We start from the raw sequence: 48,999 nt of genomic DNA, 5'->3' as shown, positions 1-48,999 counted from the left end.
CTTGCGCGCGTGTGCGCTGCTCGCCGTGTGCGCGGTTCCGGCATCCCATGCGCAGCAGCCCGCGGCCAAGCCCGAATATGTCTTCGAGCCCGTGATCGGCATGCCGGGCAAGGACGTGGTCTGGGTGCCGACGCCACCGGCCGTCGTCGAGCTCATGCTCGACATGGCGAAAGTGACGGCGAACGATTTCGTCATCGACCTGGGCTCGGGCGACGGGCGCATCGTCATCGCCGCGGCCAAGCGCGGCGCGAAGGGCTTCGGCGTCGATCTCAACAAGGACCTGGTGCAGGTCTCGAACGAGGAGGCGCAACGCCTCGGGATCTCCGATCGGGCGCAGTTCCGGGTGCAGGACATGTTCCAGACCGACCTTTCTCCCGCCTCGGTGCTCACGGCCTACCTTCTGCCGCCGCACCTCAATGTGCGCGTGCGCCCGCAACTGCTGCGGCAGATGAAGCCGGGCTCGCGCGTGGTGACTTATTCGTTTCACATGGGTGAGTGGCAGCCGGATGCGGTCGCGCAGGTCAACGGGCTCACGGTCCACTATTGGGTCGTGCCCGCTAGCGCAATGGGAACGTGGCGCTGGCATCACGACGGCATCGGTTTCACCCGCGAATACGAGATGAAGGTTGAGCAGAAGTTCCAGTTCATCAGCGGGACCGCGAGCGCGAAGACGAGCATCGCTTACTTGCGCGACATGAAGCTCGAGGGCGACCGAATTACTTTTACGCTGACCGAAGAGGCGGGCAGCGCGTTCGCGCAAACGCGCTACGAGGGTCGCATCGACGGCGACACATCACCGGCGCGGCGCGCATGAACAACCAGACCGAGGCGAGGCCGTGGCGTGCGAGACGGGTTGCCGGGCGCACCGATATCGAGGTCGTGAAGTAGGGTCGGCTCAGGACGTGGCGCCGTACTTCTCCAGCACCTTCTGATCGAACTCGAGCCCGAACCCCGGCTTCTGCGGCACGATGAGATCGCCGCTCGCCTTGTCGACCGTCGGGACTTCCTTCCACAACGCGGCCGACCACGGCATGTATTCGACCGTGAGCCCGTTCGGAATCGCGGCGATGAGGTGCACCTGGAATTCGGGCACTAGGTGGCTCACCACCGGCAGGTTGAACGCCTGTGCCATGCCGGCGATCTTGAGCAGCCCCGTCGGCCCGCCGGCGCGCACCAGATCGATCATGACGATGTCCACCGAGCGCGCTTCCAGCATGTGCCGGAACGGAACGGATCCGTAGACGTACTCGCCGCCGGCGATCGGCGTGGACAGTGCCCGCGTGACGCGTGCGAGCCCGGCATAGTCGTCGCACGTGGTCACGTCCTCGAGCCAGAACAGGCGCTCGGATTCGATGCGGCTGCCGATGTCGATCGCCTGGTGCACGCTCCAGAGCTGGTTGATGTCGCACATGAGATCGGTGTCGAAGCCCACGGCCTCGCGCATGCGCTTGATGCGCTCGACTTCCTGCTCGGGACGGAGGCCTCCGCCGCCGAGCTGCGTCTTCATCTGCCGGAAGCCCTTTTCCTTGAGCTTCGGTCCGGCCTTCACGATGTGATCGAGCGGGAAGGTGCGCATGAGCGCGCCGCTGGCATAGGTCGGCACGCGCGGCCGGTAGCCTCCGGCGAGCGCCCAGACCGGCTGGCTCAACGCTTTGCCCTTGATGTCCCAGAGCGCGGTGTCGATCGCGGACAGCGCCAGCTGCAGGATGCCGCCCGGGCCCGAATTGCCGGCCGCGGCGCGCAGCTTGCCGATGACGCCTTCGATGTTGAGCGGATCCTGACCCTTGGCAGCCGCGGCCAGGTCTTCCACTGCCGCGGCCAGCGCCCGCGTGATCGCCGCGCCGAAGAAGGTGATGCCCACGCCCTCGATGCCTTGATCGGTACGAAGCTCGAGCGTGACGAGCTCGCGCACGGCGCCGGGGACCGAAGGACCTCCGGCGAGCGGCTCGTCGGCGGGCAGGCGAACGATACGTACCTTGGCATCGGTGATTTTCATGGCTTCTCCTCGACGTTGGGCGGGTGTGACGGCGCGGCCATTCTACTCCGCGGACGCAGGCGAGATCGCACCCCAAGCCCAGCGTATCCTATAACGATCCGATAGGAGAATCGAACCGCATAGCGGATTTCTCGATTTCCCGATGAGCGAATGCTCCGCTCTCCCCTCTCCCTCCGGGAGAGGGGCCGGGGGTGAGGGAAAACCTGCGCCGGGCAATGCGATCCTCGAGGAGCGAAAAAAATGCCACGCATCGAGCACGATTTCCTGGGCAGCCGCGAGATCCCGGACAACGCCTACTACGGCGTGCAGGCGCTGCGCGGGCGCGAGAACTTTCGCATCACCGGCATCCGCACCTCGGTGGAGCCCTACTTCGTGATGGCGTTCGGCTACGTGAAGAAGGCGGCCGCGATGGCGAACCGCGACCTCGGCGTGCTCGACGCCCGGATCGCGGAGGCGATCATCCACGCCTGCGACCGGCTGATTGCCGGCGAGCTGCGCAACGAGTTCATCACCGACTTCATCCAGGGCGGCGCCGGCACCTCGACCAACATGAACGCCAACGAGGTTATCGCCAACGTGGCACTGGAGTATCTCGGCCATGCCAGAGGCGAGTACCAGTACGTCAACCCGAACGATCACGTCAATTTCGGCCAGTCGACCAACGACGTCTATCCAACCGCGCTGCGGCTCGCGCTGATCCTGCGCCTTTCGAGCTATTCGAATGCGCTCAAGCTGCTGCAGGAAGCGTTCGTGGGCAAGGGAAAGGCGCTCTCTGGCGTGCTCAAGATGGGACGCACCCATCTGCAGGACGCCGTGCCGATGTCGATGGGCGACGAATTCCACGGCTGGGGCACGACCCTCGGCGAGGAAGTGAGCCGCATCGCCGAGTCGCGCCTGCTGTTGCACGAGATCAACCTGGGCGCGACCGCGATCGGCACCTCGGTCACCGCGCCGCCCGGCTATCCGCAACTCGCGACCAAGCACCTGTCGCAGCTCACGGGGCTGGATTTCATACTCGCGCAAGATCTGGTGGAAGCCACCTCCGATACCGGCGTATTCGTGCAGCTCTCGGGCGTGCTCAAACGCACCGCGGTCAAGCTCACCAAGATCTGCAACGACCTGCGCCTGCTCGCTTCGGGCCCGCGCTGCGGGTTGAACGAGATCAACCTGCCGCCGATGCAGCCTGGGTCATCCATCATGCCGGGGAAGGTGAATCCGGTGATTCCGGAAGTGGTCAATCAGGCGGGCTTCCTCGTCATCGGCCTGGATACCACCGTGACGCTTGCCGCCTCGGCGGGACAGCTGCAGCTCAACGTCATGGAGCCGGTGATTGCCTTTTCGCTGTTCCTGTCGATCAATGCGATGGAGAACGCCGTCAACAACCTGCGCGCGAACTGCATCGAAGGCATCACCGCGAACGCCGAGCGCACGCGCGACATGGTGCTCAACTCGCTCGGCATCGTTACGCTGTTGAAGCCCATTCTCGGCTACAAGCTGTGCGCCGAGATCGCGCGCGAGGGCTATCGCGACAACAAGTCGCTGCAGCAAATCGTGGTGGAGGAGCGGAGGCTGCTCACTCCGGAGCGGTGGGACGAGATCTTCTCGTTCGAGAATCTGATTCGGCCGGAATTCACCGTTTGAGCGATATCGCATAATCAGTCATTCCGCGCGATGGTCAAAGTGCACGAGAGCGATTTTAGGCAACAAGCGCATGAACCTGACCGTCCAACAGCGGCGCTTCGCTTGCTGTTGTCCGGCAGGTTATGCCCGATCGTTGGGCGTCACGCGAAGGGGCGAGGTAGTTCATGCGTCCATCGACGATAATCGCTATCGTGCTGATGCTCGAAGTAACGGACACGGCTGCTTCTGCGAACTGCGGCGAACTGCAAACCCAGGTAGAAATGAATCAGTGTGCTTCGCACGACTATGCCAAGGCCGACCGTGAGTTGACCATGCTTTACAACGAGTACTGGGCACGATTGAGCGAAGACCGGAAGCGCCAGCTTCGAGATGCTCAGCTTGCCTGGCTTAAATTTCGCGATTTGTCCTGTAGTTTCGAGAGTTCTGGCGTAAGGGGCGGCAGTGTCTATCCTTTGATGTTGAACACTTGCCTTGCCACTATGACTCGTGCCCGCCTCCAACAGCTTACCGTGTTGGCTAATTGTAAAGAGGGTGACCTCAGTTGCACTGTATGGGAGTGATGCCCAACCGTCGTTCTTGCCGGGCGCTCAACCGGCGGTGCTTCGCTTGCCGGTTGAGCGCTGATGAAGCGGGACGTTGAGGATCGCAATGTCGATGGCGCGCGTCATACGATTCACCACGTCATTGTTCGACGTTGCAAAAGAGCGTCCGAATCCGATCAATCCGATACCAGGTGAATCCCTATTGCTGTGGCTGCGGAAAAGGGCGCTTCCACGTGTCCAGGTTTCCGAACCGGATGCCGAGGACTGGGGGTGGTACTCATCGGTAGTCTTCGATGGTCGTCCCTATACGCTCGGTGCCAGTGCATCGGACGAAGAGAATGGAGAGCGCGAGTGGGTGTTGCAGATCGTTAAGCATCGCTCGTTTGTCGAGAAGCTGTTGGGTCGCGAAAAACTCACCGAAGGCGATGAATGTGCTGCGTTCTTCCAGAGTTTCCTTGAAAGCGAAACCAACTTCAAAAGCCTATCCGTTGACCCGGAGCCCTGACCCGTGGCTCGAGGGGAGATCGAGCAACGTCCTGATCGACGGGCTCGGGCGGCTCTACGTATCGACTGGGTTGCGCTCATTGCTCGCCGAGGGAGCGTGACCTGATGTTCATCGGTGCGGGCGTCGGCGGGGTGTGGAATCGGCACGAAGTGGCCGATTGGTTCTATCGGGCGTAATGTGGTGGAGCAGGCCTACAGCGTAGATTTAGGACCTGCCGGTTAACGTATCCGCGTCGGATTCGATTGCAGCAAGGAGCGTCTCATGCAACATTCCCGGAAACCCGCGTCGAGCAAAGCCGTCGTCCTTGCCCCGGGTGCAGGGCGTGCCTACGCCATGGGTCGTATCGCTGCGGTCTTCAAGGCTGATGGCGAGGAGACGGCATCGCGCTACTCGATCTCGGAGTGGTGGCTCGAGCCGCACACGAAGGGGCCGGGCCCGCATTCGCATGCCGAGGATGACGTCTTCTACGTGATCGAAGGTACGATGAGCGTGTCCGTCGACGGCGAATGGAGTGACGCGCCCAAGGGCAGCTTCGTATTGGTGCCCGGTGGGGTCACGCACGACTTCGAGAATCGTGGCGGCGCGCGCGCGGGCGTGCTCAACTTTTCGGTACCCGGCGGATTCGAACGCGACATGCCCGCCATCGCGAGCTGGTTCGAAGCGAATCCGCCCGGTCGAGCCGGCGATTGATCGTCGTACGAACGATGATCGTGGCGAACCGAGTCTGAACCGATGCGACTCGATTGCGGGCTTTGCGTGGTGCGCGACTGGGACCGGTCCGACAAGCCGGCGCTGCTGCGCGTGGCGAACAATCGCAATATCTGGCGTAACCTCACCCACAAGTTTCCGCATCCGTACACCGAGGCCGACGCCGATCGCTGGTTTGAGATTCTGGAGCGCATGCCCGTACGAATGCACTGGGCGATCGAAGTCGAGGGGCAAACGGTGGGCGGCATCGGCGCGGAGCCGGGCGAAGGGCGAGGCCGGGGTTTGGCGAACCATGGTTCGCGCCGGCCGAGCGGCATCGGCCTGCATGCCGATGCGCGCCCTGCAAGGGTGGACGCGCGATCGGCCCACTTCGGCTATTGGCTGGGCGAGCCTTATTGGCGCCGCGGCATCATGAGCGCTGCCTGTCGGGCGGCGTCGGATTTCGTGCTCGGAGACTTCGATATCGAGCGCCTGGAAGCACGCGTGTTCGCGTGGAATCCGGCCTCGATGCGCGTGCTGGAGAAATGCGGCTTCGAGCGCGAAGGCCTGCTTCGGCGCAGCGTCTTCAAGGATGGCCAGGTGATCGATGCGGTGCTGTATGCGCGCGTGCGCCATAGCGTGTGAGGTGTTTCTCGACGCTGGTGCGCGTGAGTCGGTTGAAAGGAGAACGCCATGACGAGTGCGAAGGAACGCAAGGGAAGCTGTCTGTGCGGCGCGGTGTGTGTGTCGGCCACGATCCAGGACGACAGCGTGGCCGCATGTCATTGCACGATCTGCCGCAAGTGGGGCGGCGGTCCGCTGCTCGCGGTCGACTGCGGAGCCGACTTCCGCATCGAGAACGAGGACAACGTCTCGGTCTACGCGTCTTCGGCGTGGGCCGAGCGCGGCTTCTGCCGCCAATGCGGGACGCATCTTTTCTATCGGCTCAAGCAGGGTCCACGCTACTTCGTGCCGGCGGGCGTGTTTGGCGATGGCGAGCCGTGGGCGCTCACGCATCAGATCTTCATCGACGAGAAGCCCGAATTCTATGCGTTCGCCAATCCGACGACGAACCTGACCGGGGCGGAGGTGTTCGCTCAGTTCCAGTCGAAATGATCGGGTGGGGTCAGGTCTTGCTTGTTGCAGCTCTGCCAGTTGTCGTCGACTGACTGACACTGCAACAAGCAAGACCTGACCCCTTTGGAGACCCCAGCTGCCGGACTGCCCCCAATGCTCCACGATATACCGGAAACCGATTGGAAGCTTTTTCGTGCGCTTCGCGAAGTCGCGCTTGAACGCTTCTGCGAGCGAGTCCTGAATGAGGTGAAAGTGCTTGCGTCCACATCAGACGGGTCCTTTCATGAGCGGTACCTCAACCTCTATCGTCGAATCGAGGATCGAGACGAAGAGCTCGCTCGGGCGTTCAACGACGCGCGACGCTCCAGGATGGTGGAACAACTTGTTCAGATGCGGGTACTTCATTTGATCGAGGACGATGTGCTTGCGAAGTTTTCACCACGGACACGTGAGTTGGTAGCTTTCCTGGCCGATAGCAGGAGAACAACATGATCCTCGAAGTGGCGCCGTTGAGCGTTCGAGCCGGCACGGAAGCGGAATTCGAGACGTCGTTTCGCAAGGCACAGGCGATCATCGCCTCCATGCCAGGATACCTGTCGCACGAGCTGCAGCGCTGCTTCGAGCGCCTGAACGAATACGTGCTCCTCGTGCGCTGGGAGACGTTCGAGGCACACGAAGTCGGCTTTCGCCGCTCGCCCGAATACGCCGAGTGGAAGCGTCTGCTGCACCACTTCTACGATCCGTTTCCAGTGGTCTCGCACTACCGTCTCGTTGCAGGATGCACTGACGATGCCGCATGCGACGCGCGCGAACGGTGAGCCGTAGTGGCCCGGGGTCAGGTCTTGCTTCTTGCGTCGCGAAAGTGAATAACAAGACCCTATGGGGATATCGGACCCCATAGGGATTTCGAAAGGGACCTCGGATATCGCGGAGCAGTGTGCTCAGCGTCCGCGCGCCGCCACCTCGTCGATGAAGTCGAGCGTGGCCTGGGCGCAGCGCTCCGGATGGCTCGCGGCGACGTGGTACGAGTTGCCCGGAAGAACCAGCAGACGCGAATCGGCGATCTGCGCCTGCCAGGCACGCGTCTCCTCCACCGAGGCGAGCCCGCTGCCTTCGGTGGTGATGACGAGCGTGGGACAACGGATCTTCGGAATGTCCGCGCGGATGTCCGAATAATTGATCGCGGCGTTGAAGCCGATCTCGGTGGAAAGTGCGGTGCGACCCATGAAGCGCGTCCACCAGTCGATTCCCTGCGGCGGAAACTCGTCGCCCAGGCGGCCCGCCATGTTGCGCCGGGCCCAATGCTCGATGCCCAGCGTTTCGAATTCGCGCGTGAGCTCCGGGATCTTGTCGGCGCCCTTGCGCAGCGGCGGCGGCGAGCCGACCACCGTGAGCGTTGTGATCCGATGCGGCCGGCGTGCGGCAAACGCGCGGCTGATCACGCCCGCGATCTTGGCGCCCACGAGGTGCACGCGCTCGATCGCGATCGAATCGAGCAGGCGGCAATAGTCGTCGATGATCGTATCGAGCGACCACGGAAAATCGCGCGGCATGGGCGTCGATTGACCGAAGCCGCGCATGTCGGGCCGCACGACGCGAAAGCGCCGCCCGAGCACCGGCACCCAACGATACCAGGCCGCTCCGCTCTCCGCATTGCCATGCAGCAGCAGGATCGTCTCGGGCGTGGTCCAGGGATGGGTGAAGTCGTCGACCCGGTAGTGCATTTCCAGATCGGGCAAAAGTCGGGCGCTGGGCATGAGGGCTCTCTCCGGTACGAAGAGCCTCATACTACAATGGACGCGGCCTGTTTCGCAGGGAGCAGTCATGGCGCATGAGCTGCGATTTCGCATCGTCAACGTCTTTGCCGAGACGTCGCTCGGCGGCAATCCGCTGTGCGTGTTCGAGGAGGGCAGCGCGCTCGACACCGAAACCATGCAGGCGCTCGCGCTGCAGTTCAATCTCTCCGAAACGACGTTTCTGCTGCCGCCGGCCTGCCCGGAAGCGACCCGGCGCGTTCGCATCTTCACGCCGAGCTTCGAGATGCCCTTCGCGGGTCATCCCACGCTGGGTAGTGCGCATGTCGTGCGCAGCCTCTCGGGTTGCGGCGATCGAGTCGCGCTCGAGATGCAGGCGGGTGTCATCCCGGTCGAGGCCCAGGGCGAGCGGTGGACACTGCAGGCGAACGAGCCGACGTGGCGTGATGCGGGTTTGTCACGCAGCCAGGTTGCCGGCATTCTGGGCATCGAGCCATCGGATGTGCGCGACGGGGCGTTGTGGGTCGACACGGGCTCGGAGCAGCTGATCGTGCCGCTCGCGTCTGCCGACGCGGTGCAACGCTGCCGGCCGAATGTCGAACGTCTCGTGGCCGAGTGCGTCGGAGCCAAGCGGCGCGGGCTCGCCTATGTCTGGGCGCGCGAGGATGCGAGTCGCATCCGGGTGCGATTGTTCTTCGAGAAGCAGGGCGGCCTCACCGAGGATCCGGGAACCGGCTCGGCGTGCGCCAACCTGGGTGGCTGGTTCATCGCCCAGGGAGAGCGACTACCGCTCAATGCGATCGTCATGCAGGGCGATCATCTGGGGCGGGCGTGCCGGCTCGGACTGCGGGTCGATGAAGAAAAGCGGATTTTCGTTTCGGGACGCGTGATCGAGATCGGACGTGGGGTCGTTGCGATGTAGCCGTGCGTTCGTGCAGGCGAGCACCGGGCGATGCGATTCGTGACCACCCCGTCCGCGACGTTGTCGCGTCCCGCCCCTCCTTGGTAAGGAGGGGAAGCTGCATTTTTCCCCTCCTCTCATGAGGAGGGGTGCTGGCGAAGGAGGCGGGGTGGTGTGGTTTCCGATCGCGGACGGCGTTCAGGCCTCAGTAACGACGAACTCGCGCTGTTCGATCGCTTCGAGCGCGCGCCACAGCAGCCGCGGATCGTTCGCCTGCAGCCCCGCCGTATCCGAAAGCATCTGCCGCCAGCGCCGCGCCACCGGGCGGCCGCGATAGAGCCCGTACATGTGGCGCACGATATGCCGCAACGGCGTGCCGTGCGCGATTTCGGCTTCGGCGTAGCGCGCGACCGCGGCGATCACTTGCGCGCGCGTGGGCTGCGGGTCGGCCCCGCCGAAGACGCGGGTGTCGGCTTCGGCCAGAAGCCATGGATCGTTGTCGGCGGCGCGACCGATCATGACCCCATCGACTGTGGCGAGCTGCTCGTCGATTTCCGGCCATGTGCGAAGACCACCGTTGATGACGATCTCCAGGTCGGGAAAGTCCTGCTTCAGCCGATGCACTTCGCCGTAGCGAAGCGGTGGGATCTCGCGGTTCTCCTTCGGTGTGAGGCCTTTCAGGATGGCATGGCGCGCATGCACGGCGAAAGTCGGGCAGCCGGCTGCCGCGACCGTCTCGACGAATCGGTGCATGAAACCGTAATCCTCGATGCGGTCGATGCCGATCCGATGCTTGACGGTAACAGGGAGACTGCATGCTTCCCGCATCGCACGCATGCAGTCGGCAACAAGCTCCGGCTCGGCCATGAGGCAGGCGCCGAACGCACCCCGCTGCACGCGCTCGCTCGGGCAGCCGATGTTGAGATTGACCTCGTCGTAGCCGTAGCGCTCGGCGAGTCGTGCGCAATGCGCGAGCGCTTCGGGTTCCGACCCGCCGAGCTGCAGCGCGACCGGATGCTCGTCGGGATGGATGCGCAGGTGCCGGTCGACGTCGCCATGGACGAGCGCGCCGGTCGTGATCATCTCGGTGTAAAGCAGGGTGCGACGCGAGATCTGGCGCAGGAAGAAGCGGCAATGCCGATCGGTCACGTCCATCATGGGCGCGACCGACAGGCGGCGATCGATGCGAGGTGCGCAGGCCATCCTTCGAGCCTCAGCTTACGGAGCGGCCGTCCGCTACACGCTGCCCTCTCCCTCCGGGAGTTGGTCAGGCATGGAAGGACAAAGCGTCGAATCCATGTGCAGCCTCGAGCGACTGCAGTGCAGCGTTCGCCTCAGACGAAATTCAGGCTGTGGACGCCGGTGGCGAGATCCATGTGCTCGACCACCTTGCGCCCGACGAGGTTGCGCAGCGTCTCGGTGGTGCCGCCACCGAGGCTGCCGAAGCGCGCGCCGCGGAACAACCGCGACACGGCGAACTCGTCCACGTAGCCATAGCCGCCGTGCACCTGCACCGCCTGGCTGGTGACGCGAATGGCCATCTCGTTGCAATAGATCTTCGCCATCGCCGCCATGGTCGGATCGGGAAACGGGTTGCCGCTCACCGCCGCGCGGTACAGCAGCCCGCGGCCGGCTTCGATCTCGATCATCATGTCGGCCGCCTTCCAGCGCATGCCCTGGAAGTCGCCGATCGGCTTGCCGAACGCCTTGCGATCGCGCAGGTACTTGACCGCTTCCTCCAGCGCCCCCTCGGCCATGCCGAGGCAGATCGAGGAATTGAGGCAGCGTTGCATGTTGAAGGCGGAAAGCAGCTTCTTCATGCCGTTGTCGCGCAGGATCACGTTCTCGGCGGGCACTTCCACGTTGTCGAACAGCACCTCGCACAGGTGCTCGCCGCCCATCGTGTGGTACTTGCCCTCGGCGCTGTAGCCTTTGGCGCCCTTCTCGACGATGACGCAGCCGATGCCGGCTGCGCCCGGCACACCGTTCACGCGCGTGAACACGATCATAAGGTCCGCGATGTCGGCGCGCGAGATGAGCGTTTTCTGCCCGTTGACGATCGCCTTCGAACCCTTGATCTCGGTGTTGGTGCGGTAGTTCGGCACGTCGGTGCCGGCATCGGGCTCGGTCAGCAGGATGGCGAGGATGAAATCACCGCTGGCTATCTTCGGCAGCCATTTCTTCCTGAGCGGCTCGGGCGCGTATTCGCTGATGATGCGCGTCTGCACGCCGATCTCGCCCAGCGCAGCCAGCGCCGTGACGTAGCAGCTCTTGCCGATCTCCTCCATGGCGAGCACGGCATCGAGCACGCTGGCGCCGGAGCCGCCGTACTCTTCGGGCACCGACATGCCGAGGATGCCCATCTGCGCCAGCTGCTTGAGATTCTCGTAGGGGTACTCGCCGTTCAGCCACCGGATCGCTTTCGGCGCGAGCTCCTTTTGCCGGAACTTGCGCAGCGTGTCGATCATCTCGCGTTGCTCGTCGCTCAGGGTGAAGTCCACTGAAGTCTCCGTCAGTTCATGGGGCGCGGCGGACACCCATGGTTCCTGTTCGTGGAATCGAATATGTGAGGGGAGGAAAAGCGTTTCGATTCTAGCATGCGCCCCGAGCGCGCTCGCCGCAACGCGCCACACGAGTCGAGGCGTGCGCAAGCACGATGCTATACTCGCTCGCATGCCTCTAGCGCCACGTGCGCCAGTCGGCTGCGCAAGCTGTTCGATGTCGTCCCGCCACTTGCCCGAGACCAGCCCTTGAGCTCGCACGAATCGACCGCGCGCAGCGACGATGCCGTCGCAGGTGCGTTTGCACACTGGTCGTGCGGGCTCGACTGGAATGCGTTCGGCGCCGAGCTCCAGCGCGCGGCGCTCGACGAGCTGCTCGACTTCACCGGCGACATGATTGCGGGGCGGGCCGCGGTGGGACTGCCGCCGTGGCTCGAAGTCCTGCTCGACGATGCCGGCCGGCACACGGCATCGGTCACCGGCGGGCAGCGCGCTTCGCCCTGGAGCGCCGCCATGGCCAACGGCTACTTCGGTCACGTGCTGGAGCTGGACGATACGCACGACGAAGCCGTGTTGCATGCGGGTGCAGCCGCGATCCCCGCCGCACTGGCGGCGGCGGAATATCGGGGCGACGTAGCCGGGGCAAGACTGCTGGAGGCGATCGTCGGCGGCATCGAGCTCACGTGCCGGCTCGGCATGGCGACCAACCTGAGTCTCGTGCAAAGCGGCTGGATCTACACGGCGCTGCTCGGGCACTTCGGCGCCGCGTTGGCCGCTTCGCATGTCCTCGGACTGGACGAGCAGGCGCGGCGCCGAGCGCTCGGCATCGTCTATTGCTTCGCGAGCGGCAATCACCAGTCATCGCGCGAGGGGGCGGCGACCAAGCATTTGCAGCCGGGCATCGCGGCGGCCAACGGACTGAAAGCCGCGCTGATGGCGCAGCGCGGCCTGAGCGGGGTGGAGGCGCCTTTCACCGGCGAAGATGGATTCGCGCGCGTCTACCTGCGCGGCCGCTTCGAGCCCGATCGTGCGCTACAGGCACTCGGCGAGCAATACGAGGCGGCGCGCCTGTCGATCAAGCCGTATCCGTCGTGCCGGCTGACACATCCGGCGGTGAGCGCGGCGCTCGCGCTGCGTGAGAAGCTCGGTCCCGATCTCGATCGGGTGCAGGCGATCGAAGTGCGGATGGGAAGCCAGGCGCACGACGTGGTCGGGCGCCGGGAAGCGTTTCGACTCACCCCCGAACGCTGGCTCGATGCGCAGTTCAGTGTCTTCTGGACCGTGGCTGTCGCCCTTTGTCACGGCGCGGTGCGGCCGATCCATCTCCTCGACGACGTGCCGCCGCGGCCGCCAGTACGCGCGTGGATCGAGCGCATCCACGCCGAACCGATTGCCGGCAGCGCCGCGCGCGATGTGGGCGCGTGCGAGATCGAGGCGAGTGGCCCGTTCGGGCGCGTGAGCGTGCAGGCGGCCGAGGCCAAGGGTCATCCGGACGCGCCGCTCACCGCGCAGGAGCTGGAAGAGAAATTTTGCGCCAACGTCGCGCTCGCCGGCATGAGCCGTGCCGAAGCGCGCGAGCTCGCTGGCACCTTGCTTGCCTTGGATCGTTCGCCGGATCTCGCGCCGCTCATGCGCGCGCTGCGTCGCCCGCAAGCGCGCACCCCGCTCAAGAGGCATGCTGATTAGCGCCATCGCTAATCAGGAGGGGCATTGAGATGTATCTGCTCGAACACGACGCGAAAACGCTGCTCGATGCCGTCGGCATTGCGGTGCCGCAGGGTTGCCTGGTCGAATCGGCCGAAGCGGTCGATGAAGCCGTGTTGCCGCCCGGACCCTGGGTCGTCAAGGCGCAGGTGCCGGCCGGCGGTCGGGGTAAGGCAGGGCTGGTGCGCGCGAGCGAATCGCGTGCCGAATTGCGTGCGCTGGTGGCCGGCATGCTCGGCCAGGTCCATCGCGGCCACGGCGTGGGCGCGTGCCGCATCGAGAGCCGGCGCGACCGGGCGGATGAGGCCTATCTCGGCTTCATGCTCGCGCCCGCAAGCGGCGAGGTGCGCGTGCTCGTTGCTGCCAGCGGCGGCGTGGATATCGAAACCTCCGGCGCGGTGCGATCGAAGCTGGTCGCGCCGCAACCGCAGGCGCTTGCCGCCGCAGTCGGTGAGCTGGCTGCCTCGGCCCCGCAGCACATCCGTCAGGCGATCACCGAAGCCGGCACGCGGCTGGGCGAAATGTTCCTGCGTCGCGATGCCGTGCTACTGGAAGTGAACCCGTTGTTCGTCGGACTCGATGGCGGCTGGCTCGCGGGCGATGCCAAGATGGTGCTGGACGACAATGCGCTCGGACGCCAGCCGGAAGTGCGCGCGCTGCTCGCAGCGCGTTCGCATGCCTATGTCGAAACCTGGCTCAAGGCGCAGCACGAATTTGACTACGTGGTCGTGGACCCGGACGGCGAGCTGGGTCTGCTCACCACCGGCGCCGGGCTTTCGATGATGCTGATCGACGAGTTGCGCGCCGGCGGTATCCGGCCCTACAACTTTCTCGATGTGCGTACCGGGGGACTGCGCGGCGATGCGAGCCGGCTCGTCAAGGTGCTCAACTGGATCGCCGAAGGCCGCAGCGTTCGCTGCGTGCTGGTGAACGTGTTCGCCGGAATCACGCACCTCGGCGAGTTCTCGCGCCTGCTGGTGCAGGCGCTCGAGGAAGCCCCGGTGCTGAAGGTACCGGTCGTCACCCGCCTGGTGGGCAACGGGCTCGACGAGGCGCGCGCGGTGCTCGGCGAGGCCGGGATCGCGGTGGAGCCCGATCTGGAAAAGGCGCTTTCGCTGGTGCGGGTGGCGCTGTCGAAACAGGGCGATGCGGCGCAGGCGCGCAAGCGATGATCGATCCACGCATCACGCGCAGCACGCCGGTCATCATGCAAGGCGTCACCGGCCGTGCCGGACGCAGCCACTTTCAGCTCATGCGTGCGTACGGCACGAATATCGTGGCGGGCGTATCGCCGCGCGCGGCGGGCACGCAGATCGACGGTGTTCCCTTGTTCGGAACGTGCGCGGAAGCCGTGGCCGCCACGGGTGCGAAAGTCAGCATTCTTTTCGTCGGCGCGGAGCAATTGCTGGCCGCGATCGAGGAAGCGATAGCCGCCGGGATCGAGATGCTCGTCACCCCGACCGAAGGCATGCCGATCCACGACGCCTTGCGAGCCAAGCGGCTTACCCTGGCCAAGGGCGTTACCTGGATCGGGGCGTCGACTCCGGGCATGGCGGTGCCGGGCGAAGCGAAGCTCGGTTTTCTGCCCGATACCACCCTGGCGCCGGGCCCGCTCGGCATCATGTCCAAGAGCGGCACGCTGTCGTACGAATCGGGCTATCGCCTGGTCCAGCACGGTATCGGCCAGTCGGTATGGGTCGGTGTCGGCGGCGACCCCGTCAAGGGCGTGCGCTTTGCCGACCTGGTGCCGTTCTTCGGCGCCGATGCGCAGACCGAAGCGGTGCTGATCATCGGCGAGATCGGCGGCACGGAAGAGGAAGAATTCGCGCACGCGCTCGAGGCGCACGGTTTCTCCAAGCCGGCCTTCGCATTGATCGCCGGGCGCAGCGCCCCGGAAGGCGTCAGCATGGGCCACGCAGGCGCGCTCGTGCACGGCGCACACGGCACCTACGCCGCAAAGAAGACGGCGCTGGAAGCAGCCGGGGCGACCGTGTTCGGCTCGCTCGACGAGATGACGCGCGGCATTGTCGCCGCCTTGCGACGCTGACGGCTCGGGCCGGCCTGGTGAAACATCCGGGCCAGGTCGAAGCCTGCGCGTCGGCAGCTGTGCGGACGTTCCGTCGCCACCTCGTAGCATCGCAGCGGGCATGTTCGCCGCTTTCCTGCATCGAATGCGAGCGCCCCACCCCTTGGAAACCCCCGCACACGGGTCCGTGCTGCGGTATGCGAGCGTTCTGCCGTGCAATTCCAGGCGTCGCGCCGCGTGGCCCAGTGGCATGAACTCAGTGGCATGGACGTTGCTCGACCCCGTGCATGAGGAAACGGAGTCGACAGTGAAGAAATTCACACGCCTGAGCTTCGCGGAGCTGGCCCACACCTACGGTTGGACGATTACGTACGCCGATGGCTATGCCGACGGCGAAGCGTATCGAGCGCGTCGCCAGCAGCCACCCGCGTACCTGCTATGGGGATTCGACGAATATGCGCAGGGCTTTCAAGCAGGCTTCTACGATCAGCCCGCGCGCATGCCGCCGAATCCGGAATCGTCCGCAGCGCTGTAGCTTCGCAGCTGCTCGCCGCTCGCGGTCGGCAAGCGGGGAGGCGTTCGTGACCTGACGTTCGGCATCCGCGCAACCACCTGCATCCGGCGCTCGGATCGCGGCGCTCGTTCGATTGGCCGAACGCGTCTTCTTTAGCCTTTCCCTGATCGCTACTATCTCGATCACTCGCTTGTAGTGTGCGAGTTCCCTCCTTCCCTTGCAGGCCGATGCGCGCCAAGGCGTATTCCATTGTCGGCGTACAATCGATCGACGCGCCATCAGAAGCAGCCGGGAGGAATCCGTTCGCACATGCCTGAGCTCGTTGCGCTCGCGGTCGGGTTCGCGGCCTGGGCGAGCGCAGCACGCGCACGATGATGCCAGCCGGCGTTCACGCGCGTGCTCGCCGTAGTGCGTGCTGGCAGCGGCAGCAGCGGTGAATCAGCTCTTGAAGCGATGCGCCGACTAGAGATACAGCACGGCGGGAAAGACGGTAACGGCGAGAATCAGCACGAGCCACTCGAGGTTGTGATAGCGCAGCCACCCGGTGAAGTGCAGCACCAGGATGGTGATCGCTACCACGTAGTACAGCAGAAGCAGCATAGGGTCGCGAGCATGGGCGCCAATGGCCGGAAGGCCGGAATTCTAACCCCTAATGTCGCACAGGGCATCAGGCACGCCGCCGAGGCGGGAGCCGGTCGCGGCGGACGAGCGGCGCACGCACCCGCAAACGGCAAGCGGCGGAGGATGCGCCCGCCTGCAAGTGGCACGAGGCCGAGGATGCGACCATGAGATTCGTATTGGCGCTCGATCAAGGTACCACCAGCTCGCGGGCGATCGTGTTCGATCGCGCCGGTCAGGCGGTCGCGAGCGCGCAGCGCGAGTTGCGGCAGATCTTTCCGCGGCCGGGTTGGGTCGAGCACGACCCGATGGAGATCTGGTCGTCGCAGCTCGCGGTGGCGCGCGAGGCGCTGGTTGCCGCCGGCGCGGAGGCAAAGGACATTGCGGCCATCGGCATCACCAATCAGCGCGAAACCACCCTCGTTTGGGACAAGGCAAGCGGCGAGCCGGTCGGGAACGCGATCGTGTGGCAGGATCGCAGGACCGCCGAGCTGTGCGAGCGGCTCGAAGCCGAGGGCCTCGGGCCGCTTTTCGCGAGCCACACCGGTCTGCTGCTCGATCCCTATTTCTCCGCCACCAAGCTGGTCTGGATGCTGAGTGAGGATCCGGGTTTGCGCGCTCGCGCCGAACGCGGCGAGCTCGCATTCGGCACGGTCGACAGCTGGCTCGTGTGGAAGCTCAGCGGCGGCTCGGTGCATATTACCGACGTCACCAACGCTTCCCGCACACTGCTGTACAACATCCACACCCTGCAGTGGGACGACAAGCTGCTGCAGGTGCTGAACGTGCCGCGCGCGCTCCTGCCTGCCGTCGTGCCTTCGTCGGGCGAGATCGCGCGCACCGATCCGCAGCTGTTCGGAGCGCCGCTTCCGATCGCGGGCATCGCAGGGGATCAGCAGGCGGCGTTGTTCGGTCAACGCTGCGTGCGCCCGGGGATGGTGAAGAATACCTACGGCACGGGCTGCTTCATGCTCATGCACACCGGCGTCGCGCCGGTGGCTTCGACACGCAAGCTCGTCACCACTGTCGCGTGGCGCCAGCAAGGCGAGACGCATTACGCGCTCGAGGGCAGCGTGTTCGTCGCCGGAGCGATCGTGCAATGGCTGCGCGACGGGCTCGGCATCATCGCGACCTCGGCCGAAGTCGAGCCGCTCGCGGCGACGGTGCCGGACAACGGCGGCGTGTATCTCGTGCCGGCGCTCACCGGTCTGGGTGCTCCGCACTGGGATCCGGCCGCGCGCGGCGCCATTCTCGGCCTCACGCGCGGGGCGACCAAGGCACATATCGCGCGTGCAGCGCTTGAGTCGATCGCCTACCAGAGCGCGGACCTGGCCGAGGCGATGCGGCAGGACTCGGGCATCGACGTGGCGGAGCTGCGCGTCGACGGGGGTGCGGCGAGAAACGATCTGTTGATGCAATTTCAGGCCGACGTGCTCGGCGTTCCGGTCGTGCGGCCGCGCATCACCGAGACCACGGCGCTCGGCGCTGCGTATCTGGCCGGGCTCGGCGTCGGTTTCTGGGACGATCCGGAAACGCTCGACCGGCAGTGGCAGATCGATCGCAGGTTCGAGCCCGCCATGTCGCGCGACCAGGCGCGAGCCATGCGCGCCGGCTGGTACCGGGCGCTCGAGCGGGCCAAGCAATGGGTGCAGCCGTGAGCCTCGTGCGCGATGGCTTCTGACAGCGCGGGGGAAGGCCTGCGCCGTCATCCTGCGTTCGTGCTGTTCGTGGTCACCGCGGCGCAGATGGCGTGTGCGATGACCAACGCGGTCCTGCCGACCGTCGCACCCAAGGTCGCCGAGTCGCTCGGCATCGAGCCCGCGTGGGTCGGCTACCAGGTGAGCATCTTCTTCGCGGCGGCGATGGCCGGCACCGCCTACGGTGGTGGGTGCATCGCCCGCTTCGGTCCGGCGCGCGCAACCCAGTTCACGCTCGCCGGCTGCATCGCGGGCGTGCTGCTTTTCATGCTGCCGCATCCGGCGTTCATCGTGATCGGCTCCTTGATCGGCGGCTTCGGCACCGGCTTCATCAATGCCTCGGGCGCGCAGATCCTCGTGCGTTACACCCCGGCCTCGCGCCGCAATCTCGTGTTCTCCCTCAAGCAGACCGGCATGCCGCTGGGCGGCATGATCGTTTCGCTCACCGCGCCGGCATTGGCGCTCGCCTTCGGTTGGCGCTGGGCGCTCGCCCCCATGATCGCCATTGCCCTGTGCGCATTGGTGTTGAATCAGCATGCGCGAGCGCTGTGGGACCGCGACCGCAATCCGCACGCGGCCTTGGACGGTGCGGCACTCGGCGCGCTGCCGCTGGTGTGGCGGGCGCCGGCGCTGCGCTGGCTGGCGCTTGCCGGGATGTGCTTCTCGGCCGTGCAGCGGATGCTGCTGACGTATCTCGTGCTGTACCTGGTGACCGATCGCGCTTATGGCTTGGTGCAGGCCGGCATCCTGCTGTCGGTGATGCAGGCGGCCGGGTTCGTTGCCCGGCCGGTATGGGGTTGGATCGCCGATCGCGCCGGCAACGGCATGCGGGTGCTGATGCTGATCGGCGTCATCACGACCGCCGGCCCTGGCAATTGCGCTTTCTGCCTGGCTCGTGTTTGCGCCGGCCGCGCAGGCGCAAACGATCGAAAACGAGCTGGTGCTGATCACGCCGGTCGCGAAGACGCTCACCGATCCGACGCTGGCGGATTTCACCGCTTACGCAAAGAGCGCTGGAACATCACGGTGAAGGCGCATGCGCTCGCGGCCGGAACTCCGGTTGCCTACGGGCGCATTCTGGAGTGGAAGGGTCGGCCCGAGGCCGACATCTTCTGGGGCGGCGAGAGCGCGCTCTACGACAAGCTCGCCGAGCAGAAGCTGCTGGTGAAGCACGATCTGCCGGCTGCGGTCATGGACGCGATTCCGGCCACCATCGGCAAGCCCAAGCCGATCTACCTCAAGGACCCGAAAGGATTCTGGACCGGAACCGTGCTCGAGCCCTATGGGCTCGTCTACCACCCGAAGGTGCTGCAGCGCCTCGGTGTCCCGGTGCCGAAGGACTGGGACGACCTGCTGCATCCCAAGCTGAAAGGCAACGTTGCCCAGTGCGCACCCAGCCGCTCGAGCAGCAGCCACGCGACCTATGAGGTGATTTTGCAGCGCGACGGCGACGAGAAAGGCTGGGCATTCCTGAAGCGCCTGGGCGCAAACACGGGGATATTCACGGCCCGCAGCCGTGACGTACCGTCGGTCGTCGCGCGCGGAGAGTTCGCCGCCGGTTTCGCCGTGCCCAGCTACATGGCGTTCGAGGACAAGCTGGCCGGGTTCGATCTGAAATTCGTCGCGCCCAAGACCGCCTGGATCACCCCGGAGCCGATCGCCATCCTGGCCGGCTCCAGGAATCCGAAGGCCGCGCGCGCGTTCATCGAATACCTGTTGTCCGAGCGTGGCCAGCGCGTCGCGATGGAGCGCGGCGTGTTCCCGATCACGCCCAAGTTCCGGGTGCAGGGCAAGCCCGGCTCGCGCGCCGAGATGGCGGTCGAGTTCACCGGCGGGATCCGCTCGTACTTCGACGTGGACGTGGTCAACATCTACGACGACGACAAGGCGCAGAAGCGCTACCAGCAGGTGAACGAACAGTTCCGCAAGGACATCGAGGCGGTCTGGGCGCAGCTGAAGAAATAGCGGTACTCGATGCGCATCTCCGTCGAAGGCCTGACGAAAAGATTCGGGCAGGTAACCGCGGTCAACCGCGCGAGCTTCACGATCGAGGAGGGCGAGCTCTTCACGCTCCTCGGTCCGTCGGGCTGCGGCAAGACGACGCTGCTGCGGCTGATCGCCGGCTTCTATACGCCCGACGAGGGCGAAATCCGGTTCAACGATCGCGTGGTGAACGCCGTGCCGCCCGACGAGCGCGGCATCGGCATGGTGTTCCAGAACTATGCGCTGTGGCCGCACATGACCGTGGCGCAGAACATCGGCTATGGCTTGAAGCTGCGCAAGGTGCGCGGTGCCGAGCTCGGCGAGCGCACCGATGCCATCCTGGAAAAGGTGAAGCTGGGGGGCCTTAACGCTCGCTATCCGGGCCAGCTTTCGGGCGGCCAGCAGCAGCGGGTGGCGCGGGCGCTGGTGCTCAATCCCAAGATCCTGCTGCTGGACGAGCCACTGTCGAACCTGGACGCGAAGATCCGCGTGCAGCTGCGCGCCGAGATCCGCAAGCTGCAGAAGGAGCTCGGCATTACGGCGGTGTACGTGACGCACGATCAGGAAGAGGCGCTCACGCTGTCGGATCGCATCGCGGTGGTCAACTTGGGCAGCGCCTGCCAGATTGGAGCGCCGAGAACGTTGTACGAGCAGCCCGCGAATCGGTTCGTGGCCGACTTCATCGGCGTAGCCAATCTGATCGAAGGCAGCGTGGCGGCGGTCGATCGCAGCCGACCTGCGCTCGAAGTGCAAACGCCGCTGGGGGCATTGACGGCGCGCTTCGATGAGAATTTTCGTCCGGGCGATGCGTGCGTGCTGTCGATCCGGCCGGAAAATGCGCTGCTCGATGGCGAGGCACGTGCGGGATTCAATCGCCTGCAAGGCCGCATCGCGTTCGCGGCCTACCTGGGCAACACGATCCGCTATGACGTCGATGTTGGCCAGGGCGTGTTGTTCAAGGTGGACATCTGCGATTCCTGGCATCACCAGCTGCACGCGCTCGGTAGCCCCGTGAGCGTGAGCTTCGACCCCGCCAGCAGTGTCGCGGTGTGGCCGCAATGACGAGCCTGCGGCTGCCCCGCATATCCGTAGCGGCGACGGGTTTCAGCCTCCCTGTTGCTGGGTGCTCGCAATCGTGTTCGTGCTGGCGGCGCGCCAGTACGTGGCGATCAAGGATTACAGCTCGCTTTCGTACTCGAGGGTCGAGCGGCGGCGGCTCGGCCCGTTCCAGCGCTGGCTCGCCGTGGCGCTGTTCACGATTTGCGTCATCCCGCAAGTCGGCGTGGTGCTCGCCGCCGTCGGCCGCGGCTGGTCGCTCACGCCGTTTCCCGTGCATTACACGCTGGAGTTCTTCCGCCAGGTGAGCATCGAGACACCGAAATTCATCATCAACTCGTTCCTGTATTCAGGGTTGGCACTGCTGCTGTGCCTCGTCATCGGGGTGCCGATGGCGTGGATCATGGCGCGCACCCGGGCGCCGGGCCGGCGTGCGATGGATGCGCTCACGACGCTCATCCTCGCAATCCCGGGAACGGCGATCGGCATCGCTTACATTCGCGCGTTCAACGTGCCGTTGCCGCTCACCGACACGGCGCTCACCAGCATGTGGATCATCCTGCCCCTGGTGCTCGCCGTGCGCCGGCTTCCCTACACCGTGCGCGGCAGTTATGCCTCGCTGCTGGTCGTGCACCCGTCGATGGAGGAGGCGGCGGCCAATGTCGGCGCGGGACGGCTTCGCACTTTCAAGGACATCACGCTGCCGCTGGTGTGGAAGGGCATCCTGGTCGGGGGGCTGTTCTCGTTCATCATGTCGATCCAGGAAGCGTCGGCCACGATCTTCCTCACCCTCGGCGGCTGGGAGATGATCCCGTTCGGGATCTTCACCTTCTACATCGCCGGCTCGCAAAGCCAGGCGGCGGCGCTCGGAGTCATCCTGATCGTGCTGTGCGCGGCGAGCCTGTATATCGTCAACCGCATTGCCGGCACGCGGGTGGGCGGGCTATTCGGGTGAACTGAGTGAAGAGTGAACTGAGTAAGTGAAGCGTGAAGGCCAGCGTCGCTGCCTTTCACTTTCACCCTTCACTTTCCACTCAATCACTCCCCGTCCGGGCGAAAACCTGCCTGATACCGCTTCGCCCGCTGCTGGTAGTTGAGCGCGGTGCGGCCGATGCGCTCGATCTCGTCCGGCTTGAGATCGCGCACGACCTTGCCCGGCGAGCCGAGGATCAGGGTGCCGTCCGGAAACTCCTTGCCTTCCGGGATGAGCGCACCGGCCCCGACCAGGCAATGTCTTCCGATCTTGCAGTGATTGAGCAGGATCGCGCCGATGCCGATCAGCGAGCCTTCGCCGACCGTGCAGCCGTGAACCATCGCCATGTGGCCGACCGAGACGTTCTTCTCGAAAAAGATCGGCGCCCCGGGGTCGGCGTGCAGCACGCTGCCGTCCTGGATCTGCGAGCCTTCACCCAACGTGATCAGGTCGTTGTCCGCGCGCACCACGCAGTTGAACCAGATGCTCACGTTGTGCTCCAGGATGACCGAGCCGACCACGATGGCGCCCGGCGCGATGTAGTAGTCCCCTTTGCACACGACGCGGCGGTCCTCGATGGCGAATTTCATTGGTTCTCTATCCCCTGGATGATGGTGGGCAGCTTTTTCATTGTATTACAGCATCGGAAGGGGATGCCTGAGTGAAGGGTGAAAAGTGAAAGGTGAAGCGGAACCCAACCGGCCGGAGCGCTGAAACACAAACGGCGGGTCACCCCGCCGTTTGTGTTTCAGGAGCTCGGGTGAGCCGTTCACTCTTCACTTCTCACCCTTCACTCGGCTACCGCTCCCTACAAGATCCCCTTACATCAAAGGTACGATCAAGAGGGCGACGATATTGATAATCTTGATGAGCGGATTGACCGCAGGTCCCGCCGTGTCCTTGTAGGGGTCGCCGACGGTGTCGCCGGTGACCGCGGCCTTGTGCGCGTCGGAGCCCTTGCCGCCGTAGTTGCCTTCCTCGATGTACTTCTTGGCGTTGTCCCACGCACCGCCGCCGGTGGTCATCGAGATGGCGACGAAAAGTCCCGTGACGATGGTGCCCATCAGCACCCCGCCCAGCGCCTTGGGCCCGAGGATGAGTCCGACCAGCACGGGCACCAATACGGGCAGGATCGACGGCACGATCATCTCCTTGATCGCCGCCTTGGTGAGCATGTCGACTGCGCGCGAGTAGTCCGGCTTGGCCGTGCCTTCCATGATGCCCTTGATGTCCCGGAACTGGCGGCGCACTTCCGCCACCACCGCGCTCGCCGAGCGGCCGACCGCTTCCATCGCCATGGCGCCGAAGAGATACGGCACCAGGCCGCCGATGAACAGGCCGATGATGACCATGTGATCCGACAGGTCGAACGACAGCTTGCTGCCGGCGGCTTCCAGCGCATGCGTGTAATCGGCGAAGAGCACCAGCGCGGCCAACCCCGCGGAACCGATGGCGTAACCCTTGGTGACCGCCTTGGTGGTATTGCCGACCGCGTCCAGCGGGTCGGTGACGTTGCGCACTTCCTTGGGCAGATCCGCCATTTCGGCGATGCCGCCGGCGTTGTCCGTGATCGGCCCGTAGGCGTCGAGCGCCACGATGATGCCCGCCATAGACAGCATCGCGGTCGCGGCGATGGCGATGCCGTAGAGGCCGGCAAGGTAGTAGCTCACGCCGATCGCGAGACACACCGCGAGCACCGGCAGCGCCGTGGATTTCATCGATACGCCGAGCCCCGCGATGATGTTGGTCGCATGGCCGAACTGCGACGAGCTGGCGACGTGTTTGACCGGCGCGTATTCGGTGCCGGTGTAGTACTCGGTGATCCAGACCAGCGCCGCGGTCAGCACCAGGCCGACGATCGCCGAGCCGAAGATTTTCATCTGGCTGCCGGGCGCGCCGAGGGCGTCGTCCGGCATGAGCCAGGTGGTGACCGGGTAGTAGGCGATGAGCGCGAGAACCCCGGATACGATCAGGCCCTTGTAGAGGGCGTTCATGATCTTGCCGCCCTCGGACACCTTGACGAAGAAGCAGCCGATGATCGAAGCGATGATCGAGACGCCGCCCAGGGCCAGGGGATAGATCACGGCGTTTTCGCCTGCAGTGCCCGTCATCATGAGCGCGCCGAGCAGCATGGTGGCGATCACGGTGACGGCGTAGGTTTCGAACAGGTCGGCCGCCATACCGGCGCAGTCGCCGACATTGTCGCCGACGTTGTCCGCGATCACCGCCGGATTGCGCGGATCGTCCTCGGGGATTCCGGCCTCGACCTTGCCCACCAGGTCGGCGCCGACGTCCGCGCCCTTGGTGAAGATGCCGCCGCCAAGACGGGCGAAGATCGAGATGAGCGAGCCGCCGAAGGCGAGCCCGACCAGCGGCTGGATGGTTTGGACGATGTCGGCGCCGCCCGTGGTCCTCAGCCAGGCATAGTAGCCCGCGACACCGAGCAGCCCCAGGCCGACGACCAGCATGCCGGTGATGGCGCCGCCGCGAAACGCGACGCTCAGCGCCGGCGCGAGACCGCCGCGCGCGGCTTCGGCCGTGCGCACGTTGGCGCGAACCGAAACGTTCATGCCGATGTAGCCGGTCGCACCGGACAGCACGGCGCCGATCAGGAATCCGATCGCGGTCGGCCAATTGAGCGCCACGCCGATCACCACGAACAGGATCACGCCGACGATGCCGATGGTGGTGTACTGCCGATTCAGGTACGCCGATGCGCCCACCTGGATCGCCCGGGCGATCTCCTGCATGCGCGCATTGCCGGCCGGCAGCGCCAGGATCGAGCGGCTGGTGATCACCCCATACAGGATCGCGATGACCGCGCAAACGAGTGCGAGGACGATTCCCCCAGTCATGAACCTACTCCCTATTTGTACGTTAGCGACGATACGGCGGGCGGGCACCCGGCCGCGCAAAACCGCGCAATTCTAACCTGAATCGCCGTTTAAACGGCTGCTCCGGGCGCGGACCCCTTCGGTAATGTTTTGTTCTGAGGCAACACGAAGCTTGGCCGTCCCGAGCGCCCCGTCGTGAATCGAGCGGGATTCGCGGATCGGCATTGAGATGGCGCGCGTGCGTCGCCATGCCGCCAAGAAAAGCTAAAGCTTGAACTCGGTATTGAGCTTCTTCGGCACCGGTTTGTTCTTGAGCCGCACGTACTGCGGCAGTCCGTTGCGATACGGCGGATAGGCCTCGCCCGCGATCAGGGGCGAGAGGTAGGTACGGCACTTGTCGGTGATGTGGAAGCCGTCCTCGCGAATGAAATCCTCCGGCATGAACTTCTCATGGTTGGCGACATCGTTCAGATCCGCCTTGCCGATCACCCAGCGGTAAGGACGGTTGGACTTGCGCACGATGACCGGCATGGTGCCGTTGTAGCCTTTGACGGCGTACTCGACCGCCGCCTTGCCGACCGCATACGACTGCTCCAGGTCGGTCTTGGAGGCGATGTGACGTGCCGCGCGCTGGAGGTAATCCGCGACCGCCCAGTGATACTTGAGATCGAGGCGCTGTTGCACCAGCTGGGCGATCACGGGTGCGACGCCGCCCAGCTGCGCATGGCCGAACGCATCGCGCAGCCCCGTTTCGGAGACGAACTTGCCGTCGGCCGTGCGCAGACCCTCGGATACCGCGATCGCGCAATAGCCGTATTGCTGCACGCACGCGTCGACCTTGGCGATGAACTTGTCCTCGTCGAAGCGCACCTCCGGGAACAGCAGCAGGTGCGGCGCATCGCCTTCGCGCTCGGCGGCAAGCCCGCACGCCGCGGTGATCCATCCGGCATGGCGGCCCATGACTTCGAGCACGAACACGCGCGTGGAGGTGCGCGCCATCGAGGCGACGTCGAAGCCGGCCTCGCGAATGCTGACCGCGACGTACTTGGCGACCGAGCCGAAACCCGGGCAGGTGTCGGTCACCGCGAGATCGTTGTCGACCGTTTTCGGTACCCCGACACACACCAGCGGATAGCCCATCTTCTCGGCGATGCGCGAGATCTTGAGCGAAGTATCGGCCGAATCGTTGCCGCCGTTGTAGAGAAAATAGCCGATGTCGTGGGCGCGGAATACTTCGATCAGGCGCTCGTACTGGCTTGGATCCTTGTCGATGTCGCGCAGCTTGTAGCGGCACGAACCGAACGCGCCCGAGGGCGTGTGCTTGAGCGCCTTGATCGAAGCGGCCGGCTCCTTGGACGTGTCGATCAGATCCTCCGTAAGCGCGCCGATGATGCCGTCGCGGCCTGCGTAGACCTTGCCGATGCGGCTTTTGTAGCGGCGCGCCGTCTCGACCACCGCGGCGGCGGTGGCATTGATCACGGCGGTCACGCCGCCCGACTGGGCGTAGAAGAGATTTTTCTTCCCGTTCATTGAGCGCCTCCCGGGCATCGTGGTTAGGGGCATTGGGGTCGTCACGAGCGCGATCCGTCGTCTGCGCCGCGGCTGCCCGCAGTGCCCTGGGCGCCGCGGCAGGTGTGCGAATCGAGTGCGGCGAAGATCTTGTCGCGGATGTGCTCGATCGATCCGCGGCCGTAGAAGTTACAGTAGCGCGGGGCGTCCGCGTCGCCGGACTTGGCCCAGGTGAGGTAGCAATTGACGAGCGGCTTGGTCACCGCATGGTACGTGGCAATCCGGCGGCGCACGGTTTCTTCGCGATCGTCCGGGCGCTGCACCAGCGGCTCTCCGGTCACGTCGTCCTTGCCTTCGACCTTCGGCGGATTGAATTCGACGTGATAGCTGCGCCCCGAGCCGGGATGCACGCGCCGTCCGCTCATGCGGCGCAGAATCTCCTCGTCGGCCACTTCGATCTCGATCACGAAATCGATCTTCACCCCTTCCCGGCGCATCGAATCGGCCTGCTCGATGGTGCGCGGAAAGCCGTCGAAGAGATAGCCGTTCCGGCAGTCCGGCTGCGTCACCCGCTCCTTGACCAGCGCGATCACCAGCTCGTCGGGCACCAGCTCGCCGCGGTCCATGTAAGTCTTGGCCTGGCGTCCGAGCTTGGTCCCGGTTCGAATCTCGTTGCGCAGCATGTCGCCGGTGGAGATTTGCGGGATCCCGTAGCGCTCGGTCAGGAATTGCGCCTGTGTTCCCTTGCCGGCCCCGGGCAGTCCAAGCAGGATGAGTCTCATCGTCGATTTCCGATTTCTACCGATTGTGCCGTCGCAGCCGTTCGATGGCATCGCCGTCTGTCTTGCAAGCGCATGATAGCTCGCACCTTCTCCAGCGGATATGTCCCCTAGCGATTCGCCGCGAGGTATGCACGCACACGCGCGAGGTCGTCCTCGGTGTCGACGCCGGCCACCGGCGCCACGGCGCTCACGCGCACGGCAATGCGAAACCCATGCCACAGCGCGCGCAGCTGCTCGAGCGCTTCGAGCCGTTCGATCGGCGCCGGCTCGAGCGCGCCGTAGGCGTGCAGGAACGCGCAGCGATAGGCGTACAGCCCGATATGGCGATAGGCGTTCAGGTCCTGCGGCAGCGCCTGCGCGCCGCCGCCGAAGGCATCCCGCGGATACGGAATCGGCGCGCGGCTGAAGTAGAGCGCATGGCGCTGCCTATCGAGCACCACCTTGACGACGTTCGGGTTGGTGAAGTCCGCAAGTGCCGTGAGCGGACAGCAGGCGGTTGCCATGGCCGCCTCGGGGGCGGCAGCGAGCGTCGCGGCCACGCTCTCGATCAGCATGGGCTCGATCAGCGGCTCGTCGCCTTGCACGTTGACCACGATCTGCGAATCGCTCCATCCGCGGGCGCGGGCGACCTCGGCGATCCGGTCGGTGCCGCTGGGATGATCGGCCGCCGTCATGACGGCTTCGAAGCCGTGGCGGCCAACCGCTTCGGCGATGCCGGCATGGTCGGTGGCCACGACCACACTGTGCGCCCCCGAGGCGCGGGCACGGCGCGCCACATGAACCACCATCGGCACGCCGTCGAGATCGAGCAGCGGTTTGCCGGGCAAGCGCGTGGAGGCGAAGCGCGCCGGAATGACGACGGCGAAATCGGTCACGAGCGTCTTCTATGTCAGTCAGTTGCTTTCGACTCGGGCTGGCCCGGTGAAATATCCGGGCTAGGCCTCTTCGTCGGCCGCGAGCTTGCGGGCTTCGTCTTCCAGCATGACGGGAATCCCGTCCTTGATCGGATACGCAAGCCGATCGGCCTTGCAGATGAGCTCCTGGCGCTCGCGCAGGTAGACGAGCGGCCCCTTGCACAACGGGCAGACGAGAATTTCAAGCAGCTTGGCATCCATGGTAGCGCCCTTGGCGGATCAGGGTTCGGCGTGTCCGGCGGCCGGTGCAAGACCCGCGGCGTGCCCGATGCGCTCGCAGATCAATTGCACCAGCGCGTCGCTCGTCTCGGCCGCGACCGGCAACGCCCACATGCGTGGATCGCGGAATGCAGCGCATTTTATCGCATCCTTTTCCGTCATCAGGATTGCATCGGCTGCGGCAAAGCGGAGGTCGTCGGCGCGGTAGCGATGATGATCGGGAAAGCTGCGGGCATCGAACGCCAGATCCAGATTGCGCAAGTGCGCAAAGAAACGGGCGGGGTTGCCGATGCCGGCGACCGCGGCGAGCCGCATGTGCTTGAACGCCTGCGCCGTCTGGACACGGTTGGGATCGACCAGGTTGCGAAATTGCGTACCGCGCAGCGTCATGACGAAGCGCGGCACAGCGGCCGGCAGCCCTGCAACCGGCTGCTCGCCGTTCATGACGATGGCGTCGACGCGACCAAGGCGCGACAGCGGCTCGCGCAATGGTCCGGCCGGCAGCGGCAGGGCGTTGCCGAAACCGCGCGCGGCATCCACCACGGCGATCTCCACGTCGCGCTCGAGCGCATAGTGCTGCAGGCCGTCGTCGCACAGCAGCGTATCGATCTCCGGATGCGCCCGGAGCAAGGCGCGTGCGGTCTCGCGCCGGTCGGGTCCGCTCCATACCGGACAGGCGAGTGTGGCGGCAAGCAGCACCGCTTCGTCGCCGCGGATCGCCGGGTCGTCGCCGGCGTGCACACGAGCAGGTACGCGGGCGCTCGCCGCGTACGAGCGGCTGACGATCGCGGTCCTGCGGCCGGCTTCGCCCAGGCGCCGGGCGAGCCACTGCACGAGCGGCGTCTTGCCGCTGCCGCCCGCGGTGATATTGCCGACGATCACGACCGGGACCGGCAATCGGGTGCGTTCGAATACGCCCCTGCGATAGAGCCGCCGGCGCACGCTGTCGACGCTCCGGTACAGCCAGGCGAGCGGCAGCAGGCCATAGGCCAGCAGCGGCGGGCGATACCACAGGCGCCCAAGCCGCTGCATTGGCCGCTGCATTCAGACGCCGTCCGCAAGCGCATTGCGGGTGCGCAAGGACCAGCGCACTGCTCGGCCCGCATCCGCCGGCATCGGCGTCGCGGCCGGTTTCACTGCCAGCGGCATACCCGCTCGATCAGCTCGGCGGCATTCGCGACCGCTAGCCGGTTCTCGGCGGCGTAGGCAAGCCGTGCGGCACGCGCTGTGCGCTCGCGCAGGTCGGCCTCCGCGCCCAGGCGCATCCAGGCTGCGATCACATCGTTCTCGTCGTCGGCGCGCACGACGGCCGACGCAACCCCGGGGCTCGCGATCCTCGCGGTCGCCGGCGCGGTGACGATCGAACCGCCGGCCAGCGCCCGCCAGAGCGAATCGGCATGGTCGGTCGCGAGGTGTATCGCGCTCAGGTGCGGCGCCAGAGCCTCGAGCCAGCCGGGCTGGTCGGCAAGCACGAGCGTGCCGGGTGCGGCCGGCACGCGTTCCCACGCGCTCAACCGCATCAGGGCTTCCGCTTCGATGGCGAGCGTTGCGCCGGCCTCTCCACTCACGATCAGCACATCGTCGGGCAAGTGGCCCCGGAACAGCGCGAACAGCCGCTTTGCTGCGGCCGGATCGGCCCCGTGCCACCACCATAGCCGCCGTGCCGCCGCCCCGATCAGTGCCCGCGCCGAATCGGCATCCTCGGCCGGCGTATTGAGCAGCACGCCGAAATCGGCTTGCGGCGCGCACGGTCCGCCGCCGCAGGGGGCCGAGTGGGTCGGATAGATCCGCTCGAAACGCCCGCTGACCGGCAACGGGGGCGCGACCAGCAGCGCATGCCGGCTCGCTTCGCAAAGCGCAGCCAGGTTCGGTCGCGGCGCAATGCCGGCGACCACGATGCCGAACGGGACCAGACGCCGCCCTGCCGCTTGCACTGCGCCGATGTAGTCCGACGGCCCGTATCCCCAGCCGGTGCGTGGCGCGCGCGCCAGCGTAGCCAGCAGATCGGGATGCTCGGCTTCATAGGTGAACAGCGCGCTCGCATCCAGGCGCCGTGCCACCAGCGCACGCGTGAGCTCGACGCCCAGGCGCACGCTCGCGCGCGAGGCGCCGCTCACGATCCAGAGCAAGCGTCGCTGCGCATCCGGCCGCTGCAGTCGCCCCCAGCGGGCATTGGCGCGGCGGCTGCGGCCGTGCAGCCGGTCGCGCAGGTCGTGAACGATGAGCGCCGGCAGGAAGCGGCCGCACGGATCGGTCAGGGCAGGCGTACCGAGCATGGGTCGTGTGGGGCCGCGCACGGCCGTCTACTTCGACGGGCCTTGGGTGGCGAACGTGATGCGGGTGAGACCTGCGAGCCGAGCCGCTTCCATCACGTTGATCACGGACTGATGGGTCGCCTTGGCGTCGGCATTGACCACGACCACGGGCTCCTTCAGCCCCGCGGCGGCGCGGCGCAGCTCTTCGGCGAAGCTTTCGACCGAGCCGAACGCGACCTTGTTGCGGTTGATCACGTAATGGCCCTCGGGATCGACCGCCACCTGGACCTCGTTCGGCCGCTCCAGCGGCCGGCTCGCTTCCGCCGTCGGCAGGTTGATCTTGATTTCGGCAAAGCGCGCGAACGTGGTCGTGACCATGAGGAAGATCAGGATCACGAGCAACACGTCGATCATCGGGATCAGATTGATCTCCGGTTCTTCCCGGCCGAGGCCGCGGCGAAAGTTCATGGTTGCAGCCGCGAGCCTCAGGTGCTGCGCCCGGCGTGGACGATGTCCACCAAGCGCACGGCCTGTTGCTCCATGCTGATGATGAGCGCGTCGACCTTCGCCCGGTAGTGGCGGTAGAAGATCATGCTGGGAATGGCTACGACGAGCCCGTAGGCGGTGTTGTACAGGGCGACCGAAATGCCGTGCGCGAGCTGCACCGGATTGAGGCCGCTCGGCGTTTGTGCGCTGAACATTTCGATCATCCCGACGGTGGTGCCGAACAGGCCGAGCAGCGGGCTCATGGACGCGATCGTGCCCAGTGTGGTGAGGAAGCGATCGAGATCGTGCGCCACGGCGCGCCCGGTTTCCTCGATCGATTCGCGCATGAGCTCGCGCGAAGCCTTCACGTTGCGCAGTCCGGCCGCCAGGATGCGCCCCAGGGGAGAGCCCTGATTGAGTCGGGCGATCAGTTGGCCACTGGCGCCCGCCTGCTGCAGTTCCTGCACCACCTGAGCGAGGAGGCTGGGCGGAGCGACGACCCGGTCACGCAGCGACCAGGCGCGCTCGCCGATGATTCCCAGGGCGATGATGGAAGCGAAGATGAGCGGCCAGATGGGCCAGCCGGCGGCTTGGATGACTTGCCACACATTCAATGTCCCGTTGAGCGGTCGAAGGCCCGGATTCTAATCCACAAAGACTGTGGATAACTTTGTGCACAATTTGTAAAAAGTGGTGCTAAGTAGCATCTATTACAGCGTTTTTGGCCCTCGGCTCAAAATTTAGGCGCATGAATTGTATTGTGAAATCAAAGTCTTGAAAATATCTCCCTAGGGAGCCTGGGCTTTTTTTACGGCTCCGTGGCAATTTCTTGACAGGTGTGGATTAACCTGCTCCTCCGCATGTCGGCTGGGCTCGCGGCATGCTCCCTGGGGAAGCCCTGATGGCTGTCGTTGGAGCCGCCTGGCGCGGGCGGCGCAAATCGCCTCCCGAAGCGCCTCCGGAAAGCTGCCGGGCTTTTGCCGGTCGCTACAATCGCGCCATGTCCAGCCTAATGCCCAAACCGGCGCCGGGCGCGGTGATCGGCGTCTCGGCGCTCAACCGCATGGTGCGCGACATGCTCGAGCATGCGCTGCCTCTGATGTGGATCCGGGGCGAAGTGTCGAACTTCACCTGCGCTGCATCGGGCCATTGCTATTTCACCCTCAAGGATGCGGGCGCGCAGGTACGCTGCACGATGTTTCGCAGCCGCGCCCGTCTGCTCGACTGGCAGCCCGGCAACGGCATGCAGATCGAAGTGCGGGCTTTGGCGACGCTGTTCGAGCCGCGCGGAGAGTTCCAGCTCAACGTCGAGGCCGTCCGCCGCTCCGGCATGGGTGCGCTGTACGAAGCGTTCGAGCGGCTGAAGACGCGCCTGGCGGCCGAAGGGCTGTTCGATAACGAACGCAAACGGCCCTTGCCCGAGTACCCGCGACGGGTCGGCATCGTCACCTCGCCCCAGGCGGCCGCGCTGCGCGACGTGCTCTCTATCCTTCGCAAGCGCATGCCCGCCTTGCCGGTGATCGTCTATCCCGCGCCGGTACAAGGCGCCGGCGCTGCGCAGTACATCGCGCGCGCGATCGAGACTGCGTCGCGACGGCTCGAATGCGACGTGCTGATCGTGTGCCGCGGCGGCGGCAGCATCGAGGACCTGTGGTCGTTCAACGAGGAGGTGGTGGCGCGGGCGATTCATGCGTGCGCGCTGCCCGTGGTTTCCGCGGTCGGCCACGAAACCGACTTCACCATCGCCGACTTCGTCGCCGATCTGCGGGCGCCGACGCCTACGGCCGCCGCGCAGGCGGTAAGCCCCGACCGCCAGCAAATGCTCCTGCGCGTGGCCGACGTGCGCCGGCACCTGGTACGCTGCTTCGCTCGCAATCTCGACCGGTTGTGGCAGAGCCTCGATTACCTGGGTCGACGCCTGATCGATCCACGGGAGCGTGTGCGTATCGAATGCCGCCATCTCGAGCATCTCGCCTCGCGCCTGGCGCATGCGGGCAGCCGCAGCCTCGCGGCCGAGCGCTGGCAGCTTGCCGACTTGCGCCAGCGACTCTCGGCCGCATGTCTCGATCCGCAGCGCCATTGGAGCCTCCTGCAGCACTTGCGTGTGCGATTCCACTCGGCGTGCCGCCATCGCCTGCAGGCACGGCAAGCCGCCGTCGAGGCGCTCGGTGCGCGCCTGCGTGCGCTCGATCCGCACGCGGTCCTGAGCCGCGGCTACGCCATCGCGACCGACCAGCGCGGGCGCATCGTTGCCGATGCCGCCGCCGTGGCCGCGGGCGAGCTGCTGAATGTGCGCGTAGCGCGCGGGCTCATCGAAAGCCGCGTGACGGGCGCGAAGGGCGTTCCGCCCGAGGACGACGGGCCGGCTGGGTCCTAAAGGCGCGAGCGGACGAATCGCTCCAGCTCCTCGGCCAGGTCGTCGCGGCGGCAGTCGAAGCGCGCCACATCGCGCATCGCCCGCAGCCACGTCATCTGGCGCTTGGCGAGCTGACGCGTCGCGGCGATCGCCTTTTCGCGCAACCCGGCCAGGGCGTATTCGCCGTCGAGGTAAGCCCATACCTGGCGATAGCCGACAGCGCGCATCGACGGCATGTCGGGTTCCAGGGCGAACTGCTGGCGCAGACGGCGCACTTCGGTGATGAGCCCCAGCTCCAGCATGACCTCGAAGCGCTCGGCGATCCGCTCATGCAACCATTCGCGGTCCTCGCTCGCGAGCGCGGCCGCGCCGATGCGATAAGGCAGGTACACGTACTTGGGCTTCGCCAGCAGCTCCGACATGCTCTTGCCGCTGACGTAGTAAATCTCCAGCGCGCGCTGGATGCGCTGGGCATCGTTGGGCTGGATACGCGCAGCCGCCTGGGGATCGATCCGGGCGAGCTCTGCATGCAGCTGCGGCCAGCCTTTCTCTTCGGCCATGGTGTCGATCACCAGGCGCACGGCCGGATCGGCCTCGGGCAGCTCGTTCAAGCCCTCCGTGAGCGCCTTGAAATAAAGCATCGTGCCGCCGACCAGCAACGGAATGCGCCCACGCTCCGTGATCTCGCGCATGAGGGCCAGCGCGTCGTCGCGAAACCGCGCCGCCGAATAGCTCTCGTGCGGATCGACCACGTCGATCAGGTGATGCGGCACGTGCGCGCGCGTGGCCGCATCGGGCTTGGCCGTGCCGATGTCCATGTGCCGGTAGACCTGGGCGGAGTCGACGCTGACAATCTCGCAATCGAGCCGCTGTGCCAGCGCCAGGGCAGCCGCGCTTTTGCCGCTCGCGGTCGGGCCCATCAACAGAATGGCCGGAGGCAACCGGTCGGCGTCGCGGCTTCGCAGCGCGATGTTTTCGGGTGCGCCCGCTTCGTTCTGGCTCGGACGCGGACGACGGGGCATCAGCGGCCGCGCATGAAGCGCGCGTCGAGCTCGGCGAGCGGCACCTGGAACCACGTCGGGCGGCCATGGTTGCACTGATCGGCGCGCTCGGTCGCTTCCATCTCGCGCAGCAACGCGTTCATCTCGGGCAGTGTGAGCGCGCGGTTGGCGCGTACCGCGGCATGGCAGGCCATCGTGGCGAGCAGCTCGTTGCGCCGCTCGGCCAGCACGCGTTCGGCGCCGTACTCGCGCATCTCGCGCAGCACGTCCTGCGCCAGGCGCTTGGCGTCCGCGTCCTGCAGCAGCGCAGGCACGGCCCGCACGGCGAGCGCCGCCGGACCGAGCGCGCCGATGTCGAATCCGATCGCGTGCAATGCCGTGCCGTGGTCCTCGACCGTCGCTACGTCCACCGCGTCCGCGGCGAACGTGACCGGCATCAGCAACGGCTGCACCGGCACGGTGGCGTCATCGAGCGCGCGCTTCAAACGCTCGTAGACGATGCGCTCGTGCGCCGCATGCATGTCCACGACCACGAGCCCCGCGCTGTTCTGCGCCAGGATATAGATGCCCGCCAGTTGCCCGAGCGCAAAGCCGAGCGGCGGTACCTCGGATGCGGCCCCGGTGGATTCATTGGCAGAGCGGCTGGCGGCGAACAGCGTCTGGTACAGCGCCGCAGGCTGCACGCTGGCAAGGCCCAGGCTGCCCTGATGCCTGGGCGATTCGGCCGCGAACGCGCGCGGCGCCGCGTATGCGGATGTCGCGGCAAGCGGGGTCGAGCCAAGCGGGGTCGAGCCAAGTGAGGTCGCGATTGTGTCGGCGCCGCTCGCCGCTTCCGTGGATTTACCGGCGGCATGCAGCGGCAAGGAGAGCAGGCGTTGCACCGCGTGCAGCACGAACTGATGGATGGCGCGGCTGTCTCGAAAACGCACTTCGATCTTGCTCGGATGCACGTTCACGTCCACCGCCGCGGGATCGAGCACGAGCTCCAGCGCGTAGGCGGGCTGGCGTTCGTGGTGCAGCACATCCTGGTAGGCCTGGCGCAGCGCATGCGCGAGCAGCTTGTCGCGCACGAAGCGGCCATTCACGTAACAGTATTGCGTATCGCGCGACGAGCGGGAGTAGGTGGGCTGGGCCACCAGTCCGTGCAGCCGCACGCCGGCGGCGGCTTCGTTCAGCACGAGCGCCGCAGCGACGAACTCCTCGCCGAGGAGCGAGCGCATGCGCGCTTGCGCCGGCTGAGCCGACATATGCCAGCGCGTGCGTCCGTTGTGCGCAAGCGAGAAGCCGACGTCGGGACGAACCAGCGCAATGCGGCGGAAGACTTCCTCGCAGTGCGCGTACTCGGTCGCCGCCGACTTGAGAAACTTGCGCCGCGCCGGGGTATTGAAATAGAGATCGGCGACGTCCAAAGTCGTGCCGGTGGCCTGCGATGCGGGCGAGACTTCGGACAGCATGCCGCCCTGCGCTTCGATGCGCCAGCCATGCGCATCCTCGGACCGGCACGAAGACAGCGCGACGCGCGCGACTGCGGCAATGCTGGCGAGCGCCTCGCCCCGGAAGCCCAGGCTCGCAACGCGCTCCAGATCATCGAGCGATGCGATCTTGCTGGTGGCATGGCGCGCGAGCGCGAGCGGCAAATCCGCGGGCGCCATGCCGCAGCCGTCGTCCGCAACCCGAATGCTGCGCATGCCGCCTTCGGCGAGCTCGACACGGATATCGCGCGCGCCCGCGTCGAGCGCGTTCTCGAGCAGCTCCTTGAGCGCGGACGCAGGTCGCTCGACCACCTCTCCGGCGGAGATCTGATCGATGAGGGTGTCCGGCAGGACGCGTATGGCGGACATCAGGGAAATTATAGCCGCGAATCCGCCGGCCCTTCGGCATCCGCGTTGGGTCGGATTTTTACGTGAGGCAATCGGGCATCCGGCTTCGAATGGATCGTACTCCAGAGTACAATCGCGCGAGTTCGTCGCCATCATGCGATTGCACAGAGTTCGATACAAACCGATAAACGGCAAGCGCGCAACCGCAACCGCCCGGCATGCGCCGGCGTTGCGCGCGCCCTCGTTTCCGCTTCGGTATTTCCGTCGATCATGTCGTTCGCGCCACCGCCATCGCGAGGTGGCGCCGCATCGGTTCGACGCCGAATATCGAGCCAGCCACATAGGTGGGAGTCATGCCGCAGCTGATAGGGGTGCCAAGAGAGACGGTCGCAGCCGAGAAGCGCGTCGCCACCGTTCCCGAGGTCGTCGAGAAGCTCGTCGGGCTCGGCTTCCGGGTCGCGGTCGAGTCCGGCGCGGGCGCGGCGGCGAACTTCGGCGATGAGGACTATCGCGCCGCCGGCGCGGAGATCGTCGCGACCGCCGCCGAGCTGTGGGCAAAGTCCGACATCGTCTTCAAGGTGCGAGCGCCGACGGCGGAGGAGATCGGCCTCATGCGCGAGGGTGCGACCGTGATCGGCTTCATCTGGCCCGCGCAGAACCCGGAGCTGCTGCAGCAGCTGGCCGCGAAGAATGCGACCGTGCTGGCGATGGACAGCGTGCCGCGCATCTCGCGCGCGCAGAAGCTCGATGCGCTCTCGTCGATGGCCAACATCGCCGGCTATCGCGCCGTCATCGAGGCGGCGCATCATTTCGGGCGCCTCTTCACCGGCCAGATCACGGCGGCGGGAAAGATGCCGCCCGCCAAGGTGTTCGTGGTCGGCGCCGGCGTGGCAGGGCTCGCGGCGATCGGCACCGCGTCCGGCCTGGGCGCCATCGTGCGCGCCAACGACACCCGCCCGGAAGTGGCCGACCAGGTGAAGTCGATGGGCGGCGAGTTCGTCGCTGTCGACTACGAAGAGGAGGGCGCCGGCAGCGGCGGCTATGCCCGGGTGATGAGCGCAGGGTTCCAGAAGGCGCAATCCGAGGCCTACGCCAAACAGGCCAAGGATGTCGACATCATCGTCACCACCGCGCTCATTCCCGGCCGGCCCGCGCCGCGCCTGATCACCGCCGAGATGGTGAAATCGATGCGCCCGGGCAGCGTCATCGTCGACATGGCCGCGGAGCAGGGCGGCAACTGCGAGCTCACGGTGCCCAACGAGGTGACGGTGGCGCACGGCGTGACCATCATCGGCTACACCGATCTGCCGAGCCGGCTTGCGCGCCAGTCGAGCGCCCTGTACGCAACCAATCTCTTCCGTCTTGCCGAGGAGCTGTGCAAGTCCAAGGACGGCGTCATCGACGTCAACATGGATGACGCGGTGATCCGCGGCACGACGGTGGTGAAGGCAGGCAAGATCACCTGGCCGCCGCCAGCGCCGAAGATCTCGGCTGCCCCGCCGGCGGCCAAGCCGGCCGCCGTTGCGTCCAAGCCGCCGGCCGCGCACGGTGCGGCAGGTGCGCCAACGTCGCCCGCAATCACCGCCGCGATCATCGCCGTGGGGGCGATCGCGTTCTGGTTCATCGGCGCGAATGCACCAGCCGCCTTTCTCGGCCACTTCACCGTGTTCGTGCTGGCCTGCTTCATCGGCTACATGGTGGTCTGGAACGTGACGCCGGCGCTGCACACCCCGCTCATGAGCGTCACCAACGCGATCAGCAGCATCATCGCCATCGGCGCGCTGGTGCAGGTCGCCCCACCGCTGGAAGCGGGGCTGGAGCGGCCCGAGGACTGGATTCGCTGGCTTGCGGTGATCGCCATCGCGCTCACCACCATCAACATGTTCGGCGGCTTCGCCGTCACCCAGCGCATGCTGGCGATGTTCCGCAAATAGGGCGCACGATGTCGCAAAGCCTCGCCACCGTCGCCTATATCGGCGCGACCATTCTCTTCATCCTGAGCCTGGGCGGCCTGTCGCACCCGGAGGGATCGCGCCGCGGCAACGTCTACGGCCTGCTGGGCATGACCATCGCCGTGCTGGCGACGGTGTTCGGGCCGCACGTGACCGCCGCGGGCCTCCCCTGGATCATCGGCGCCATGGCCGTGGGCGGCAGCATCGGCATCTACGCCGCACGCGTGGTCAGGATGACTCAGATGCCGGAGCTGGTTGCGCTCATGCACAGCCTGGTCGGGTTGGCCGCGATGCTGGTCGGTTTCGCCAACTACATCGATCCGGCCGCTTCCGCGCACCTCGTGTCGGCCGAGAAGACGATCCACGCGGTGGAGGTTTACATCGGCATTCTCATCGGGGCGGTGACGTTCTCCGGCTCGGTGATCGCGTTCGGCAAGCTCTCGGGCAAGATCGGCGGCAAACCGATGCTGCTGCCGGCTCGCCACTGGATCAACCTGGCGGGATTGCTCGTCGTTCTGTGGTTCGGACGCGAATTCCTGCGCGCCGAGTCCGTCGACGACGGCATGACGGCGCTGATCGTGATGTCGGCGATCGCGCTCCTGTTCGGCATTCACATGGTGATGGCGATCGGCGGGGCCGACATGCCGGTGGTGGTTTCGATGCTCAACAGCTACTCGGGCTGGGCGGCGGCCGCCACGGGCTTCATGCTCTCGAACGATCTGCTGATCGTCACGGGCGCCTTGGTGGGCTCGAGCGGCGCGATCCTCTCCTACATCATGTGCCGTGCGATGAACCGCCAGTTCCTGGGCGTCATCGCGGGCGGGTTCGGCACCGGCGGCGCCACGGCGCCGAGCGGGGGCGGCGAGCAGCCGGCCGGCGAGGTGCAGCCGATCTCCGCCACGGAAACCGCGGAGCTGCTGCGCGAAGCGAAGCGCGTCATCATCGTCCCGGGCTACGGCATGGCGGTGGCGCAGGCACAGCACACCGTGTACGAGATCACGCGGCTGCTGCGCGACAAAGGCGTCGACGTGCGCTTCGGCATCCATCCGGTCGCCGGCCGCATGCCGGGCCACATGAACGTGCTGCTGGCCGAGGCCAAGGTGCCCTACGACATCGTGCTGGAAATGGACGAGATCAACGCCGACTTTCCACGCACCGATGTCGCCATGGTGATCGGCGCCAACGACATCGTGAACCCGGCTGCGCAGGAAGATCCGGCCAGCCCCATCGCCGGCATGCCGGTGCTGGAGGTCTGGAAAGCCAGGACCTCGATCGTGATGAAACGCAGCATGGCCTCGGGCTACGCCGGGGTCGACAACCCGCTCTTCTACAAGGACAACAACCGGATGTTGTTCGGCGACGCGAGGAAGATGCTGGAGGAAGTGCTGGCGGCGCTGCGCGCTTGAACAACGCTTCCCCCGCGGGAGCCACGCAGCGTAAGTTGATCGGGGATCGTTGGCGAAGGGACCCTCGAAGCGCGTAGGCGTCGCGCGTCCCCTTTACCGAGGCTCACTCCTTCGCCTGGCGCGTGGCCCGTTTGCGCGGCGAGAGCGAAATCCGCTGTGCTTCGGCGGCGCTGAGGAACGCGATATCGCCGTAGTACGCCTCGACCGAAGCGCCGGTATTGTCGGTGTCGGTCATGATGGCGATCGCCTTGATCCGGCCGGGCTCGGCGCCGAACGCGCGCTTGTAGTCCTCGTACACATTGCGCGATTCGAGTTTCCACGTGCCGGTGCGCGCGGAACCGCTATCGGCCACGATCATCCGGATGCGCCCGCTGTGCGGATTGGGGATGATCGCTCCCGGCGCGGCCTGGTTCTCCCAGATGTACATGAGCGTGGCATAGGGCGGGTCGTAGCCGGTGAAGGCGCGGACGCGATCGAAGAACATGCGATCCTCGAGCGGCAGCGAGGCGATGTCGCCGTCGAACGAGAGCAGCACGCGCACCGGCGCGTCCTCGGCGTTGCGGCGCGCATTGTTCGCGCCCTCGATCAGCCGCGGTACTTTCCAGCGCCATTGCAGCACCGGCAGCTCGCGCGCATCGATGTCGAGCGGATGCACCAGGCCCGAGGCCGATGCCGCAGACATCGCCTTCACCACCACCGAACCGTTGTCGTCGACCAACTGGTAGGACGTGAGCTCTTTCAGGCGCGACAGCCGCCAGGGGCGCCACGCTCCGGGCCATTCGCCGCCGGGCTGCGCGAGCGAAAAGGCGGCGATGCTGCGGGCGGGAACAGCGGAGGGCAGGGGCGCTTCAGGGCGTTCGGCAACGCCCGCGCAACCGCCGAGCACGGCAGCAGCCAGCAGCCCCGCGCAGCGCAGCAGTTTTCCTCCTCGCATCGTTTTCCGGCCGGCTCGAGAGATATGCCGACGGAAAGCTACCGCAAAGCCGCGGGGGTTGCAAACCTTCGCTGGCGGCGCGCTTGCCCACATCCAGCCGATTCAGTCGTCACCGCAAAGCAGGGGGGGGGGTGCAAACCTTGGGAGATCAGCGCTCGGCGGGTGCCGTCTGGGCAATGCGCGGGCCGCGGGCGAGGGGCGGATTGGCGGCGAGATAGCGCTTGAGCCCACCCAGGATGGCGGCGGCCATGCGCCGTTGATAGGCACCGCTGCGCAGCCGCCGCTCCTCCGACGGATTGGTGATGAACGCCGTCTCGACCAGGATCGAGGGAATGTCGGGCGCCTTGAGCACGGCGAATCCGGCCTGTTCGACCGCGTTCTTGTGCAGCGTATTGATCTCGCCGAGCTCGCCCAGCACCGAACGGCCGAGCTTGAGGCTGTCGTTGATCTGGGCGGTCTGCGACAGGTCGAGCAGGGTCTGTTTGAGGTATGGGTCGCGCACATCGAGGTTGATGCCGCCGATCAGGTCGGCGTCGTTCTCGCGCTTGGCCAGCCACTGCGCCGCAGCCGAGGTTGCGCCGCGCTCGGATAGCGCGAACACCGACGAGCCGCGCGCATGCGGCTTGATGAACGCATCGGCGTGGATCGAGACGAACAGATCCGCCTGTACGCGCCGGGCCTTCTGCACGCGCGTGTGCAGCGGCACGAAATAGTCGCCGTCGCGCGTGAGGAATGCGCGCATGCCGGACTCGGCATTGACGAGATCGCGCAGCTTGCGCGCGATGGCGAGCGTTACGTCCTTTTCATGAGTGCCGTGCGGCCCGATGGCGCCCGGATCCTCGCCGCCATGCCCGGCGTCGATGGCGACGACGATGGGCCGGGCATCGACGGGCGCGGCGCGCGGCGGCGAGCCGGCCGAAGGATCGATCGACACGGGCGTGACGCGCACCGTGGCGCTACCCGATGGCGGCTCGCGCGTTCCCCCGGCAGCGTCCTGCTGTTGCTCGCTTTGCTGTACCAGCGCCATGAGCGGGTCGACCGGTTTGAGCGGATAGATGTCGATCACCAGCCGATGCCCGTAGGAGCCGACCGGGGTCAACGCGAACGCTTCGGCGCGCGCCTCGTCCTTCAGATCGAACACGATGCGCAGCACCGTCGGTTTGAAGCGCCCGATCCGGATCGACTTGACATACGGATCGTCGGCCGCGACCTTGCCCGGCAGCGCATCGATGTGCGGGCTCGCGGCCACGCCTTCGAGATCGAGCACGATACGATCGGGGGCGGGCACCGAGAACACCGAGTAGCGGATGTGCGAGGCGGACTCGATCGTCACCCGCGTGTATTCCTGCGACGGCCACATGCGCGTGGATGCGATCTCGGTGCTCGAAAGCGCGAAGCTGGGATAGAGCGCCGCCAGCAGCAGCGCGATCAGCACGGCGAAGCCGAGCCACGCCGGCCGGCTTGTCTGCGAGGCGCCGAAGCTCTGATTGGCGCGCAGCGGCTCGCGCTTGGATGGCGATGAATGGGTCGCCGCAACGGCAAGCGACCGCGCGCCTGCGCGCGAATCCGACCGCGCGCCTGCGCGCGAATCCGACCGCGCACCTTCGCCCGAAATCGCCGGCGTGTCTGCGGGCGCTAAGGGCCGAGCGCGGTCAGGCATCGGCGCCCCGCAGCGCTGACTGCGGTGAGGAGCGCATCGCGTCCGACTGCGGGCGCCAGGGACAGGTGAACGTCCACATCGGCGGGCGGCAAGGTTGCCGCCGCTTTCTCCGGCCATTCGACCAGGCAGATCGCGGCTCCGCCAAAGTATTCGAGAAAGCCCGCATCGATCCAATCCTGGTCGCGTTCGAGGCGATAAAAATCAAAGTGATAGAAGTATAACCTCGAAACTTCGTAAAGTTCAACCAGGGTATAGGTGGGACTCTTGACCTTGCCTGTATAGCCAAGCCCGCGCAAAAGGCCGCGCACCAGCGTGGTCTTGCCCGCGCCCAGGTCGCCGTGCAGGTAGACGTTCATTCCCGGCTCGAGAGCGTGGCCGAGCGCGGCGCCCAACGCCGCCGTGGCCGCTTCGTCGGGCAGGCTGCGTGATACGCTGGGGCGGGAAGTGGAGCCGGAATGAGCGTGCAAGCCGATGCCTCGCGCGGCCGGGTGGACGGAATACGCCTTGCCGAGAGAATCAAGCAATGGGGCCGGGAGCTGGGATTCCAGGCGCTCGGGATCGCGGGCGTCGACCTCTCGGCTGCCGAGCCGCGCCTGCTCGAATGGCTCGCGCGCGGCTTTCACGGCGAGATGGATTATATGGCCCGGCACGGCGCCCGGCGCGCCCGGCCCGCGGAGCTCGTCTCCGGCACCGTCAGCGTCATAACCGCCCGCCTGGATTATCGCGACCCGCAGGCGCGCGACAGCGCCGCGGTGCTGGCCGATGCGGATCGGGCCTACGTCTCCCGCTATGCCTTGGGACGCGACTACCACAAGGTCCTGCGCCAGCGCCTGGAGCATCTGGCGCAGCGCATCCAGGCGGCCGTCGAGCCGTTCGCCTACCGCGTGTTCACCGATAGCGCGCCGGTGATGGAAGTGGAGCTCGCACGCCAGGCGGGACTCGGCTGGCGCGGCAAGCATACGCTGCTGCTCTCGCGCGACGCCGGCTCGTACTACTTCCTGGGCGAGATCTTCACCGACCTGCCGCTGCCGCCCGACCAGCCGGTGGGCGAGCATTGCGGTTCGTGCACCCGCTGCCTGGACGTTTGCCCGACCCAGGCGATCGTCGCTCCTTACCTGCTCGATGCAACGCGCTGCGTCTCATATCTCACGATCGAGCATCGCGGCGCCATCCCGGAGCAGTTTCGCGCCGCCATCGGCAACCGTGTCTACGGTTGCGACGATTGCCAGCTTGTTTGTCCGTGGAACAAGTATGCCCGGCCGAGCGCCGAGCCGGACTTCGCCGTGCGCAACGGGCTCGACGACGCCACGCTGGCGGACTTGTTCGGCTGGACACGCGAGCAGTTCGAGACTCGGCTGGCGGGCAGCGCCATCCGCCGCATTGGCTACGAACGCTGGTTGCGCAATCTCGCGACCGGGCTGGGCAACGCTCGCGATCGAGCGCGCGCGGTCGCGGCGTTGCGCGCGCGCCTCGACGACCCGTCGGCGCTCGTGCGCGAGCATGTGGCCTGGGCGCTCGCGCGGCACGGCGAGCGCGCATGACGGTTGCCGCACCACGACCCCGCACCACGACCGAATTGGCGGGCTCTCGCCTGGTGGGCTGCGGCGTATCATGGGTCGAGCCACCGGGGAGGCCGTCATGGAAACGACCCGCGACATGGAGCAGTACTACGCAAGACGCGCGCAGGAATACGAGCGCATCTACCAGCGGCCCGAACGCCAGTCCGACCTGCAGGCGCTACGAGCGACGATCGAAGACGCGCTCGCCGGCCGCGACGTGCTGGACATCGCCTGCGGCACGGGCTATTTCAGTGCCTGCGCCGCGCGCCGGGCGCGTTCGCTTCAGGGCATCGACGCGAACGAGGAGACCCTCGAATGGGCTCGCGCCAAGGCAATTCCCAATGCGTCCTTCCGGGTGGGCGATGCCTATGAGCTCGGCAGACCTGCTCGTCCGTACTCCGGTGCGCTCTGCACGTTCTGGTGGTCGCACATTCCGAAGGACCGGATCGAAGCGTTTCTGCGCAACGTCCATGAGCAGCTCGAGCCCGGCGCGGCCGTGTTGTTCGCGGACAACACGTATGTCGAAGGCAACAGCACGCCCTTGGTGCGCACGGATGCCGGCGGCAATACCTACCAGGCGCGCACGCTCGAAAGCGGTGCACGCTATGAAGTGCTGAAGAATTTTCCGAACGCCGACGAGCTGATCGCCTGGGCCATGCGCTTCGGCATGGCCGTGGAGCTGCGCAGCCTCACCTACTTCTGGTGCCTGCGCTACCGCGTGCGCTGAACGCGGCGATCGCCTGGCTATAATCGCAGCGGCTCCCCGGCTGATCCGACCCCTTGAACCGCTATTCGATATTCGCGCTCGCGCGCAACGCGTTTTCGTACCACGAGAACTGGCAGCGCGCCTGGCGCAGCCCCGAGCCGCGCCGCAGCTACGACGTGGTGATCGTCGGCGGCGGCGGGCACGGGCTCGCGACCGCGTATTACCTCGCCACGGAGCACGGCATTCGCAATGTCGCGGTGCTCGAGCGCGGTCTGATCGGCCTGGGCAACAGCGGGCGCAACACGACCATCGTGCGCTCCAACTATCTGTGGGATGCGAGCGCGCACCTGTACGAGCATTCGTTGAAGCTGTGGGAGCGTCTCGCGCGCACGCTCAACTTCAACGTCATGTTCAGCCAGCGCGGCGTGCTCAACCTCGCGCACAACCAGCACGATCTGCGCGAGCTCGCGCGGCGCGTGAACGCGAACCGGCTGAACGCAATCGACTCCGAGATCTTGTCGACCGCGCAAGTGAAGCGGCTGGTGCCCCCGCTCGATTGCGATCCGCACGCGCGCTATCCGATCCTCGGCGCTTCGCTGCAGCGCCGCGGCGGCACGGCCCGGCATGACGCGGTCGTGTGGGGCTATGCGCGTGCGGCCGATACGGCTGGCGTGGACATCATCCAGAACTGCGAGGTGACCGCGATCCGGCACGAGGATCGGCGCATCGTCGGGGTGGAAACGACGCGCGGGCTCATCGCTGCGCCCAAGGTCGGCGTGGTGGTCGCCGGGCACGCCAGCGTGCTCGCGGCGATGGCCGGGATCCGCCTGCCGATCGAGAGCCATCCGCTGCAGGCGTTCGTCTCCGAGCCGATCAAGCCGGTCCTCGACACGGTGGTGATGTCCAACGCCGTGCACGTCTACGTGAGCCAGTCGGACAAGGGCGAGCTGGTCGTGGGCGCGGGGATCGATCCGTACACGTCGTACTCGCAGCGCGGCAGCTTTCCGGTGATCGAGGCGAGCGTGAGCGCGCTGGTGGAACTGTTCCCGTCGTTCCGGCGCCTGAGGCTCATGCGGCAATGGGCCGGCATCGTCGACGTCTGCCCCGATGCGAGCCCGATCATCTCGAAGACGCCGGTGCAGGGGCTTTACTTCAATTGCGGCTGGGGCACGGGCGGATTCAAGGCGACACCCGGCTCGGGGCACGTCTTCGCCCATACCATCGCGCGCGACCAGCCGCACCCGCTCGCGGCCCCGTTTGCGCTCGAACGCTTCACCAGTGGCGCGCTCGTGGACGAGCACGGCGCGGCGGCCGTCGCGCACTGACATGCTGCGCATCGCCTGCCCGTGGTGCGGCCCGCGCGACGAAACCGAGTTCGGCTACGGTGGCGAGGCGCACGTCGCGCTTCCATCCGACGCCGAGCAATTGCCCGACGCCGCCTGGGCCGATTACCTCTTCATGCGCACCAACCCCAAGGGCCGGCACCGCGAGCGCTGGGTGCACACGCACGGTTGCCGGCGCTGGTTCAACGCGGTGCGCGATACGGCGACCGAGCGCATCCTCGCTGTCTACCCGGCCGGCTCGCCGCCGCCGCAACTGCCCGATGAGCCAACCTAACCGGACGGACGCCGGCGGACGGATCGACCGGCGCCGCCCGTTGCGCTTCGAATTCGACGGCCGGCGCTACGAGGGCTACGCCGGCGATACGCTCGCCTCCGCCTTGCTCGCCAACGACGTGCACTTGGTCGGGCGCAGCTTCAAGTACCATCGGCCGCGCGGGATCCTCGCCCTGGGCGCGGAGGAGCCGAATGCGCTGGTGCAGCTGGAAGAAGGCGCGTTCACCGAGCCCAACGTGCGCGCGACGCAAGTCGAGCTCTACGAGGGCTTGATCGCACACAGCCAGAACCGCTGGCCTTCGCTCGGATTCGATCTGGGCGCATTGAACGACGTGCTCTCGCCGCTGCTGCCGGCCGGTTTCTATTACAAGACCTTCATGTGGCCGGCATCGATGTGGATGCGCTACGAGCAGGGCATCCGCCGCATGGCGGGACTCGGGCGCGCGCCGCAGCTGCCCGATCCGGACCGCTACGATCGCATGCACGCCCACTGCGATGTGCTGGTGGTCGGTGCGGGACCGGCGGGGCTGGCCGCGGCGCTTGCCGCCGCACGCACCGGAGCGCGCGTGATCCTCGCCGACGAGCAGCCGGAAGCGGGCGGGCAACTGCTGTGGGAACGCTACGACATCGACGGCCATCCGGCGCTGGCCTGGGTTGCGAGCGTCATGGCCGAGCTGCTGGCGGCGCCCGAAGTACACCTTCTCACGCGCACGATCGTGAGCGGCTACTACGACCACAATTTTCTCGTCGCCTGCCAGCGCTTCGAGTCGCCCCGCTCGGCGGCGCGCACGCCGCGGCAAAGGCTATGGAAGATACGCGCGCGCGAAGTGGTGCTCGCAACCGGTGCGATCGAGCGCGCGCTGGTCTTCCCCGCTAACGATCGACCCGGAATCATGCTGGCCGGTGCCGTGCGCGGTTACCTCAATCGCTTCGGCGTTACGGCCGGCGCGCGTGTGGTGGTCGCGAGCGTCGGCGACGACGGCTACCGCACGGCGCTCGATCTGGCGAGCGCGGGTGTGGCCACCGTGGCGGTGGTCGATATGCGCGCGCAAGCGGCGGGCTTCCTGCCGCAGCAGGCGCGGGCGCGCGGCATCGAAGTCCTTACCGGCCACCGTATCGTGGCCGCCGACGGACGCATGCGGGTGAGCGCGGTGCACGTGCAGCCGTTCGCCGGCGGGCCGGTGCGCGAGATTCCGTGTGACCTGGTGGCGATGAGCGGCGGCTGGATCCCGGCCGTGCATCTGTTCTCGCAAGCGCGCGGCCGGCTGCGGTTCGATGCGCGTGCCGGCGCCTTCGTGCCGGGCGAGGCGACCCAACCCGTGCGCTGCGCGGGCAGCATACAGGCGGCGTGGTCGCTACACGACGTACTCGCGCAAGGATCCGCGGCAGGCAGCGCCGCCGCGCAGGCGTGCGGGTTCGGCGACGCGCGCACGCCCGAGATGCCGCAAGTGAGCGAGCCCGAGGCGGCGGCGGCCGAAGTGCAACTTGCGCACCGCGGCAGCCGCGCATCGCGGCGCAAGCAGTTCGTCGACCTCCAAAGCGATGTGACGCTGGCCGACGTCGCGCTCGCGGCGCGCGAGGGCTACGATGCGATCGAGCATCTGAAGCGCTACACGACGGCCGGCATGGGCGTGGACCAGGGCAAGACCGGCAATGCCAACGTGGTCGCGATTCTGGCCGAGATCCGCGGTGAAGGCGCGAGCGCGATCGGAACGACAACGTTCCGGCCGCCCTACCAGCCCGTGAGCTTCGGCGCCATCGCGGGCATGGACGCGGGTGAATTGTCCGATCCGGTGCGCAAAACGCCGCTGCACGAATGGCATCAGCGTCGTGGCGCGGTGTTCGAGGATGTCGGCCAGTGGAAGCGCGCCTGGTACTACCCGCGCGCCGGCGAAGCCATGCACGCGGCCGTGCAGCGCGAATGCCTGGCGGTGCGACGCGCCGTCGGAATACTGGACGCAGCCACGCTCGGCAAGATCGACGTGCAAGGTCCGGACGCGGCCGAGTTTCTGGATCGCATCTATTGCAACCCCGTGCGCTCGCTGGCGATCGGGCGTTGCCGCTACGGGATGATGCTCGGGCAGGATGGCATGGTGTTCGACGACGGGGTGATCGCGCGCCTGGCCGAGCAGCATTTCGTACTGACGACAACGACCGGAGGCGCTGCACGCGTGCTGGCGTGGCTGGAGGAATGGCTGCAGACCGAATGGCCGATGCTGCGAGCGTACTGCACGTCGGTGACCGAGCAGTATGCGCAGATCGCCTTGAGCGGGCCGCGCAGCGCGGAGCTGCTGGCGCCTCTTTGCAACATCGATGTTCGCGCCATGCCGTTCATGTCGGTGCGAACCGGCGAAGTGGCCGGCATCGCGGCGCGCGTCTTCCGCCTGAGCTTCGCCGGCGGGTTGGGCTACGAGATCGCCGTGCCGGCCGGCCGCGGTTACGAGCTGTGGACGACGCTCATGGGTGCGGGAGAGCGCTTCGATATCACGCCCTACGGCACCGAGGCGATGCACGCGCTGCGCGCGGAGAAGGGCTTCATCATCGTCGGTCAGGAGACCGACGGCGCCGTGACTCCCATCGACCTGGGGCTCGACCGGCTGGTGGCGAGCGACAAGTTCTTCATCGGCAAGCGTTCGTTGGCGCGGCCGGATGCGCGCCGCACCGATCGGCGCCAGCTGGTAGGCGTCCTGACCGAAAACCCGAACGAGGTGCTGGCCGAAGGCACCCAGCTCATCGCCGAGCCGCGGGCGCTGCTGCCGATTCCGAAGGAGCCCGTGCCGATGCTCGGCTACGTGACCTCGAGCTATTTCAGTCC

The 48,999-nt window shown here is 66.4% G+C and carries 44 protein-coding genes (1 of these 44 cut by a window edge); 25 read left to right on the top strand and 19 right to left on the bottom strand.

Translation table 11 applies throughout. From position 1 onward, the window contains the following. Nucleotides 1–814, top strand: an 814-nt coding sequence (locus tag GEV05_03320) for a methyltransferase domain-containing protein (GenBank protein ID MPZ42428.1), incomplete at its 5' end; no start/stop codon positions are given. A gap of 81 nt (nucleotides 815–895) precedes the next feature. On the opposite strand, the gene GEV05_03315 is transcribed toward GEV05_03320, so the two are convergent. Beyond that, nucleotides 896–1,996 carry a hypothetical protein gene (locus tag GEV05_03315; GenBank protein ID MPZ42427.1) on the bottom strand — a complete coding sequence of 367 codons (1,101 nt, stop codon included), beginning with the start codon at nucleotides 1,994–1,996 and terminating at the stop codon, nucleotides 896–898. Between the two features lie 240 nt (nucleotides 1,997–2,236). Between GEV05_03315 and GEV05_03310 the strand changes: the two genes are divergently transcribed. The 7 genes from GEV05_03310 to GEV05_03280 all read left to right on the top strand — a co-directional run bounded on the left by GEV05_03310 (nucleotide 2,237) and on the right by GEV05_03280 (nucleotide 7,266). After that, the gene (locus GEV05_03310; protein ID MPZ42426.1) at nucleotides 2,237–3,637 is read left to right on the top strand and encodes an aspartate ammonia-lyase; all 1,401 of its coding nucleotides are present in this window, start codon (nucleotides 2,237–2,239) and stop codon (nucleotides 3,635–3,637) included. A gap of 164 nt (nucleotides 3,638–3,801) precedes the next feature. Next, complete coding sequence (locus GEV05_03305) at nucleotides 3,802–4,197, top strand: DUF1311 domain-containing protein (protein MPZ42425.1); 396 nt, start codon at nucleotides 3,802–3,804, stop codon at nucleotides 4,195–4,197. 94 nt (nucleotides 4,198–4,291) lie between these two features. After that, a complete protein-coding gene (locus tag GEV05_03300) occupies nucleotides 4,292–4,684 on the top strand; it encodes a hypothetical protein (GenBank protein ID MPZ42424.1) in 393 nt (130 codons plus the stop codon). A 333-nt stretch (nucleotides 4,685–5,017) separates the two neighbouring features. Beyond that, complete coding sequence (locus GEV05_03295) at nucleotides 5,018–5,374, top strand: cupin domain-containing protein (protein MPZ42423.1); 357 nt, start codon at nucleotides 5,018–5,020, stop codon at nucleotides 5,372–5,374. A 42-nt stretch (nucleotides 5,375–5,416) separates the two neighbouring features. Next, complete coding sequence (locus GEV05_03290) at nucleotides 5,417–6,016, top strand: GNAT family N-acetyltransferase (GenBank protein MPZ42422.1); 600 nt, start codon at nucleotides 5,417–5,419, stop codon at nucleotides 6,014–6,016. 48 nt (nucleotides 6,017–6,064) lie between these two features. Continuing rightward, on the top strand, nucleotides 6,065–6,487 hold the full coding sequence (locus tag GEV05_03285; protein ID MPZ42421.1) for a GFA family protein: 423 nt from the start codon (nucleotides 6,065–6,067) through the stop codon (nucleotides 6,485–6,487). A gap of 449 nt (nucleotides 6,488–6,936) precedes the next feature. Next, nucleotides 6,937–7,266, top strand: coding sequence for an antibiotic biosynthesis monooxygenase (locus GEV05_03280; GenBank protein MPZ42420.1), 330 nt, complete (start codon nucleotides 6,937–6,939; stop codon nucleotides 7,264–7,266). A gap of 123 nt (nucleotides 7,267–7,389) precedes the next feature. On the opposite strand, the gene GEV05_03275 is transcribed toward GEV05_03280, so the two are convergent. Then, nucleotides 7,390–8,382, bottom strand: a complete 993-nt coding sequence (locus GEV05_03275) for an alpha/beta fold hydrolase (protein ID MPZ42419.1) — start codon at nucleotides 8,380–8,382, stop codon at nucleotides 7,390–7,392. Between GEV05_03275 and GEV05_03270 the strand changes: the two genes are divergently transcribed. Further along, nucleotides 8,273–9,124, top strand: a complete 852-nt coding sequence (locus tag GEV05_03270; GenBank protein ID MPZ42418.1) for a PhzF family phenazine biosynthesis isomerase — start codon at nucleotides 8,273–8,275, stop codon at nucleotides 9,122–9,124. The genes GEV05_03275 and GEV05_03270 overlap by 110 nt on opposite strands. A gap of 177 nt (nucleotides 9,125–9,301) precedes the next feature. Here GEV05_03270 and dusA read toward each other — a convergent pair whose 3' ends face one another. Together dusA and GEV05_03260 are read right to left on the bottom strand one after the other, a co-directional pair. Continuing rightward, nucleotides 9,302–10,306: a tRNA dihydrouridine(20/20a) synthase DusA gene (dusA, locus tag GEV05_03265; GenBank protein MPZ42417.1), complete on the bottom strand. Its 1,005-nt coding sequence runs from the start codon at nucleotides 10,304–10,306 to the stop codon at nucleotides 9,302–9,304. Between the two features lie 131 nt (nucleotides 10,307–10,437). After that, nucleotides 10,438–11,604 carry an acyl-CoA dehydrogenase gene (locus tag GEV05_03260; protein MPZ42416.1) on the bottom strand — a complete coding sequence of 389 codons (1,167 nt, stop codon included), beginning with the start codon at nucleotides 11,602–11,604 and terminating at the stop codon, nucleotides 10,438–10,440. Between the two features lie 96 nt (nucleotides 11,605–11,700). On the opposite strand from GEV05_03260, the gene GEV05_03255 reads away from it, so the two are divergent. The 8 genes from GEV05_03255 to GEV05_03220 all read left to right on the top strand — a co-directional run bounded on the left by GEV05_03255 (nucleotide 11,701) and on the right by GEV05_03220 (nucleotide 22,157). Continuing rightward, on the top strand, nucleotides 11,701–13,290 hold the full coding sequence (locus GEV05_03255; GenBank protein ID MPZ42415.1) for a hypothetical protein: 1,590 nt from the start codon (nucleotides 11,701–11,703) through the stop codon (nucleotides 13,288–13,290). 29 nt (nucleotides 13,291–13,319) lie between these two features. Then, the gene (locus GEV05_03250; GenBank protein MPZ42414.1) at nucleotides 13,320–14,480 is read left to right on the top strand and encodes a hypothetical protein; all 1,161 of its coding nucleotides are present in this window, start codon (nucleotides 13,320–13,322) and stop codon (nucleotides 14,478–14,480) included. Then, nucleotides 14,477–15,355 (top strand): succinate--CoA ligase subunit alpha, encoded by an 879-nt coding sequence (locus GEV05_03245; protein ID MPZ42413.1) that lies wholly within the window; start codon nucleotides 14,477–14,479, stop codon nucleotides 15,353–15,355. The genes GEV05_03250 and GEV05_03245 overlap by 4 nt, the downstream gene beginning before the upstream one ends. A 286-nt stretch (nucleotides 15,356–15,641) precedes the next feature. Beyond that, nucleotides 15,642–15,869, top strand: a complete 228-nt coding sequence (locus GEV05_03240) for a hypothetical protein (GenBank protein MPZ42412.1) — start codon at nucleotides 15,642–15,644, stop codon at nucleotides 15,867–15,869. A 764-nt stretch (nucleotides 15,870–16,633) separates the two neighbouring features. Then, on the top strand, nucleotides 16,634–18,124 hold the full coding sequence (gene glpK / locus GEV05_03235; GenBank protein ID MPZ42411.1) for a glycerol kinase GlpK: 1,491 nt from the start codon (nucleotides 16,634–16,636) through the stop codon (nucleotides 18,122–18,124). A 12-nt stretch (nucleotides 18,125–18,136) separates the two neighbouring features. Beyond that, nucleotides 18,137–20,128, top strand: coding sequence for an MFS transporter (locus GEV05_03230; protein MPZ42410.1), 1,992 nt, complete (start codon nucleotides 18,137–18,139; stop codon nucleotides 20,126–20,128). Nucleotides 20,129–20,137: 9 nt separating this feature from the next. Beyond that, nucleotides 20,138–21,208, top strand: coding sequence for an ATP-binding cassette domain-containing protein (locus GEV05_03225; GenBank protein MPZ42409.1), 1,071 nt, complete (start codon nucleotides 20,138–20,140; stop codon nucleotides 21,206–21,208). A gap of 73 nt (nucleotides 21,209–21,281) precedes the next feature. Continuing rightward, nucleotides 21,282–22,157 (top strand): ABC transporter permease subunit, encoded by an 876-nt coding sequence (locus tag GEV05_03220; protein MPZ42408.1) that lies wholly within the window; start codon nucleotides 21,282–21,284, stop codon nucleotides 22,155–22,157. An 83-nt stretch (nucleotides 22,158–22,240) separates the two neighbouring features. Here the strand turns inward: GEV05_03220 and GEV05_03215 are convergent, their stop codons facing one another. The 10 genes from GEV05_03215 to GEV05_03170 form a co-directional block, all read right to left on the bottom strand. Then, entirely contained in the window at nucleotides 22,241–22,765 is a 525-nt protein-coding gene (locus GEV05_03215) for a gamma carbonic anhydrase family protein (protein ID MPZ42407.1), read from the bottom strand. Nucleotides 22,766–22,996: 231 nt separating this feature from the next. After that, the gene (locus tag GEV05_03210) at nucleotides 22,997–25,030 is read right to left on the bottom strand and encodes a sodium-translocating pyrophosphatase (protein ID MPZ42406.1); all 2,034 of its coding nucleotides are present in this window, start codon (nucleotides 25,028–25,030) and stop codon (nucleotides 22,997–22,999) included. Between the two features lie 243 nt (nucleotides 25,031–25,273). Then, the gene (locus GEV05_03205) at nucleotides 25,274–26,539 is read right to left on the bottom strand and encodes a diphosphate--fructose-6-phosphate 1-phosphotransferase (protein MPZ42405.1); all 1,266 of its coding nucleotides are present in this window, start codon (nucleotides 26,537–26,539) and stop codon (nucleotides 25,274–25,276) included. A 41-nt stretch (nucleotides 26,540–26,580) separates the two neighbouring features. Continuing rightward, on the bottom strand, nucleotides 26,581–27,300 hold the full coding sequence (locus GEV05_03200; GenBank protein MPZ42404.1) for an adenylate kinase: 720 nt from the start codon (nucleotides 27,298–27,300) through the stop codon (nucleotides 26,581–26,583). A gap of 107 nt (nucleotides 27,301–27,407) precedes the next feature. Continuing rightward, complete coding sequence (kdsB, locus tag GEV05_03195) at nucleotides 27,408–28,175, bottom strand: 3-deoxy-manno-octulosonate cytidylyltransferase (GenBank protein MPZ42403.1); 768 nt, start codon at nucleotides 28,173–28,175, stop codon at nucleotides 27,408–27,410. 60 nt (nucleotides 28,176–28,235) lie between these two features. Continuing rightward, nucleotides 28,236–28,415, bottom strand: coding sequence for a Trm112 family protein (locus GEV05_03190; GenBank protein MPZ42402.1), 180 nt, complete (start codon nucleotides 28,413–28,415; stop codon nucleotides 28,236–28,238). An 18-nt stretch (nucleotides 28,416–28,433) separates the two neighbouring features. After that, a complete protein-coding gene (locus GEV05_03185; protein MPZ42401.1) occupies nucleotides 28,434–29,465 on the bottom strand; it encodes a tetraacyldisaccharide 4'-kinase in 1,032 nt (343 codons plus the stop codon). 101 nt (nucleotides 29,466–29,566) lie between these two features. Next, on the bottom strand, nucleotides 29,567–30,730 hold the full coding sequence (locus tag GEV05_03180; GenBank protein ID MPZ42400.1) for a hypothetical protein: 1,164 nt from the start codon (nucleotides 30,728–30,730) through the stop codon (nucleotides 29,567–29,569). A 6-nt stretch (nucleotides 30,731–30,736) separates the two neighbouring features. Continuing rightward, nucleotides 30,737–31,156 (bottom strand): biopolymer transporter ExbD, encoded by a 420-nt coding sequence (locus tag GEV05_03175; GenBank protein MPZ42399.1) that lies wholly within the window; start codon nucleotides 31,154–31,156, stop codon nucleotides 30,737–30,739. A gap of 17 nt (nucleotides 31,157–31,173) precedes the next feature. After that, the gene (locus GEV05_03170) at nucleotides 31,174–31,782 is read right to left on the bottom strand and encodes a MotA/TolQ/ExbB proton channel family protein (GenBank protein MPZ42398.1); all 609 of its coding nucleotides are present in this window, start codon (nucleotides 31,780–31,782) and stop codon (nucleotides 31,174–31,176) included. 392 nt (nucleotides 31,783–32,174) lie between these two features. On the opposite strand from GEV05_03170, the gene GEV05_03165 reads away from it, so the two are divergent. Next, nucleotides 32,175–33,551: an exodeoxyribonuclease VII large subunit gene (locus GEV05_03165; protein MPZ42397.1), complete on the top strand. Its 1,377-nt coding sequence runs from the start codon at nucleotides 32,175–32,177 to the stop codon at nucleotides 33,549–33,551. Here GEV05_03165 and miaA read toward each other — a convergent pair. Both miaA and mutL read right to left on the bottom strand, forming a co-directional pair. Beyond that, entirely contained in the window at nucleotides 33,548–34,552 is a 1,005-nt protein-coding gene (gene miaA / locus GEV05_03160) for a tRNA (adenosine(37)-N6)-dimethylallyltransferase MiaA (GenBank protein MPZ42396.1), read from the bottom strand. The genes GEV05_03165 and miaA overlap by 4 nt on opposite strands. Next, the gene (mutL, locus tag GEV05_03155; GenBank protein MPZ42395.1) at nucleotides 34,552–36,372 is read right to left on the bottom strand and encodes a DNA mismatch repair endonuclease MutL; all 1,821 of its coding nucleotides are present in this window, start codon (nucleotides 36,370–36,372) and stop codon (nucleotides 34,552–34,554) included. The genes miaA and mutL overlap by 1 nt, the downstream gene beginning before the upstream one ends. A gap of 332 nt (nucleotides 36,373–36,704) precedes the next feature. On the opposite strand from mutL, the gene GEV05_03150 reads away from it, so the two are divergent. Continuing rightward, complete coding sequence (locus GEV05_03150) at nucleotides 36,705–38,285, top strand: Re/Si-specific NAD(P)(+) transhydrogenase subunit alpha (GenBank protein ID MPZ42394.1); 1,581 nt, start codon at nucleotides 36,705–36,707, stop codon at nucleotides 38,283–38,285. 8 nt (nucleotides 38,286–38,293) lie between these two features. Next, on the top strand, nucleotides 38,294–39,709 hold the full coding sequence (gene pntB, locus GEV05_03145) for a Re/Si-specific NAD(P)(+) transhydrogenase subunit beta (protein MPZ42393.1): 1,416 nt from the start codon (nucleotides 38,294–38,296) through the stop codon (nucleotides 39,707–39,709). Nucleotides 39,710–39,812: 103 nt separating this feature from the next. Here the strand turns inward: pntB and GEV05_03140 are convergent, their stop codons facing one another. Genes GEV05_03140 through tsaE form a run of 3 tightly spaced genes read right to left on the bottom strand, consistent with a single transcriptional unit; the run spans nucleotide 39,813 to nucleotide 42,770 of the window. Next, nucleotides 39,813–40,736 (bottom strand): DUF3047 domain-containing protein, encoded by a 924-nt coding sequence (locus GEV05_03140; GenBank protein ID MPZ42392.1) that lies wholly within the window; start codon nucleotides 40,734–40,736, stop codon nucleotides 39,813–39,815. Between the two features lie 55 nt (nucleotides 40,737–40,791). Then, nucleotides 40,792–42,303, bottom strand: a complete 1,512-nt coding sequence (locus GEV05_03135) for an AMIN domain-containing protein (protein ID MPZ42391.1) — start codon at nucleotides 42,301–42,303, stop codon at nucleotides 40,792–40,794. Then, nucleotides 42,279–42,770, bottom strand: a complete 492-nt coding sequence (gene tsaE, locus GEV05_03130) for a tRNA (adenosine(37)-N6)-threonylcarbamoyltransferase complex ATPase subunit type 1 TsaE (GenBank protein ID MPZ42390.1) — start codon at nucleotides 42,768–42,770, stop codon at nucleotides 42,279–42,281. Before tsaE ends, GEV05_03135 begins: the two co-directional genes overlap by 25 nt. On the opposite strand from tsaE, the gene queG reads away from it, so the two are divergent. The 5 genes in view from queG to GEV05_03105 are tightly spaced (at most 53 nt apart) and all read left to right on the top strand, a layout consistent with a single transcriptional unit that may run on beyond the window. Further along, the gene (gene queG, locus GEV05_03125) at nucleotides 42,759–43,844 is read left to right on the top strand and encodes a tRNA epoxyqueuosine(34) reductase QueG (protein MPZ42389.1); all 1,086 of its coding nucleotides are present in this window, start codon (nucleotides 42,759–42,761) and stop codon (nucleotides 43,842–43,844) included. The two genes, tsaE and queG, sit on opposite strands and share 12 nt — an antisense overlap. Then, a complete protein-coding gene (locus GEV05_03120) occupies nucleotides 43,804–44,589 on the top strand; it encodes a methyltransferase domain-containing protein (GenBank protein ID MPZ42388.1) in 786 nt (261 codons plus the stop codon). The genes queG and GEV05_03120 overlap by 41 nt, the downstream gene beginning before the upstream one ends. A 53-nt stretch (nucleotides 44,590–44,642) precedes the next feature. Then, on the top strand, nucleotides 44,643–45,893 hold the full coding sequence (locus GEV05_03115) for a sarcosine oxidase subunit beta family protein (protein ID MPZ42387.1): 1,251 nt from the start codon (nucleotides 44,643–44,645) through the stop codon (nucleotides 45,891–45,893). A gap of 1 nt (nucleotide 45,894) precedes the next feature. Beyond that, nucleotides 45,895–46,185, top strand: coding sequence for a sarcosine oxidase subunit delta family protein (locus GEV05_03110; GenBank protein MPZ42386.1), 291 nt, complete (start codon nucleotides 45,895–45,897; stop codon nucleotides 46,183–46,185). Then, nucleotides 46,172–48,999, top strand: partial view of a sarcosine oxidase subunit alpha family protein gene (locus tag GEV05_03105; GenBank protein ID MPZ42385.1) — the 5' portion only. It continues 154 nt past the right edge of the window; only the first 2,828 of its 2,982 coding nucleotides appear in the window; it begins with the start codon at nucleotides 46,172–46,174; the stop codon falls past the right edge of the window. The genes GEV05_03110 and GEV05_03105 overlap by 14 nt, the downstream gene beginning before the upstream one ends.

This window comes from Betaproteobacteria bacterium (genome assembly GCA_009377585.1).
Classification (GTDB): domain Bacteria; phylum Pseudomonadota; class Gammaproteobacteria; order Burkholderiales; family WYBJ01; genus WYBJ01.
This window is presented reverse-complemented; position numbering and strand designations above follow the sequence as displayed.

Coding starts and splice junctions, on each gene's coding strand:
- GEV05_03315 (MPZ42427.1), bottom strand. CDS start 1,996: ATGAAAATCACCGATGCCAAGGTACGTATCGTTCGCCTGCCCGCCGAC.
- GEV05_03310 (MPZ42426.1), top strand. CDS start 2,237: ATGCCACGCATCGAGCACGATTTCCTGGGCAGCCGCGAGATCCCGGAC.
- GEV05_03305 (MPZ42425.1), top strand. CDS start 3,802: ATGCGTCCATCGACGATAATCGCTATCGTGCTGATGCTCGAAGTAACG.
- GEV05_03300 (MPZ42424.1), top strand. CDS start 4,292: ATGGCGCGCGTCATACGATTCACCACGTCATTGTTCGACGTTGCAAAA.
- GEV05_03295 (MPZ42423.1), top strand. CDS start 5,018: ATGGGTCGTATCGCTGCGGTCTTCAAGGCTGATGGCGAGGAGACGGCA.
- GEV05_03290 (MPZ42422.1), top strand. CDS start 5,417: ATGCGACTCGATTGCGGGCTTTGCGTGGTGCGCGACTGGGACCGGTCC.
- GEV05_03285 (MPZ42421.1), top strand. CDS start 6,065: ATGACGAGTGCGAAGGAACGCAAGGGAAGCTGTCTGTGCGGCGCGGTG.
- GEV05_03280 (MPZ42420.1), top strand. CDS start 6,937: ATGATCCTCGAAGTGGCGCCGTTGAGCGTTCGAGCCGGCACGGAAGCG.
- GEV05_03270 (MPZ42418.1), top strand. CDS start 8,273: ATGGCGCATGAGCTGCGATTTCGCATCGTCAACGTCTTTGCCGAGACG.
- GEV05_03275 (MPZ42419.1), bottom strand. CDS start 8,382: ATGGTTTCGGTGTCGAGCGCGCTGCCCTCCTCGAACACGCACAGCGGA.
- dusA (MPZ42417.1), bottom strand. CDS start 10,306: ATGGCCTGCGCACCTCGCATCGATCGCCGCCTGTCGGTCGCGCCCATG.
- GEV05_03255 (MPZ42415.1), top strand. CDS start 11,701: ATGCGCCCCGAGCGCGCTCGCCGCAACGCGCCACACGAGTCGAGGCGT.
- GEV05_03250 (MPZ42414.1), top strand. CDS start 13,320: ATGTATCTGCTCGAACACGACGCGAAAACGCTGCTCGATGCCGTCGGC.
- GEV05_03245 (MPZ42413.1), top strand. CDS start 14,477: ATGATCGATCCACGCATCACGCGCAGCACGCCGGTCATCATGCAAGGC.
- glpK (MPZ42411.1), top strand. CDS start 16,634: ATGAGATTCGTATTGGCGCTCGATCAAGGTACCACCAGCTCGCGGGCG.
- GEV05_03230 (MPZ42410.1), top strand. CDS start 18,137: ATGGCTTCTGACAGCGCGGGGGAAGGCCTGCGCCGTCATCCTGCGTTC.
- GEV05_03225 (MPZ42409.1), top strand. CDS start 20,138: ATGCGCATCTCCGTCGAAGGCCTGACGAAAAGATTCGGGCAGGTAACC.
- GEV05_03215 (MPZ42407.1), bottom strand. CDS start 22,765: ATGAAATTCGCCATCGAGGACCGCCGCGTCGTGTGCAAAGGGGACTAC.
- GEV05_03210 (MPZ42406.1), bottom strand. CDS start 25,030: ATGACTGGGGGAATCGTCCTCGCACTCGTTTGCGCGGTCATCGCGATC.
- GEV05_03205 (MPZ42405.1), bottom strand. CDS start 26,539: ATGAACGGGAAGAAAAATCTCTTCTACGCCCAGTCGGGCGGCGTGACC.
- GEV05_03200 (MPZ42404.1), bottom strand. CDS start 27,300: ATGAGACTCATCCTGCTTGGACTGCCCGGGGCCGGCAAGGGAACACAG.
- GEV05_03190 (MPZ42402.1), bottom strand. CDS start 28,415: ATGGATGCCAAGCTGCTTGAAATTCTCGTCTGCCCGTTGTGCAAGGGG.
- GEV05_03185 (MPZ42401.1), bottom strand. CDS start 29,465: ATGCAGCGGCTTGGGCGCCTGTGGTATCGCCCGCCGCTGCTGGCCTAT.
- GEV05_03175 (MPZ42399.1), bottom strand. CDS start 31,156: ATGAACTTTCGCCGCGGCCTCGGCCGGGAAGAACCGGAGATCAATCTG.
- GEV05_03165 (MPZ42397.1), top strand. CDS start 32,175: ATGTCCAGCCTAATGCCCAAACCGGCGCCGGGCGCGGTGATCGGCGTC.
- miaA (MPZ42396.1), bottom strand. CDS start 34,552: ATGCCCCGTCGTCCGCGTCCGAGCCAGAACGAAGCGGGCGCACCCGAA.
- mutL (MPZ42395.1), bottom strand. CDS start 36,372: ATGTCCGCCATACGCGTCCTGCCGGACACCCTCATCGATCAGATCTCC.
- GEV05_03150 (MPZ42394.1), top strand. CDS start 36,705: ATGCCGCAGCTGATAGGGGTGCCAAGAGAGACGGTCGCAGCCGAGAAG.
- pntB (MPZ42393.1), top strand. CDS start 38,294: ATGTCGCAAAGCCTCGCCACCGTCGCCTATATCGGCGCGACCATTCTC.
- GEV05_03140 (MPZ42392.1), bottom strand. CDS start 40,736: ATGTGGGCAAGCGCGCCGCCAGCGAAGGTTTGCAACCCCCGCGGCTTT.
- GEV05_03135 (MPZ42391.1), bottom strand. CDS start 42,303: ATGCCTGACCGCGCTCGGCCCTTAGCGCCCGCAGACACGCCGGCGATT.
- queG (MPZ42389.1), top strand. CDS start 42,759: ATGAGCGTGCAAGCCGATGCCTCGCGCGGCCGGGTGGACGGAATACGC.
- GEV05_03120 (MPZ42388.1), top strand. CDS start 43,804: ATGTGGCCTGGGCGCTCGCGCGGCACGGCGAGCGCGCATGACGGTTGC.
- GEV05_03110 (MPZ42386.1), top strand. CDS start 45,895: ATGCTGCGCATCGCCTGCCCGTGGTGCGGCCCGCGCGACGAAACCGAG.